This is a genomic window from Arsukibacterium sp. UBA5043 (genome assembly GCA_002415085.1).
In the GTDB taxonomy this organism is placed as follows: domain Bacteria; phylum Pseudomonadota; class Gammaproteobacteria; order Enterobacterales; family Alteromonadaceae; genus Alishewanella.
Genome location: DIBV01000007.1, coordinates 1 through 57,671 on the forward strand (window position 1 = coordinate 1; position 57,671 = coordinate 57,671).

51 protein-coding genes (1 of these 51 running past the window's edge) are annotated in these 57,671 nt (G+C 46.4%); 36 read left to right on the top strand and 15 right to left on the bottom strand.

Annotated features, from left to right (window positions below):
* Both B2Q61_RS09040 and B2Q61_RS09045 read left to right on the top strand, forming a co-directional pair.
* Positions 1-546: cation diffusion facilitator family transporter (locus tag B2Q61_RS09040; protein ID WP_290615455.1), on the top strand; the 546-nt coding region annotated here is incomplete at its 5' end.
* Between the two features lies 1 nt (position 547).
* Positions 548-874 carry a YnfA family protein gene (locus tag B2Q61_RS09045; protein WP_290615456.1) on the top strand — a complete coding sequence of 109 codons (327 nt, stop codon included), beginning with the start codon at positions 548-550 and terminating at the stop codon, positions 872-874.
* A 74-nt stretch (positions 875-948) separates the two neighbouring features.
* Here B2Q61_RS09045 and pepE read toward each other — a convergent pair whose 3' ends face one another.
* Positions 949-1,689: a dipeptidase PepE gene (gene pepE / locus B2Q61_RS09050; RefSeq protein WP_290615457.1), complete on the bottom strand. Its 741-nt coding sequence runs from the start codon at positions 1,687-1,689 to the stop codon at positions 949-951.
* Positions 1,690-1,843: 154 nt separating this feature from the next.
* Here pepE and htpX point away from each other — a divergent pair, with 154 nt between their 5' ends.
* From htpX to B2Q61_RS09065, 3 genes are all read left to right on the top strand, one after another.
* Positions 1,844-2,704: a protease HtpX gene (gene htpX, locus B2Q61_RS09055; protein ID WP_290615458.1), complete on the top strand. Its 861-nt coding sequence runs from the start codon at positions 1,844-1,846 to the stop codon at positions 2,702-2,704.
* A 264-nt stretch (positions 2,705-2,968) separates the two neighbouring features.
* Positions 2,969-4,048: a pyridoxal-phosphate-dependent aminotransferase family protein gene (locus tag B2Q61_RS09060; protein ID WP_290616022.1), complete on the top strand. Its 1,080-nt coding sequence runs from the start codon at positions 2,969-2,971 to the stop codon at positions 4,046-4,048.
* A gap of 91 nt (positions 4,049-4,139) precedes the next feature.
* Positions 4,140-4,376: a TIGR02647 family protein gene (locus B2Q61_RS09065; protein WP_290615459.1), complete on the top strand. Its 237-nt coding sequence runs from the start codon at positions 4,140-4,142 to the stop codon at positions 4,374-4,376.
* A 24-nt stretch (positions 4,377-4,400) separates the two neighbouring features.
* On the opposite strand, the gene B2Q61_RS09070 is transcribed toward B2Q61_RS09065, so the two are convergent.
* From B2Q61_RS09070 to B2Q61_RS09085, 4 genes are all read right to left on the bottom strand, one after another.
* Positions 4,401-6,338 (bottom strand): DUF3488 and transglutaminase-like domain-containing protein, encoded by a 1,938-nt coding sequence (locus B2Q61_RS09070; RefSeq protein ID WP_290615460.1) that lies wholly within the window; start codon positions 6,336-6,338, stop codon positions 4,401-4,403.
* Positions 6,332-7,276, bottom strand: coding sequence for a DUF58 domain-containing protein (locus B2Q61_RS09075; protein ID WP_290615461.1), 945 nt, complete (start codon positions 7,274-7,276; stop codon positions 6,332-6,334). The genes B2Q61_RS09070 and B2Q61_RS09075 overlap by 7 nt, the downstream gene beginning before the upstream one ends.
* Entirely contained in the window at positions 7,273-8,181 is a 909-nt protein-coding gene (locus B2Q61_RS09080; protein ID WP_290615462.1) for an AAA family ATPase, read from the bottom strand. Before B2Q61_RS09080 ends, B2Q61_RS09075 begins: the two co-directional genes overlap by 4 nt.
* Positions 8,182-8,291: 110 nt before the next feature.
* The gene (locus B2Q61_RS09085) at positions 8,292-10,793 is read right to left on the bottom strand and encodes a S8 family serine peptidase (protein WP_290615463.1); all 2,502 of its coding nucleotides are present in this window, start codon (positions 10,791-10,793) and stop codon (positions 8,292-8,294) included.
* A gap of 366 nt (positions 10,794-11,159) precedes the next feature.
* Here B2Q61_RS09085 and B2Q61_RS09090 point away from each other — a divergent pair, with 366 nt between their 5' ends.
* Genes B2Q61_RS09090 through B2Q61_RS09110 form a run of 5 tightly spaced genes read left to right on the top strand, consistent with a single transcriptional unit; the run spans position 11,160 to position 14,586 of the window.
* Positions 11,160-11,486, top strand: a complete 327-nt coding sequence (locus B2Q61_RS09090) for a curlin subunit CsgB (RefSeq protein ID WP_290615464.1) — start codon at positions 11,160-11,162, stop codon at positions 11,484-11,486.
* A 22-nt stretch (positions 11,487-11,508) separates the two neighbouring features.
* A complete protein-coding gene (locus B2Q61_RS09095; RefSeq protein WP_290615465.1) occupies positions 11,509-12,996 on the top strand; it encodes a hypothetical protein in 1,488 nt (495 codons plus the stop codon).
* A gap of 32 nt (positions 12,997-13,028) precedes the next feature.
* Positions 13,029-13,406 (top strand): curli production assembly/transport protein CsgE, encoded by a 378-nt coding sequence (locus B2Q61_RS09100; RefSeq protein WP_290615466.1) that lies wholly within the window; start codon positions 13,029-13,031, stop codon positions 13,404-13,406.
* A gap of 11 nt (positions 13,407-13,417) precedes the next feature.
* A complete protein-coding gene (locus B2Q61_RS09105; protein ID WP_290615467.1) occupies positions 13,418-13,804 on the top strand; it encodes a curli assembly protein CsgF in 387 nt (128 codons plus the stop codon).
* A gap of 2 nt (positions 13,805-13,806) precedes the next feature.
* Positions 13,807-14,586 carry a CsgG/HfaB family protein gene (locus B2Q61_RS09110; protein WP_290615468.1) on the top strand — a complete coding sequence of 260 codons (780 nt, stop codon included), beginning with the start codon at positions 13,807-13,809 and terminating at the stop codon, positions 14,584-14,586.
* Here the strand turns inward: B2Q61_RS09110 and B2Q61_RS09115 are convergent.
* Positions 14,559-15,236 carry a response regulator transcription factor gene (locus B2Q61_RS09115; RefSeq protein WP_290615469.1) on the bottom strand — a complete coding sequence of 226 codons (678 nt, stop codon included), beginning with the start codon at positions 15,234-15,236 and terminating at the stop codon, positions 14,559-14,561. The genes B2Q61_RS09110 and B2Q61_RS09115 overlap by 28 nt on opposite strands.
* Positions 15,237-15,429: 193 nt before the next feature.
* On the opposite strand from B2Q61_RS09115, the gene B2Q61_RS09120 reads away from it, so the two are divergent.
* Both B2Q61_RS09120 and B2Q61_RS09125 read left to right on the top strand, forming a co-directional pair.
* A complete protein-coding gene (locus tag B2Q61_RS09120; RefSeq protein ID WP_290615470.1) occupies positions 15,430-15,906 on the top strand; it encodes a low molecular weight protein-tyrosine-phosphatase in 477 nt (158 codons plus the stop codon).
* A gap of 125 nt (positions 15,907-16,031) precedes the next feature.
* Positions 16,032-17,384 carry a class II 3-deoxy-7-phosphoheptulonate synthase gene (locus B2Q61_RS09125; protein WP_349678779.1) on the top strand — a complete coding sequence of 451 codons (1,353 nt, stop codon included), beginning with the start codon at positions 16,032-16,034 and terminating at the stop codon, positions 17,382-17,384.
* A 68-nt stretch (positions 17,385-17,452) separates the two neighbouring features.
* Here the strand turns inward: B2Q61_RS09125 and ppsR are convergent, their stop codons facing one another.
* Positions 17,453-18,262, bottom strand: coding sequence for a posphoenolpyruvate synthetase regulatory kinase/phosphorylase PpsR (gene ppsR, locus B2Q61_RS09130; RefSeq protein ID WP_290615472.1), 810 nt, complete (start codon positions 18,260-18,262; stop codon positions 17,453-17,455).
* A gap of 137 nt (positions 18,263-18,399) precedes the next feature.
* Here ppsR and ppsA point away from each other — a divergent pair, with 137 nt between their 5' ends.
* The 3 genes from ppsA (at position 18,400) to B2Q61_RS09145 (ending at position 23,025) form a co-directional block, all read left to right on the top strand.
* Positions 18,400-20,778 carry a phosphoenolpyruvate synthase gene (gene ppsA / locus B2Q61_RS09135; protein ID WP_290615473.1) on the top strand — a complete coding sequence of 793 codons (2,379 nt, stop codon included), beginning with the start codon at positions 18,400-18,402 and terminating at the stop codon, positions 20,776-20,778.
* Between the two features lie 205 nt (positions 20,779-20,983).
* Complete coding sequence (locus tag B2Q61_RS09140; protein WP_290615474.1) at positions 20,984-22,519, top strand: alanine/glycine:cation symporter family protein; 1,536 nt, start codon at positions 20,984-20,986, stop codon at positions 22,517-22,519.
* 152 nt (positions 22,520-22,671) lie between these two features.
* The gene (locus tag B2Q61_RS09145) at positions 22,672-23,025 is read left to right on the top strand and encodes a BON domain-containing protein (protein ID WP_290615475.1); all 354 of its coding nucleotides are present in this window, start codon (positions 22,672-22,674) and stop codon (positions 23,023-23,025) included.
* 29 nt (positions 23,026-23,054) lie between these two features.
* Here the strand turns inward: B2Q61_RS09145 and B2Q61_RS09150 are convergent, their stop codons facing one another.
* Complete coding sequence (locus tag B2Q61_RS09150) at positions 23,055-24,902, bottom strand: ABC transporter ATP-binding protein (RefSeq protein WP_290615476.1); 1,848 nt, start codon at positions 24,900-24,902, stop codon at positions 23,055-23,057.
* Between the two features lie 263 nt (positions 24,903-25,165).
* Here B2Q61_RS09150 and ribA point away from each other — a divergent pair, with 263 nt between their 5' ends.
* On the top strand, positions 25,166-25,747 hold the full coding sequence (gene ribA, locus B2Q61_RS09155; protein ID WP_290615477.1) for a GTP cyclohydrolase II: 582 nt from the start codon (positions 25,166-25,168) through the stop codon (positions 25,745-25,747).
* A gap of 10 nt (positions 25,748-25,757) precedes the next feature.
* The gene (ydiJ, locus tag B2Q61_RS09160) at positions 25,758-28,796 is read left to right on the top strand and encodes a D-2-hydroxyglutarate dehydrogenase YdiJ (RefSeq protein WP_290615478.1); all 3,039 of its coding nucleotides are present in this window, start codon (positions 25,758-25,760) and stop codon (positions 28,794-28,796) included.
* An 88-nt stretch (positions 28,797-28,884) separates the two neighbouring features.
* Here the strand turns inward: ydiJ and B2Q61_RS09165 are convergent, their stop codons facing one another.
* Positions 28,885-31,515, bottom strand: a complete 2,631-nt coding sequence (locus B2Q61_RS09165; RefSeq protein WP_290615479.1) for a TonB-dependent receptor plug domain-containing protein — start codon at positions 31,513-31,515, stop codon at positions 28,885-28,887.
* Positions 31,516-31,692: 177 nt separating this feature from the next.
* Here B2Q61_RS09165 and B2Q61_RS09170 point away from each other — a divergent pair, with 177 nt between their 5' ends.
* The 6 genes from B2Q61_RS09170 to B2Q61_RS09195 all read left to right on the top strand — a co-directional run bounded on the left by B2Q61_RS09170 (position 31,693) and on the right by B2Q61_RS09195 (position 36,587).
* Positions 31,693-32,262, top strand: coding sequence for a GNAT family N-acetyltransferase (locus tag B2Q61_RS09170; RefSeq protein ID WP_290615480.1), 570 nt, complete (start codon positions 31,693-31,695; stop codon positions 32,260-32,262).
* Positions 32,262-33,596 (top strand): NAD(P)/FAD-dependent oxidoreductase, encoded by a 1,335-nt coding sequence (locus B2Q61_RS09175; RefSeq protein WP_290615481.1) that lies wholly within the window; start codon positions 32,262-32,264, stop codon positions 33,594-33,596. Before B2Q61_RS09170 ends, B2Q61_RS09175 begins: the two co-directional genes overlap by 1 nt.
* 71 nt (positions 33,597-33,667) lie before the next feature.
* Positions 33,668-34,315, top strand: coding sequence for a LysE family translocator (locus tag B2Q61_RS09180; RefSeq protein ID WP_290615482.1), 648 nt, complete (start codon positions 33,668-33,670; stop codon positions 34,313-34,315).
* Positions 34,316-34,414: 99 nt separating this feature from the next.
* Positions 34,415-35,332: a rhodanese-related sulfurtransferase gene (locus B2Q61_RS09185; RefSeq protein WP_290615483.1), complete on the top strand. Its 918-nt coding sequence runs from the start codon at positions 34,415-34,417 to the stop codon at positions 35,330-35,332.
* A gap of 105 nt (positions 35,333-35,437) precedes the next feature.
* Entirely contained in the window at positions 35,438-35,989 is a 552-nt protein-coding gene (locus B2Q61_RS09190; RefSeq protein ID WP_290615484.1) for a cytochrome b, read from the top strand.
* A gap of 25 nt (positions 35,990-36,014) precedes the next feature.
* The gene (locus B2Q61_RS09195) at positions 36,015-36,587 is read left to right on the top strand and encodes a YceI family protein (RefSeq protein ID WP_290615485.1); all 573 of its coding nucleotides are present in this window, start codon (positions 36,015-36,017) and stop codon (positions 36,585-36,587) included.
* 82 nt (positions 36,588-36,669) lie between these two features.
* Here B2Q61_RS09195 and B2Q61_RS09200 read toward each other — a convergent pair whose 3' ends face one another.
* The 5 genes from B2Q61_RS09200 to ubiG all read right to left on the bottom strand — a co-directional run bounded on the left by B2Q61_RS09200 (position 36,670) and on the right by ubiG (position 42,549).
* Positions 36,670-37,647 (bottom strand): hypothetical protein, encoded by a 978-nt coding sequence (locus tag B2Q61_RS09200; RefSeq protein WP_290615486.1) that lies wholly within the window; start codon positions 37,645-37,647, stop codon positions 36,670-36,672.
* Positions 37,648-37,716: 69 nt separating this feature from the next.
* Positions 37,717-37,971, bottom strand: a complete 255-nt coding sequence (yfaE, locus tag B2Q61_RS09205; protein ID WP_290615487.1) for a class I ribonucleotide reductase maintenance protein YfaE — start codon at positions 37,969-37,971, stop codon at positions 37,717-37,719.
* Positions 37,972-37,977: 6 nt separating this feature from the next.
* Positions 37,978-39,108: a class Ia ribonucleoside-diphosphate reductase subunit beta gene (nrdB, locus tag B2Q61_RS09210; RefSeq protein WP_290615488.1), complete on the bottom strand. Its 1,131-nt coding sequence runs from the start codon at positions 39,106-39,108 to the stop codon at positions 37,978-37,980.
* Positions 39,109-39,182: 74 nt separating this feature from the next.
* Positions 39,183-41,468, bottom strand: a complete 2,286-nt coding sequence (gene nrdA / locus B2Q61_RS09215; RefSeq protein WP_290615489.1) for a class 1a ribonucleoside-diphosphate reductase subunit alpha — start codon at positions 41,466-41,468, stop codon at positions 39,183-39,185.
* Between the two features lie 361 nt (positions 41,469-41,829).
* On the bottom strand, positions 41,830-42,549 hold the full coding sequence (ubiG, locus tag B2Q61_RS09220; RefSeq protein ID WP_290615490.1) for a bifunctional 2-polyprenyl-6-hydroxyphenol methylase/3-demethylubiquinol 3-O-methyltransferase UbiG: 720 nt from the start codon (positions 42,547-42,549) through the stop codon (positions 41,830-41,832).
* A 187-nt stretch (positions 42,550-42,736) separates the two neighbouring features.
* On the opposite strand from ubiG, the gene gyrA reads away from it, so the two are divergent.
* From gyrA to B2Q61_RS09270, 10 genes are all read left to right on the top strand, one after another.
* Entirely contained in the window at positions 42,737-45,424 is a 2,688-nt protein-coding gene (gyrA, locus tag B2Q61_RS09225; RefSeq protein ID WP_290615491.1) for a DNA topoisomerase (ATP-hydrolyzing) subunit A, read from the top strand.
* An 85-nt stretch (positions 45,425-45,509) separates the two neighbouring features.
* A complete protein-coding gene (gene serC / locus B2Q61_RS09230; protein ID WP_290615492.1) occupies positions 45,510-46,607 on the top strand; it encodes a 3-phosphoserine/phosphohydroxythreonine transaminase in 1,098 nt (365 codons plus the stop codon).
* The gene (gene aroA / locus B2Q61_RS09235) at positions 46,604-47,884 is read left to right on the top strand and encodes a 3-phosphoshikimate 1-carboxyvinyltransferase (RefSeq protein ID WP_290615493.1); all 1,281 of its coding nucleotides are present in this window, start codon (positions 46,604-46,606) and stop codon (positions 47,882-47,884) included. The genes serC and aroA overlap by 4 nt, the downstream gene beginning before the upstream one ends.
* A 150-nt stretch (positions 47,885-48,034) precedes the next feature.
* Positions 48,035-48,727 carry a (d)CMP kinase gene (cmk, locus tag B2Q61_RS09240; protein WP_290615494.1) on the top strand — a complete coding sequence of 231 codons (693 nt, stop codon included), beginning with the start codon at positions 48,035-48,037 and terminating at the stop codon, positions 48,725-48,727.
* Positions 48,728-48,835: 108 nt separating this feature from the next.
* The gene (gene rpsA / locus B2Q61_RS09245) at positions 48,836-50,515 is read left to right on the top strand and encodes a 30S ribosomal protein S1 (RefSeq protein WP_290616024.1); all 1,680 of its coding nucleotides are present in this window, start codon (positions 48,836-48,838) and stop codon (positions 50,513-50,515) included.
* Positions 50,516-50,577: 62 nt separating this feature from the next.
* On the top strand, positions 50,578-50,862 hold the full coding sequence (gene ihfB, locus B2Q61_RS09250) for an integration host factor subunit beta (RefSeq protein WP_290615495.1): 285 nt from the start codon (positions 50,578-50,580) through the stop codon (positions 50,860-50,862).
* A gap of 37 nt (positions 50,863-50,899) precedes the next feature.
* Positions 50,900-51,142, top strand: coding sequence for a DUF1049 domain-containing protein (locus tag B2Q61_RS09255; RefSeq protein ID WP_290615496.1), 243 nt, complete (start codon positions 50,900-50,902; stop codon positions 51,140-51,142).
* Positions 51,143-51,200: 58 nt separating this feature from the next.
* Complete coding sequence (locus B2Q61_RS09260) at positions 51,201-52,277, top strand: N-acetylglucosaminyl transferase (protein ID WP_290615497.1); 1,077 nt, start codon at positions 51,201-51,203, stop codon at positions 52,275-52,277.
* A 25-nt stretch (positions 52,278-52,302) separates the two neighbouring features.
* Positions 52,303-53,013, top strand: coding sequence for an orotidine-5'-phosphate decarboxylase (pyrF, locus tag B2Q61_RS09265; RefSeq protein ID WP_290615498.1), 711 nt, complete (start codon positions 52,303-52,305; stop codon positions 53,011-53,013).
* 25 nt (positions 53,014-53,038) lie between these two features.
* Positions 53,039-54,763: a potassium/proton antiporter gene (locus B2Q61_RS09270; RefSeq protein ID WP_290615499.1), complete on the top strand. Its 1,725-nt coding sequence runs from the start codon at positions 53,039-53,041 to the stop codon at positions 54,761-54,763.
* Positions 54,764-54,780: 17 nt separating this feature from the next.
* On the opposite strand, the gene B2Q61_RS09275 is transcribed toward B2Q61_RS09270, so the two are convergent.
* Complete coding sequence (locus tag B2Q61_RS09275) at positions 54,781-55,467, bottom strand: CIA30 family protein (protein WP_290615500.1); 687 nt, start codon at positions 55,465-55,467, stop codon at positions 54,781-54,783.
* 132 nt (positions 55,468-55,599) lie between these two features.
* Between B2Q61_RS09275 and B2Q61_RS09280 the strand changes: the two genes are divergently transcribed.
* The 3 genes from B2Q61_RS09280 to B2Q61_RS09290 all read left to right on the top strand — a co-directional run.
* On the top strand, positions 55,600-56,331 hold the full coding sequence (locus B2Q61_RS09280) for an outer membrane beta-barrel protein (protein ID WP_290615501.1): 732 nt from the start codon (positions 55,600-55,602) through the stop codon (positions 56,329-56,331).
* An 86-nt stretch (positions 56,332-56,417) separates the two neighbouring features.
* On the top strand, positions 56,418-57,149 hold the full coding sequence (locus B2Q61_RS09285) for an SGNH/GDSL hydrolase family protein (protein WP_290615502.1): 732 nt from the start codon (positions 56,418-56,420) through the stop codon (positions 57,147-57,149).
* A 39-nt stretch (positions 57,150-57,188) separates the two neighbouring features.
* Positions 57,189-57,671: the 5' portion of a DUF938 domain-containing protein gene (locus B2Q61_RS09290; RefSeq protein ID WP_290615503.1), read on the top strand. The gene runs 150 nt beyond the window's last position; the window shows 483 of its 633 coding nt (coding positions 1-483); the start codon lies at positions 57,189-57,191; its stop codon lies beyond the right edge, outside the window.

Sequence of the window (57,671 nt, forward strand, 5' to 3'; positions counted from 1 at the left end):
GCACTGGCACTTCTTGGTGTAACTGTTAATGGGTATGCCGCTTATCGGCTAAGCAAAGGAAATACACTGAATGAGAAAGTACTGAACTGGCATCTATTGGAAGATGTGCTGGGTTGGGTGGCGGTACTCATTGTGGCCATAGTTCTGCAATTTGTGGACTGGCCTATTTTAGACCCTTTGCTTTCTATTGGTTTCACCTTATTTATTTTGGTTAATGTTTTACGCAACCTCAGCACAACTGCGCGCTTATTTCTGCAAGCAGCGCCAGATAGCAAATTGCAAAATGAAATCCAAGATACTTTGCTGAAAATTGATGAGTTAGACAGCATTCATCACCTGCATCTCTGGTCGCTTGATGGTGAACATCATGTACTCACCGCACATGTGGTAACCGATGCAAGTATAGAATTTACTGCAACTAGTTATGCTGATATCAAACAGCGCATTGCCAACGCATTGGATCAGTTTGATCTAGCACATACCACGATAGAGCTGGAGCTAACACAAGAAAATTGTCGGGATGATGATCCGCATAAGGTGCAGTGAAGTGACCGTCATTACAACGTTAGGTTTATTTATCATTACTGCAATAGCAGAAATTGTCGGCTGCTATTTGCCTTACCTGTGGCTGAAAAAAGGAGCTTCAGCCTGGGTGCTGTTACCTGCTGCAATCAGTCTGGCATTATTTGCCTGGTTGTTAACGCTTCATCCAACGGCTGCTGGGCGTGTTTATGCAGCTTACGGCGGAGTATATGTGACAGTAGCATTAGTGTGGTTATGGGGAGTAGATGGCATTCAACCACACCGCTGGGATCTGGCTGGCGTGGTGCTAATGCTCGCAGGCATGGCAGTGATCATGTTTGCTCCCAGATGAAGCAGACTGTACTCGGAGCATCGGTTTGAAAGTGAGTAAATGGCGAAATAATGAATTTCATAAAAAACATATTCTTAGTCATCATTATATGAGAAATTTCCCGAATCCCGGCTAACCCTCAATAAGTAAGATAAATCACTGTTTTCTGCTATTGCAGTTTTGTCGCCGCCTTTAAAAAAATAGCCACCGCTACTACCCAGCAGCGTTAACGTGTCGCCACTGCGTTTCAGTGCAGTACCTTCTGGTAAGGCAATAATCGGCGTAGTCGGGTTTAACACCATAAACTCTGCCAAACGCATATCGCGCGTTTCACCGTGAAACCCTTCAGGTTTATAATCGCTGTAATGCGGATTTAACTGCAGTGGCACTAGCTGCAATGCGTCAAATGACACCGGCTCAATAATCGGCATATCGTTGGTGGTGCGAATGCTTTGACCTGCTATATTAGAACCGGCGCTCCAGCCAATATACGGCACGCCATCGGTTACGCGCTCCCTGATCAATTGCACGATATCTTGTTGATATAGCTCATTAAGTAGCTGGAATGTGTTGCCGCCACCTACGGCTATTGCTTGTGCTGCGCTAACCGCTTTTTCGGGCTCTGGATACTGGTGCAGGCTGGTTATTTTTATCTTTAACGGCGCTAACGCACTGGAGACTTGTTTAAGATAATCATCGCTGTCAATGCTAACGCCGGCATAGGGTATAAAAAGCAGTTCGCTGACACCTTGCAAATGTGCTTTAAGCCAGGCCATGTATGGTGCCAGATACTCGCTGCTGTGGGCTCGTGAGCTGCTTAATAATAGTAATTGCATGGGGTTCTCCGGTTCTGCTTCCTGTTTCGGCGGCTATTGTAGCGAAAAGCGGGCAGTCAAACATGTTTTCTTACACATTATCGACAGGTCTTAATTTGAAATTCAGCTGGCTGCCCATATATTGGTAGCAATTACGTCACTGAGGTAGGGTTATATGAAAAGAGTTTTGCTGTTTCTGGCAACGAACCTGGCGGTTATTTTAGTACTGAGTATTGTACTGAACATCGTTTTTAGTTTTTTAGGTATCGATCACAGTAGTATTGCTGGTCTGTTGGTATTTGCGGCAATATTTGGTTTTGGCGGCTCGTTTATATCGTTGGCATTATCAAAATGGATGGCAAAGCGTTCCACCGGGGCGGAGGTAATTACCCAGCCACGTAACGCTACTGAGCAATGGCTGATGCGTACAGTTGAGCGCCAGGCCAGAAAAGCCGGCATTGGTATGCCGGAGGTAGCGGTATATGATTCACCTGAAATGAATGCTTTTGCTACAGGTATGAACCGCAATGCGGCTTTAGTGGCGGTAAGTACCGGTTTGCTGCGTAATATGAAAGAAAACGAGGTAGAAGCAGTATTGGCGCATGAAGTGTCCCATATTGCCAATGGCGATATGGTAACGCTGACCCTGATCCAGGGGGTAGTCAACACCTTCGTTATTTTCTTTGCCCGCTTAATTGCCGGTGCGATTCGCAATAACAATCAGCAGCTGGGGACCTTTGCTTATTTTGGTATTGTTATTGTACTGGAAATTGTATTTGGTTTTCTGGCCAGTATCATCGTTATGTGGTTTTCACGCCAACGGGAATACCGGGCCGATGCTGGCGCGGCGCGGTTAGAAGGGCCTGATAAAATGGTCGCGGCGCTGGAGAGGCTTAAAAACAACCACGAAAGCCGCCTGGAAGGCAGTTTAATGGCGTTTGGTATTGCCGGTAAGAAGCCTAAGTCAGAGCTGCTGTTAACTCATCCGCCACTGGAAAAGCGGATTGAAGCCCTGCGCAACCGTCGCGAGTTTTAATTTTATTTACACTAAATGTAGCAGAAGGCCCCTTGAAAGGGGCCTTTTTTATTTAATGGCCGCGAGTGGAATATACTGATAGTGGCAGTAGAGCACTATTAATCCTTTGAATAACGGCAATAGCCGAACAACACTGGTATCACGCGTAAGTTTTGCTAAGGTAAGCCAAAATCACTAGCCGGAGTCATCATGCAACAGACAACATTACAGGCACTGTTACAGCCACCGAAAATAGCTGAGTTTAATCCACCGCGCCGTATTTTAATGGGCCCGGGGCCGTCTGATGTGTATCCTCAGGTTCTGGCTGCGCAGGCCAGGCCAACAATAGGTCATTTAGACCCATTGTTTATTGGCATGATGGATGAGCTGAAGCAATTATTACAGTATGCATTTCAAACCAAAAATCCAATGACCATTGCGGTATCTGCCCCCGGTAGTGCCGGCATGGAAACCTGTTTTGTTAATCTGGTTGAGCCGGGTGAAAAGGTCATCGTTTGTCGCAATGGGGTGTTTGGTGAACGGATGCGTCAGAATGTGGTGCGTTGCGGCGGTGTAGCAGTGTGTGTTGATAATGCCTGGGGGGAGCCGGTTAACCCGCAACAGGTTGAAGAGACGCTAAAAAAACATCCGGATGCACGTTTTGTTGCTTTTGTGCATGCTGAAACGTCTACCGGGGCGTTAAGTGATGCTAAAACCCTCTGTGCTTTAGCCCGGCAGTATGATTGTCTGTCTATTGTCGATGCGGTTACTTCATTAGGTGGCGTGGAGCTCAGAGTAGATGAGTGGGGCATTGATGCTATTTATTCAGGTAGTCAGAAATGTTTATCCTGTGTGCCGGGTTTGTCTCCGGTGTCGTTTTCACCCCGCGCAGTAGAAAAAATTCAGCAACGTCAAACCCCGGTGCAAAGCTGGTTTTTAGATCAGAGCCTGGTAATGGCGTACTGGAGCGGTAAAGGGAAACGCAGTTATCATCATACTGCGCCGGTAAACAGCTTGTACGCGCTGCATGAAGCGCTGCGATTGCTGGCAAATGAAGGGCTTGAGCAGGCGTGGCGGCGCCACCAGATGATGCATCAGTTGTTGGCAGAAGGCTTAACCAAACTTGGTCTGGAGTTTGTGGTGGCGGGGCCATACCGGTTACCACAATTAAACCATGTATTTATACCTAAAGGGGTGGAGGATGCGGCGCTGCGTTCGGCACTGCTTGAACAGTACAATCTGGAGCTTGGCGCCGGCCTTGGCGATATGGCTGGTAAAACCTGGCGTATTGGTTTAATGGGTTATGGTGCACGGCGTGAAAACATTGCACTTTGCCTGCAGGCACTCACTGAGCAACTAAAGTAAGCAGCTTAATCGTTAAATTTGTGCAGAAAAGGCTGCCAATATTTGCCGATTACGGCTATCTTGAATCTGCTAACAACAGAGGATGTATGCTATGCCAGTAACACCTGAGCTGAATGCTGAAATAAAAATTCTGAATTTATATAATCTGGACTCACAAATGGAGGGGTTAAAAGTTCATAAAGATGCTGATAGTGAAACCCGCGACGCCATTGCCCGCTTACATGCTAAAGGATTGCTGACCCAGGCTGATGGTGGCTATTTAACCGATCTGGGCGTGCACTGTGCAGAGCATATTCAGACGGCGCTGCGAATTCTGGCTACCCGCTAATACGCTTTACGAGCAACTGGCCTGCTATTCAGGCCAGTTTAAACCGGTGAGTATTTTACGATTCTCTTTTAAGTGCTGTTTTAACTGCCGTAATGCGGTTTGATCACTGGCAAATAGCGCCCGTTGATACAAGGAGTCTATTGTCTCAAGCAGGATGGCGTGCCGGGGGTTATAGCGTTGCACTGTGTTAATAAACTGACTGAAATTCTGGCCTGCTGGTTTATGCTGGATCAGTTTTCTAAAATAGCGCCTGATTAATCGCACCGGGGCCGGAAAGTTTTCTGGTTGCCGTTGATACCGAAGATACCACCAGCCCAATCCCATTAGCAATATTACCAAACCAAGCAGGGCCAACAGCTTGCTAAAAGCTTTTAATTGTTGCCACAGGTTATATTGCTGGCTTTCATCAAATCCTAATACCCATACTGACCAATAGTAATCCAGATGCAATAATTGTTGGTTAATATAATTAACGGCAGAAAAACGCCGCCAGTTTGCCTGTAACTGAGTCTGCTCGTCAGCCGATAATACGGCATCCAGACCGGCCAGAACCCGCTCTGGCGCAATAACAGCGGTGGGATCAAATCGGTGCCAGAGACCACTATCAAAATACTCCACCCAGGCATGTGCTTCTCTTTGCCGTACTTCAAGATATTGTTGTTCTTCATGCCAGACGCCGCCCTGATAGCCGCCAACCACTCTGGCAGGCACACCCGCTTCCCGTAATAGCACTGCCGTAGCTGAAGCGTAGTGACTACAAAACCCGGTACGGCTATCAAATAAAAAGGCATCAATGCTATTGTCGCCAAGACGTGGAGGGTTGAGACTATAAAAGTAAGGTTGTTGCCGGAACAGGGCACTTATTTGTGCTATTAATTCAGCAGTTGAACTGGTTTTAGCCGCCAGCTCATTGGCCAGCGCCCGGGTTTGTGGATTGGCCTTAACAGTTCTGCTGTTCAATTGCTGTTCTGTCGCATTATCTTCAGGTATGGCTGACAATACACTGCTTAGCTGATAGCTCAACCGTTGACTAACCGGGCGGCGGGCTTCAACCAGATAGGCCGCAACGGGGCGCACGGTATGAGTCAGTTGCACCGGTATGCCAAGTGCAAACAGGCTTCGCTGGTTACTGACTTCAGTAATAACCTGATAATCAATTCGTAGCCCGTTGTTGTACTCATTGGTTTGCGCCGTGGTTGGCTGACGAGCTTCAAACCGTCGGTTGACGTTCCAGCTGCGGCCATCAAAATCTTCGTATACTTTAGCGCGCCAGTATAATTGTTGCCGCGCTGGCCGAGGCCCGCTGAAAATAGCCCGAAATGCCAACGTGTCACTTTGTACCAGGCTTTCAATGCTGCCGGGATCCAGACTATCAGCCAGGCCGGTTACGGCAGCATCTGCCGTTGGGATCCGCCACAAAGGTTGTAAACGGGGGAACAATAGAAACAATGAGATCCAGACAGGAAAAGTAAGCAGTAAAGCTTTTCCTAATTGCAGCACCTGCAATCGCTGTTGTTTGCTGGCATATAGCTGATAGTGTTGATAAAGCGTAAATAGTAGCAACGCCAGAACCAGCAGACTTAACAGAATACTCTGATAAAAAATAAAACAGCATGCTAACAGGAAATATAACACCCAGAGCAACTGATGACTGTCATGCCGCTGTCGAATTAAAACCATGCGGCTGACGGCCGATAGCAGCAGTATTTGCAACATAAAGTGAAAAATACCGCTTTGATTGATACTGATAAGCAGTAATAACAGGATTACTGCCGCAATAATATTTACCCGTTTTAACTTATTTACTTTGGCAGTGGTTCGTTGCAAAGGCCAGCGATACGCCAACAGCAGCACTAAAATAGCGCTGTACCATAAAGGTAAAGCCTGATGAAGTAACACGATTATAGCCAGTAAAATAATCGTAAATGATAGGATAGCCTGCCGGTTTAACAGCACTAACATAACGCCAACTCACGCAGACAGCGTTGCAAATGCTGTTGACCACAGGACGGGCTGATGCTTTTAGTGTTAATCCGCAGACCATAGGGTTTGCTGCGTTGCTCCAGTTGCAACATCATATAACAGGCCTTTGACAGCGCAACCTCCAGGGCTGCACCGGTAACGGTTGGAATGGTAATCCAATCAGGTTCTGGTACAGGAGAGCTTGGCGCATGCTTTACAACCGGGTTATCAGGATCCCGTGCCAGACGCTTCCACAGCATCAGCTTCAAGCTGTCACCAGGGTGATAGCTACGAATCGTATCGTAGTCCTCTGCGATCTGGTTTTTAGTGCCCCGGTCGACCGCCAGAGCCTCGACAGACTCTGAGGGCAAAGGCTTGGGAAAAACCCAGAAATGATAATCAAGCATTAGCATGCTTTTGCAGTTGAACAAACCGAAAGGATAATAACTATGGACAGTTAGACGTGGTAATGGATAATAGCCGCGGTTTTCGGCAAGCAGCGGTACCATAACGTGCAGGTTGGCATCGGCCAGTACTGATGGCTGCTGCTGAGAATGAAAATAACATTGAATTTGCTGCTTCGGCTCAGGCGTTTGCAATGCTACGGGTACCATCAGTGTTTCTGTGGCATAGGCACTTAACACGGGCGCACAACTTACCGTAATATTATGTAAATTACGCCAGGCTAATACCAGTGCCAGTAGCAACACGGAAACCAGCATATAACTCATTAATAATATTAAATTATTCTGATAGTTGGTGCCCAGGAAATAAAGCAAAATCAGTAGTAAAATATACCATAGACCAAACCGGCTTGGCAGAATATAAATGATCTTCTGGCTCAACGTAACTTGTCTGGCCGGCGGTTGTCGCTTGTTGAGCCAGTTATTGAGCCGCTGGCGAAACCACTGTTGAAACCGCCACTTAAGGTGTTTCATAACGGGCAAACAGTTTGCTCAAGCAATAACTCGCTGTGGGAATGACTCGCTGCACTGGATCGTGGATCTAGCCGATGTTCTGCAACCGATGGAAATACCTGTTGCACATCATCAGCCGTCACAAAATCACGACCAGTGATAAGAGCATGTGCCTTACTTGCCCTTAGCAGAGCTTTAGAGGCGCGGGGCGATAATGGTAGCATATCATTGCGGCTGCGACTGGCATCAACCAAACTGAGCAAATAATCAATTACCGCATCACTAACAGTAACTGAGCCAAGTCTTTGCTGCAGACTTTGTAAGGTATTACCATCAAGCTGCTGAGTTAAAAACTGCAAGCGAGAACCTTTGCTATCGTCAACCAGCAACTGATGTTCAGCTGCACGCTCTGGAAACCCTAAAGATAAGCGCATTAAAAAACGATCCAGTTGTGACTCCGGCAAAGCAGACGTTCCCGCATGAAAGAGAGGGTTCTGTGTTGCGATAACAAAAAAAGGGCTGGGTAATGGCCGGGTCTGGCCATCAGTACTAACCTGGCGCTCTTCCATAGCTTCGAGCAATGCGCTCTGGGTTTTAGGGCTGGCGCGATTTATTTCATCTGCCAGTAACACCTGAGAGAATACCGGTCCCGGCTGAAAATGAAATTGTTGTGACCGGGCATCGTATATGCTGATGCCGGTTAAATCTGCAGGGAGTAGATCACTGGTAAATTGCACCCGCCGGTAACTCAGACCAAGACTGTTAGCCAGTGCATGAGCCAGGGTGGTTTTACCAAGACCAGGAAGATCTTCAAGCAGCAAGTGCCCGTCGGCCAGCAAGCAACACAGCGCCAGGCGAATCTGTTGTTGTTTACCAAGAATAACCTGATTAAGGCTTTGTTCAACCTGATGTAATTGCGCTAACACGCTAATTCCTTACTGCTAATTTATACTCTCTATACTAGCTGCTTGGCTGTCAGGATCAACTAAAGAATAAGGCAGCCAAAGCTGCCTTATTTATTGCAAAAGGTGGAGTATCAGAAATCCACTACTAAATCAGCCGAACATACCATAGTGCCTTCCAGACACAGGGTGTAAGTTGCTGATGCTGCCATCGAGTTAAACCGATCACGATGTCTGCCATCATTTTCAATTGTTTCGATATACGCACCATCACGGTACAGATCCAGATCACCTGTTGCTCCCATCCAGCGTAAGTCAACTATCGTTGATCCGGTGCGAGCTCTGATAGCGCGATGCAACGTTAACGTAATATCACTCTCAACCAGGCTAACCATCTGGCTTGTCATATCTGTTAAACCGGTACTGTCGGTAACTGTCAGGGTGACTTCATAGCTCCCTTCTGCCGGATAAGTGTGGCTCGGGTTTTGCTCGTCTGACACAGCGCCATCACCAAAATCCCAGCTCCAGCTGCTGATATTATCGTTGGCATCAGTAGAACTGTCGGTAAAATCGACATTCAGGCCTGATGCAACATAACTAAAGCCTGCTGCCGGCGCCACTGGATCCGGATCAACCACATCACCACCAAGCGCTGTTATCGTCAGGTTCCAACTGTTTAAGGTGCCTAAATCGGCGCCGGCATTGTCAGATACATTCAGGGTCCAATCGCCTTGCATCGCTTCACCATTGAAGGTATCAACGGTCCAGCTTTGCACTAAGTCATCTTCGCTGCCACCACTACGATTTTGCAGTATATGTTCTGTGCCTTGCGGCGACGTCAGACTAACAACTAAGTCGCCTCTCCAGGTGTGGGTGATGTCAACGCCTGCTTCAACGTTAAATACGGTTCCTTCGTCAGGCACGTTTATAACACTGTTGATGCCAGTTGCGTTGTTATCTGGAATAGCCACGGGGTTGGTGTTCTCAAAACTGAAATCAGCCAGCCCTTGTGGCAACACCACCAGCGTTGCCGATACGCTTTTAACCACTGCTGGATCTGCCGCATCAATACCTGTCACTGTTACTAAATAATCGCCCCATGGGGTGTCAGCCATGGTCGGTACCGACACGGTAATGGTATCACCCGGCTGAGCGGATTCAGCAGATAAGCTCACGCCTTCAATACTGGGATCGGTACTGACACTAAGCTCAACATCACCCATCCAGTCGGCCAGATTACCGACATCAAGGCTAAATTCAGCCGTTTCACCGGCGGTAATCTGCTGACTGCGGGGAGATAATGTTAAGCGGAAACTCGGCGTTGGATCGGCATCAGCAAGCGCGTTTACCAGATTTAAACGCTTTCCAGAAACGGTCTTACCATCGAGCGAAGCAAGCTCGTCGCCACTATCCATCAGAATTGCTTTCATTTCCAGTGGGGTTATTTCCGGATTTATAGACCACAACAGTGCTGCGGCACCTGCAACATGCGGCGAGGCCATGGAGGTACCAGAAAATACGGCATAATTGTTGCCCGGTACGGTTGATAAAATGTCTGAGCCCGGTGCGCCAAGATCGACCGAAGTAGCACCATAATTGGAAGCGCCAACAGCAAATACCGATAAATCATCAAGGCGATCGGTTGAAGCGACCGAGACAATAACATCAAGATCATAGCCCGCCGGATACATTGGACTAACATCAGCATCTGCGCCATCATTGCCTGAGGCTGCAATAAATAGAATACCAGCATCGCCGCCTGACTGAATGGCTGCGCGCAACGTTTCGGAGAAACCGCCGCCGCCCCATGAGTTATTGGTAGCCTTAATGTTTACGCCATAATTTGTTTTTAAATCGGTATAGTAGTCAATACATTCAATTGCGCCTGCCGTACTGCCACCCGTAGGGCCGAGGAACTGACAGGGCAGCAGGGTGACATTCCAGTTTACGCCGGTTATACCCACACCATTGTCACCACCTGCTCCGATTGTCCCTGCAACATGAGTACCATGACTATCGCTATCCATCGGATCGTTATTTTCGTTCAGTGTTGAATAACCATATGGATGGCCCGGATAGCTGCCATCGTTCTCCCAACGGTTTGGAATTAAATCAGGATGGTTGTAATCCATACCTGAATCGATAACACCAATCACCACATCATGACTACCGGTTGTGGTATCCCACGCTGCAACGGCACTGATATCGGCCCCAGCAGTACCACCATTTTGCCCGGTATTATTTAACGACCACATCTCTCCAAATCGGGGATCACCAGGAACGGCAAGAGGAGCGGCTAACGCTTTTACCAAATAATTTGGTTCAGCAACCTCAATAGCCGGGTTAGCGGCAAGCTGCTTAATTAAGAAGTCACGATTAACGCCTTTAGGTACTTTAATTTTGGCTATGCGTCCATCTGCAATATGACGCATTTTAATGTCACGCCCCTGATTATCGAGTTGTCGCAGACTGGCACCGCTGCGTTTTACGATAGAAACACGCTCTTGTTTGGTTACGCCAGGTTTAAACATAACAAGAATAGAATCATCAGCTTGCGCAGGCTTATTCGCTGCGAATGCTGAACCCGAACACAGCGCTGCGGCAACCGCTAACGCCAGAATTTTTTGCTTGGACATAGTAATTCCCATTTTAATTATTTGTAAAGATTATGCTTACTTACTGCACCAATAACCATTAGCATGAATATTAACAATTTGCTCATAACAATCGTGTAAATAGTACAAATGGATTAGTAGTTAAGGACGGGCACATGTGAATGGATGGTTATTATCCTATTGTATTTAAACAAAATAATAATTTTATACGAAGTTATTAAATTGAAATAAAAATAAAACATTTGTCCTATTGTAGCTTTAAAATATGTCTTTAGTCTGGAAGTTGTAATAATTGATGAAGGAATGTTTGTGCTAAATGTAAATACTAAGTCCGTCTTTTTGTTAGTTGGTATAACAGCTAGCGGTTGGGCGGTTGCAGATGTTTCAGTGCAATTAACTTCATTGATTGAGCGTCATGCCTTGGCTAACGGAGTCGATATTACTCAGTTGGGCGATCTGAATGTTGCTGATGTCACTCAGGGAGGCGATGCCAATTATGCCGTTTTATTACAGCAAGGCGTGCTTAATCAGATATTTCTGCAGCAGTATGGCAGTGGTAATCAGGCACAAATCCGGCAGTTCGGTAACAATAACAGTGCTGATATTTTGCAGCAGGGAGAGAGCAACCTGATCCAGCTGGAGCAATGGGGAAACCGCAGTTTCTCGATTGAGCAGATTGGAAACGGTGCTGAAATCTCAATAATTCAATACTAATAAGAGACTCAGGGAGAATCACATGAACCTTATTAAACCACGTAAACATTTTTTAGGTATGGCAATTGCTTTGTGTTTTGCGGGCAATGTTATGGCAGAAAATGAAGCTATTATTTTGCAGAGCTCAGCAGTCGGTTCTGCAGAAGGTAATACTGCTGAAGTGACTCAAACCAATACCGGTGGTAATGCTAATCTTGCCATTATTGAGCAAGTTGGTGAACTGAACTATGGCAGTGTTTTACAGAATGGTCTGTGGCTGGAAGCCTATAGTTTTAATACAGGCAGCGATAACGCAGTGCGGATCGAGCAGTTTGCGGATTGGCACATTGCCTCTAGCGATATTGTCGGTGATGAGAACATAGTCACCATTACCCAGGATGGTTTTTTCAATCAGACAGACGTTATTATTGAAGGTAATGTCAATGATACTGCAGTTTTTCAAACCGGAGATTTAAACGAAGCATTCGCTACTTTACTGGGCGACATGAACCTTGCTGAAATTGAACAAAGTGGCAATAGCAACTGGGTTACTGCGGAGTTTACCGGTAATGAAAACATGTTTTATAGTTATCAGGAAGGTAGCAGCAACGAAGCTGCCATGCTCGGCGTTGTCGGAAACTCCAATCAATTCGAAGCCGAACAGTTTGGTGATCAGAACGTGGGCGGAGTGGTAGGGTTAAGCGGCGATAACAATGCCATTTTCGTGCAGCAGGACGGCATGCTCAATGCCTTTATTGCGACGGACGTTACCGGCAATGATAACTTGATTGATGTTTTTCAAGATGGCTCTGATAACGTTTTTTTGGTGCAACCGGTCACCGGCGACACCAACTGGATCCTGATTGATCAAACTGGTGTCAGCAATCTGGTGGAAGCGCCACTGGGACTTGTTGGCAATAATAACCTTATTGATGTCCGGCAAGATGGTACTGAAAACAATGCACTAGTAGCAACTGATGGTGATAATCACAATTTAACTATTTACCAGGACGGTGATATGAACACCGCAGAAATGGTGTTGGGTGTTGATGGCAACAGTGCTGATATTTATAGTCGCGGTAATAATAATTATGCCGGCGTAGGCTTAGTAGGTAGTGACAATATTACCGACATCATGCAGCGTGGTGATGATAACTTTGCTGTGGTTGATGTTGTTGGCGATGACAACGAGATCAGTGTTGATCAAATGGGTAATACCAACGAAGTGCTTATTACCAGTGCCGTAGTGGTAGTTGAAAACAATATCAGTGTCCAGCAGGATGGTGATCTCAACCTGGTTGATATGCTTGTTGAAGGTAGTGGCAATCTGGCAGACATTTTACAAGAAGGAAATGGCAACTGGGTAGCCGGCAACGATGGATACTTTGCACTTTCCGGAGAAAATGGTACCGTGGCTATCAGTCAACTGGGTAATGACAATCTGGTGTTAGGAGAGCAGTATGGCAACGGTAATATCATGAATATTACTCAGCTGGGCGACTTTAATACCGCAATCGTTACTCAAAACTAACGTAAAGGGCGGCCTTTGGCCGCCATAGGCATATGAAAGTAATTTTCCTGCTGTTATGTTTGCTGCTGCCGGTAAAGGCGGCAGCAAATGATATCGAATTAAGCGGCTTAGTGATTGACCGCACCATCTCGCGTTTTGGCAAAGACTTTATGTTCTATTATTCTGGTTACTGGCGTGATATGCCGGCAACGGAAGGCGTGTCTGTGGTTATTTATGAACAAGTATATCCCCAAGCCGGCACATTCTTGTGGGTGGAGATGAATCAACAACGCGTTTATCAAACATATTTCGGCCGGCGTTATAACAATGTTAAGGAGATGGCTGAGCAGGCGATTTTGCGCAGTATTAATGAGCTGGCCAACATTCAGGCCAGTATGTTATTGGGTAGTCAGGATCAAGAAATATTTTAAAAGGAATAATAATGAACAAATCTGCAGTACTGCTATTCCTGCTGGCATCTGCCTGCGCAAGTGCAACTGAGTTAGTTTATACCCCGATTAATCCAAGCTTTGGCGGCAATCCGCTAAATGGTAATTTCTTATTACAGAAAGCCCAAAGCCAGAACGGCTATAGTGAAGAACGACCAACGTTATCTTTTGTGGATAAATTTCAGGAGGCATTGGAGCGAAACATTATCAACTCGCTAACCAGACGAATAGCTGATGGTGAGCTGGTTGATGGCACATACAATACCGGTGAGTTTTTAGTCGAAATCACCACCGGAACTGACGGCAGCGTTATTGTAAATATTACCAATATTGATACAGGTGAAGTGACGATCATTACTATTCCTGTGATTGGGGGTTAGTAATGAAAGCAGTAGTTAATATAATAGTGATGTCCGCTCTGGCGGGATGTTCTCTGGTACCAAAACCTGAGCTGAGTATTACCCCGGCCAGTGTTGATAGTATTAGTAGCACTATGCAGACGTTGCAACAGCAAGCAAAACCACGACAGCAAATCCCTGTTTCTGTCTATGCTTTTCGGGATCAGACGGGCCAATATAAACCTCAGGGCAATGTATCAAGTTTTTCTACCGCAGTAACTCAGGGTGCAACCTCAATGCTAACCCAGATCCTGCTTGATAGTGGCTGGTTTGCGCCACTGGAGCGGGAAGGATTACAAAATTTGCTTACTGAGCGAAAAATTTATGGCTCAAATAAAAAATTAACCGAACTGCCGCCGCTCAAAGAGGCCCGTTTAGTTTTCGAGGGCGGTATTATTGGTTATGAGACCAACTTAACTACAGGTGGTATTGGCGCTGAATATTTTGGTTTGGGACTGTCAGAATTATATCGGGAAGATCAGGTAACGGTTTATCTGCGAGCAATTGATGTCTATACGGGTCAGGTGTTGCTTTCCGTTTCTACGACTAAAAAAGTGTTTTCACAGGAGTTACGCGCCGGTTTATTCCGATATGTGTCATTGAACAGACTGGTCGAAATGGAGGGGGGGTATTCGACCAATGAACCGGTGCAGTATTGTGTTAAGCAAGCAATGGAAAGTGCCGTGGTTGAATTAATTAGTATAGGTCTCGAGCGTGGTTTCTGGCGTACTGACGATCAGGCCAGTTTGGCAAGCTCAGGCTGACTTTCCAATATCAGGTTGGATTGCTGCAACCAACGCAGCAATTCAACCCGGTTTCGGGCCTGCGTTTTTCTAAATACGGCCGATAAATGTGCTTTAACTGTATGAGCACTGATATTCAATACTTCCGCGATTTCTTTGTTACGGGCACCTTCTGCAACTAGTCCAATTATCCGCTTCTCTTGCCGGGTAAGTTGGGCGTTGATACTGGCAGTCATTTCTAAATTAGCTTTCTTAGGTTTATTAATCAGCAGATCCACTACGTCCGACATGACCGTACGCGAATAATATAACTGGCCGGACATCAGGGTTTTCAGCGCGGTCAATACCCGGTCTAATTGTTCATCACGATAGATCAACCCTCTGATCCCATTGTGAATCGCCAGCGCAGGATCGATTAGTGCCCGCTCAGCCTGAAAAATAAATACCGGGCAGCGCTGCATAATCGTCGATAATTCGTTAGACAGGCCTTTTTTGGTCAGATCATGGCTGTTAAACTGATAGCCCACCAAGACACCTGATTTAATAGGCTGTTGAATAAAATCGGTACGATTGCACTGCTGTACTTTTATGCCAACCGATTGAGCCAGCATCGCGGTATTATGTAATTGCTGGCGCTCTGATAGTATTATCAGCTTGGAAAACCGTTCCATTGTTTTCACCTCCAAACGACTTTAGTCTTAACCATTGACTAAAACGACCCTGATATACTGTACCGCGTGGCCATCAATTGCAACTGTTGAAGCCCGTTAAAGTTAAAATAAAGCCGCTGAAATGCCGCTTTTTTGCTATTGCACCAGGTGCTATTTTTAAGTTTAATCGCAGCAACTACGTTAAGGAGCAACCATGCGCGTGAAAAAAGTTCTGCTTGTTTGTTTAGGGAATATTTGTCGTTCGCCAACCGCGCATGCGGTACTTAAGCACAAAGCATTGCAACAGCGACTTGATATTGAAATTGATTCTGCCGGAACCAGTGCCTCACACCGCGGCGATCGGCCAGACAGTCGCAGCATCGAAGCGGGTATTGCCAGAGGATACAATTTTACCGGCCTTTACTCACGACCGGTATTTGAGCAGGATTTCGCCGATTTTGATCTCATTCTGGCAATGGATAATGAAAATATTGCTGAATTAAAACGCCGTTGTCCGCCGGAACATCAGCATAAAATAAAATTATTTCTATCATTTCATCCGGAATATCCTGCTATAGATGAAGTACCCGATCCGTATTACAGTGGCAGCAGAGGTTTTGAGCTGGTGCTGGATTTAATTGAACAATCTTGTGATAAATTAATTATGGCTGCTGAGTTTCAGGTTAAATAGTGGTTTCGTTCCGCTTATGCCGATTAAGCCGGTATTAGAGCGAAAAACTCTGAGTTCGGCATTGAATTTACGTCCGGAAGTCTATAACTTGGCATCGTTTATTTAATTCAACGTATAGGAAACACATCGTGACCACCTGGACGCCAGATAGCTGGCGAGCTCTGCCGATACAACAACAACCGTCTTATCAGGATCCGCATTTACTCGCGCAAATTGAAAAACAGTTGCACCGTTATCCACCTTTGGTTTTTGCACAGGAAACCAGAGATTTACATACGCAGTTAGGACAGGTTGCTAATGGCGAAGGATTTTTATTGCAAGGAGGGGATTGTGCCGAAAGCTTCAATGACTTTAATGCGCCCAAAATTCGTGACACCTTTAAAGTGCTGTTGCAAATGGCGGTGGTATTAACTTACGCGGGGGGGTTACCTGTTGTTAAAGTTGCCCGAATGGCCGGCCAGTACGCTAAACCTCGTTCCAGTGATCTTGAAACGATAAACAACGTCACGCTACCAAGTTACCGTGGCGATATTGTAAATAGTTTTGAGTTTACTGAGGCTGCGCGCCAACCGGATCCTAACCGGCTGGTGACCGCGTATCATCATTCTGCTGCTACCCTGAATCTGCTCAGGGCGTTTGCTCAGGGGGGGTTAGCTGATCTGCATCAGGTCAGTAAATGGAACATGGGTTTTGTTGAGTCTAACCCATTAAAAGATCGTTATCATAACGTGGCCCAGCGTATCCAGGAGGCTTTGCGTTTTATGGAGATTTGCGGGATTACTGCGCAAAACTCGCCCTCTATTCGTGAGACGCAGCTTTATACCTCACACGAAGCCTTATTACTCAATTACGAGGAAGCATTAACCCGGCGCGATTCACTCACCGGTGACTGGTATGACTGCTCTGCGCATATGGTCTGGATTGGTGAGCGCACCCGTCAGTTGGATCACGCCCATCTGGAGTTTTTCCGGGGTATTCATAATCCAGTAGGGGTTAAAATCGGCCCTGGTATGCAAGCCGATGAGTTAATCAGACTGATTGATGCATTAAATCCAACTAACACGCCTGGCAGATTAACATTGATCACCAGAATGGGTGCTGACAAGCTGGCCGATAAATTACCAGCGTTGGTACGTAAAGTTAAGCAGGAAGGGCGTAGCGTGGTCTGGAGTTCCGACCCGATGCATGGTAATACAGTGAAGGCCAGCAACGATTTTAAAACCCGGGACTTTGAAGCGATTTTACGGGAAATTCGAAATTTCTTTGCGGTTCACAAAGCTGAGGGTACTCATGCAGGGGGCATTCATCTGGAGATGACAGGTGAACATGTTACCGAGTGTACCGGAGGCGCCTATGGTTTAAGCGAGCATGACCTAAGTAAGCGCTATTTTACCCAATGTGATCCACGGTTAAACGCCGACCAGGTGCTGGAGCTGGCTTTTTTAATTGCAGATACCTTGAGCGCCAGCCGCAAATAATCACTGCAACCGAATGACTTTCGCAATTATACCGTGTTAAAAAATAAACAGGCCCGCAGCGGGCCTGATTAATATTTGTGGCGTTTTAATCCTGTTTTGGCAATAATTTTGGCTGAGATTTCCTCAATAGACAGATGCGTTGAATTAAGAAAGGGGATTTGCTCTTGCCGGTATAGTGCCTCTACTTCATTTAATTCTGCAGCACATTGCCGGATGGATGCGTACCTGCTGTCAGGCCGGCGTTGTTGCCGGATCTGACTCAGTCGTTCAGCGGTAATACTTAACCCAAACAACTTATCTTTATTTCGCATCAATTCAGGTGGCAAGCGCAGCGCTTGCATGTCTTCTTCCACAAATGGGTAGTTGGCAGCCTTAATGCCGTATTGTAAGGCCAGATAAAGGCTGGTAGGAGTTTTGCCAGAGCGGCTTACGCCGACCAGAATAATGTCTGCCTGGTCAAAATTCTTCATATTGGCACCATCATCATTAGCCAGCGAAAAATTTACGGCGTCAATTCGAAAATCATAGGTTTTTTCATGCATGCTGTGGGTGCGGTGGGTTTTAGGAACGGGTGCAATGCCTAACTCGCGCTGAATCGGTTCAACGAAAGTGTTCAAGAAGTCATAACAAATACCGTCACTGCTATTAATAATGTGCCGTAAATTATCGTCGACAAACGTTTGGAAAATAAGAGGTTTTACTCCCGTTGTTTTATACCGATCATTAATTCTCTGCTTCACCTGTAATGCCATATCAGTTGATTCCACAAAAGGTATCGTAATATGCTCAAATTGTGCAGGAAAAAGAGTAAGTAAGGCATGGCCAAATACCTCTGCAGTAATGGCGGTTCCATCAGATATGTAGAAAGCTGTCCGCAAGGTAATCTCCAATTTGTTGTTATAAAATTACATGAAAATTAAGGTTTTAATTAATCTCAGCCAGAGTGTAAAATCAATACGCTATGTAATGCTGCTGGTAAGCTTACACGCCCTTCAACAAAAAATGGAGACGAACTGTGCAAGAATTTGTGATTTGGTATGAAAAGCTGGGTATGCATGATGTGGATCGGGTAGGGGGTAAAAATGCTTCCCTAGGTGAAATGATCAGTAACCTGGCCAATGCCGGGGTGCAGGTACCGGGTGGATTTGCCACTACAGCGGATGCCTTCAATCAGTTTCTTGAACAAAGCGGTGTGAACGAGCGCATTTATCAGTTACTTGATGGCTTGGATGTTGATGATGTTACTGCGCTGAGCAAAGCCGGTGCCCAAATTCGGCAATGGGTAATTGAAACACCATTTCAACCCGAGTTAGAACAGGCCATTCAGGCCGCTTATCAGCAATTACATGCTGATCCGACGCACGACGTGTCTTTTGCTGTTCGCTCCTCTGCTACAGCTGAAGATATGCCTGATGCCTCTTTTGCGGGGCAGCAGGAAACGTTTTTAAATGTTCGCGGATATGATGCGGTCATTACCGCAATAAAACATGTATTTGCGTCTTTATTTAATGACCGGGCCATTTCATACCGGGTGCATCAGGGATACGATCACCGTGGCGTCGCCCTATCCGCTGGCGTGCAGAAAATGGTGCGCTCTGATATTGCTTCATCGGGTGTAATGTTCAGTATTGACACTGAATCAGGCTTTGAAGATGTGGTGTTTATTACCTCGTCGTATGGCCTTGGTGAAATGGTGGTACAAGGTGCCGTAAATCCTGATGAGTTTTATGTTCATAAACCGACATTGGCAGCAGGTCGGCCTGCAGTAGTGAAACGGAATTTGGGCAGTAAAAAAGTTGAAATGGTGTATTCAGCAGAGCAACAGCATGGCAAGCAAGTAAAAATTGTTGATATTAGTTCTGAGCGCAGCCAGCAGTTCTCTCTGACAGATGCTGAAGTTACTGAGTTGGCCAAGCAGGCTGTGATTATTGCCAACCACTATGGTCGGGCAATGGACATTGAGTGGGCGAAAGACGGTAATGATGGCAGGTTATATATCGTGCAAGCGCGACCTGAAACAGTAAAAAGCCGCGAAGACAGTAACAGTATGGAGCGTTTTCAGTTGCAAGGTACGGCGCCAGTGCTGGTAGAGGGGCGGGCGATTGGCCAGCGGATTGGTGCTGGCACCGCTAAGGTGCTCAAAGGCATTGAGCAGATGGATCAAATTCAGCCAGGTGATGTGCTGGTAACGGATATGACCGATCCCGACTGGGAGCCAATTATGAAGCGCGCTTCTGCCATCGTAACCAACCGGGGCGGTCGCACCTGTCATGCGGCAATTATTGCCAGAGAATTGGGCATCCCTGCTGTAGTGGGATGTGGCGATGCCACCAATAAACTAAAAACGGGTCAGCAAGTTACCGTATCGTGCGCCGAGGGCGATACCGGATTTATCTACGATGGTAAACTTGAATATAAAGTTGTCAGCAGCCGGGTAGACCAGATGCCGGCACTGGATTTAAAGATTATGATGAATGTGGGCAACCCGGAGCGGGCGTTCTCTTTTGCCAAATTACCTCACGCCGGTATCGGTCTGGCCCGGTTGGAATTTATTATCAACCGGATGATTGGCGTACATCCAAAAGCGCTGCTGAACTTTGATGCCCAGACACCTGAGCTTAAAGCAACCATCAGTGAAATGATTGCAGGCTATAGCGATCCGGTTGAGTTTTACATTGCCAAGCTGACTGAAGGCATTGCCACGCTGGCATGTGCTTTTGCACCACAAAAAGTTATCGTGCGGATGTCTGACTTTAAATCAAATGAATATGCCAACCTGGTTGGCGGTCGTCAGTACGAACCGCATGAAGAAAACCCGATGATTGGTTTTCGCGGCGCATCACGCTATATATCAAAAGACTTCCGAGATTGTTTTGCTTTAGAAGTTGAAGCGTTAAAACGGGTTCGCAATATTATGGGTTTTACCAATGTTGAGGTAATGATCCCGTTCGTTCGGACGTTGGAAGAAGCATCAGCCGTTATTGAATTGTTGGCAGAACATGGCCTTAAGCGTGGCGAAAATGGCCTGCGGGTCATCATGATGTGTGAACTGCCATCCAATGCATTACTGGCAGAAGAATTTCTGGAGTACTTCGATGGGTTTTCAATTGGTTCAAACGATTTAACCCAGTTAACCCTGGGGCTGGATCGGGACAGTGGCCTCATTGCCCACTTATTTGATGAGCGAAATCCGGCAATATATAAGTTGCTGGAGATGGCGATTAAAACCTGTAAGGCTAAAGGCAAGTATATTGGTATTTGTGGTCAGGGACCTTCAGATCATGAAGATTTCGCTGCCTGGTTAATGCAACAGGGTATTGACAGTGTATCGTTAAACCCCGATACGGTATTAGAAACCTGGCTATACCTGGCAGAGAAGTTTGGCAAGCACTAACGGTATTTTATCTTAAAAAGCCCCGCCTCGCGGGGCTTTTTATTTGTTGCTGCGGGCGACACCATTTGATCGATGAAATTTGGTTAAAAAACCACTAATCATGCGGTGCTGTTACTGGCAAACATAGCTATTCGCCTGATGTTATGGCAAATTAACGCTAATTTATAATAAACAAATCCAACAACAATAATTACAGGGGAAGCTAATGGAAGCCTTGGTCAGCACTGTTAATAGTATTATCTGGAGTCCGGCACTGATATTTCTGTGTCTTGGCGCTGGTTTATTTTATTCGATAATTACCCGTTTTGCTCAGGTTCGGCACTTTAAGGAAATGTGCAAGTTGCTGTTTAGCGGCAACGAATCAGATAAAGGTATTTCATCATTTCAGGCATTGGCTGTGTCATTATCAGGCCGGGTTGGGGTAGGCAATATTGCCGGGGTTGCGGCCGCGATCGGTTTTGGTGGTCCTGGAGCAGTATTCTGGATGTGGGTAGTGGCGTTTCTCGGCGCGAGTACGGCTTATGCAGAGTCAACGCTCGGTCAGGTCTATAAAGTTGAAGAAGACGGCCAGTATCGTGGTGGCCCGGCATACTATTTTGAGCGCTGTCTGGGCCAGAAATGGTTGGCGATTCTATTTGCGGTGTCAGCCATTATTGCTTGTGGCGTGTTTTTGCCAGGTGTGCAGGCTAATGCCGTTGGCAATGCGTTTACCCAGGTATTCGGTGAAGGCAATATGGTGGTGACCAGTTTCGGTGAAGTGGGTACTTTTAAGTTAGTCGCGTTGGCAATAATCCTGATTGTATTAGCGTTTATTATTTTTGGTGGCATTAAACGTATTGCGCATTTTACTCAGATTGTCGTGCCCTTTATGGCACTGGGTTACATCGTAATGGCACTGATTGTGGTTTTTCTTAATCTGGATAAAGTGCCGGGTATATTCAGTTTAATTATCTCGGACGCGTTTACCGCGCAGGCCGGCATGGGCGCAGCGATTGGCTGGGGTGTAAAAAGAGGTATTTACTCTAATGAAGCAGGTCAGGGCACCGGGCCGCATGCCGCCGCTGCAGCAGAGGTTGACCATCCGGCACAGCAAGGCCTGGTTCAGGCATTTTCTGTTTACGTCGACACTTTATTTGTCTGCACCGCGACAGCATTAATGATTCTGATTACCTCACAATATAATATTCAGACAGAAGACTTTAACGCTGCCACCGGCGCAGGAAGCATTATTGTCCAGAATATTGATACCGCAACTGAGGTGGCCTCACCTGCCTTTACCCAAATGGCCTTAAACAGTGTATTTGGTCAGTTTGGTCAGGCTTTTGTTGGCGTAGCGATTTTCTTTTTCGCTTTTACCACTATTCTGGCGTATTACTATATTGCCGAAACCAACGTGTCATATCTAAATCGTTACTTTAAGGGCACTATTCCGCTGGTGCTGGTTAAAGTAGTCATTATGGCGATGGTGGCCTATGGCATGGTTAACAGCTCTGGCTACATTTGGGGTATTGGCGACATTGGGGTGGGCTTAATGGCCTGGATTAACATTCTGGGAATTCTTGCCATTTTCTTTGTAGCTAAGCCCGCTATCCTATGTTTACGTGATTATGAAGATCAAAAGAAAGCGGGTGGTCCGGTGACTTTCGATCCCGTGAAACTGGGCATAAAAAATGCGACGTTCTGGGAAAAACGGCTGGCAGATCAGCAAGCGCTCAAATCGTCAGACGCAAAGATAAAATAAATGTCTGAACGGGAAATTGCATAAGAAATGCCCGGCTTTCTAGCCGGGCTTTTTTTATGTTTAGGCTGCAGAACTGCATTTACTTTGCCAACTCATTGTTGGTAAACCATACTAACTGAGTGAACCAATATCATTTAAAAAAGGAGTTAATTATGCAGGCAGGTAAATATCCCCTGAGTATGCTGGCAACACTGGTAATAGGTGGTCTATTGCTGACAGGTTGTGAGCGGGAGCGGCAAAGCATTGAGGCGCCGACTGATGAAGCCGGGCTGACAATAGCTCCTGAGAAAGGGATGTATGATGATCTAAATATTACCACAGCGGTGTCAACCGCGTTACGCTCTGAGCAGCGCCTTAATAACCTGAATATTCAGGTTGAAACCGATAAAGGCGATGTCAGGCTACATGGCGAAGTTGCCACCGAAGAACAGCGGCAACTGGCAGAATCCATCGCCAGGGGCACACCTGGCGTGCACGCAGTTAATAATGATCTAGAGGTAAAATAATGATTTGATTAAGCGGTGCAATGCACCGCTTAATCAATACCAATAAAACCACCGGTTTGATGCGCCCACAACTGGGCGTAAATGCCACCACTGGCGATAAGTTCATTGTGGCTGCCCTGCTCGACAATATTACCTTGATCTAACACGATTAATCGGTCCATCTGAGCAATTGTTGACAGACGATGGGCGATAGCAATGACGGTTTTGCCGTCCATCAGCTTATTTAAACTGGCCTGAATGGCGGCTTCTACTTCGGAATCGAGCGCCGAGGTCGCTTCGTCAAGAATTAAAATAGGCGCGTTTTTGAGCAGTACTCTGGCAATAGCAATCCGCTGGCGCTGACCACCGGAGAGTTTTACACCACGCTCGCCTACCTGGGCATCAAAGCCGCTATTACCTTTAGGATCGGTTAAATCACGGATAAATTCACTGGCTTCAGCTTGCTCTGCGGCTAACATCAACTCTTCTTCGGTGGCATCAGGCTTACCATAAGCAATATTCTCCCGCACAGAGCGGTGTAATAACGACGTATCCTGAGTCACCATCGCAATCTGCTGGCGCAAACTTTCCTGGCTAACGGTACTAATGTCCTGACCATCAATCAGAATATTGCCACTTTCAATATCATAGAAGCGCAGTAACAGGTTTACCAAGGTAGACTTACCCGCGCCGGAGCGGCCGACTAAACCCACTTTCTCGCCAGGTTTAATGGTTAACTCAAGCTGCTGTAATACCGCGGCTTTGCCGCCTTCGACCGCTTGTTTACCATAATTAAACCCGACCTGTTTAAACTCAATTTTCCCCTGGGGCACGGCTAATTTACTGGCATTGGCTACATCTTTTACTTCAATAGGCCGCGATAACGTGGCAATACCATCAGCCACGGTGCCGATATTTTCAAATAACGCGCTGACTTCCCACATAATCCACTGTGCCATACCATTTAAACGCAGAGCAAGGCTGATCGCGATAGCAATTGCGCCCACCGTAATAGCACTGCCAGCCCATAAGTATAAAGACAAAGCTGCCACGCTAAATACCAGAAGATAGTTAAGACTTTGCACGGACACACTAAGACCGGTGGCAAGGCGCATTTGCTGGTAAACAGGCTGCAAAAAGACGTCCATACTGTCTTTGGCGTAACTTTCTTCACGATTGGTATGGGAAAACAATTTAATAGTGGTGATGTTTGTGTAGCTGTCCACGATACGGCCGGTCATTTCTGAGCGGGCATCGGCCTGTGCAGTAGACACTCGTTTAAGCCGCGGTACAAAATAAAATTGCAGGGCGATATAGGCCAGCAGCCAGATTAACATGGGCACAATTAAGCGCAGATCGGCATCAGCAACAAAAAATAACATTGCCCCAAAATAAACCAGAACATACACCATAACATCCAGCAATTTCATTACGGTTTCCCGCACAGAAAGTGCGGTCTGCATTACTTTTGTAGCTATGCGTCCGGCAAAGTCATTTTGATAAAAGCTGACACTCTGGCGCAGCAGGTAACGGTGCGCCAGCCATCGAATAGACATTGGATAGTTACCCAGCAGGGTTTGGTGCACGATGGCTGAGTGAATAAAGTTCATCAGCGGCAGCAGAACAAGAGTTACCAGGGCCATCCAGATCAGGGTGGTCCGTTCATCACTAAAAAAATTGTCAGGGTCATTTACCACCAGCCAGTCAACCAACTGGCCCATAAAACTAAAAAGTGATACTTCCAAAATGGCAAGAATAGCCGAGGAAAGTGACATAAAAAGCAAAGAACGTTCCATGCCTTTGGTATAATGGCGGCAAAATGCCAGCAAACCGCGAGGCGGCTGACCAGGCTCCGCAGCGGGGAAGGGTTTAGTAAGTCGCTCAAAAAAACGCAGCATGAAAAGTCCTGAATGAAGAAATGAAGTGATAGCGCGCAATATTGTACCCGAGTTTGTCGCTTTGGATCAGGCTAATCTGTTAAATGAGCTGGCAGGGCGCTGATTTCTGACAGATCACCCTGCTGCATTGTGATAGTATAACGATATATTGCAGTAGCCACGTTAAACCAGCCTGTTATAATCTGCGTAAGTTACAGCTTGGATTAATTAAGCTCAGACCCAATTTATGTTCGTTATCGTGCGCTTAATCGCTGAGAAGTAAAATGACTATTAAACTTGTCACCTCCACTATTTTACCAACACCTTTTGCTGAGTTCAGACTACATGGGTTTGTTGCTGACAATGGCAAAGAGCATGTGGCTCTGACTTTGGGTGATGTTACAACAAACGAACCGCTATTAGCGCGGGTACATTCCGAATGTTTAACCGGTGACGCCCTGTTCAGTCTGCGCTGCGATTGTGGTCCGCAGTTAGAAGCTGCGATGCGGAAAATTGCCGATGCCGGTCGGGGCTGTATATTGTATCTGCGTCAGGAGGGGCGGGGTATTGGTCTTATCAATAAAATCCGGGCATATGCAGAGCAGGATAAAGGCCTGGATACGGTTGAGGCTAATGAAATTCTGGGTTTCTTACCTGACATGCGGGAGTATGATATTGCTGCGCAAATGTTTGCCCAGTTAGGTATTGAGCAAATACGCTTACTGACCAATAATCCGCGCAAGTTAAAGGCATTAAGCGATGCCGGGGTCAATATCCTGGAACGCGTGCAGCATCGGGTAAAAACCACCGCCCATAGCCATCGCTACCTGGCGACTAAAGCGGCTAAAATGGGCCATATGGAGTAACGAACCGCTAATGATCCCTAAGCTAAACCCGGAATTGGCGCTTGACGCCAGCATTGTCGCCTTTAGTAAAGCATTGCTCGCTGCTGGTTTTAGCGGTGATATTGAAACGAGCTACGGCAGTCGTTTAGCGGTGGCAACAGATAATAGTGTCTATCAGGCGTTACCTCAGGCTGTGTTGCTGCCAAAAACGACTGATGATTTGGTGATCCTGACATCGCTGGCACAAACATCCAGCTTTTGTCATATAAAATTCAGCCCCCGCGGCGGTGGTACCGGCACCAATGGACAGGCACTGACCGAGCATGTGGTTATCGATTTATCGCGGCATATGCGGGGTATTCTTGAATTAAACGTCGAGCAGCGCTGGGTTCGGGTGCAGGCCGGTGTCATTAAAGATCAGTTAAATGCATTTTTAAAACCCTATGGTTTTTTCTTTGCACCAGATTTATCAACCTCTAACCGGGCTACCATTGGTGGCATGATTAATACCGACGCCTCCGGTCAGGGTTCTCTGGTATATGGCAAAACCAGTGACCATGTATTGGCGCTTAAAACCGTACTGATAGATGGCACCATTCTAAAAACTCATAAAATCGCCACGTTTGAGGCGGAGCATCGGGCTGAAATGCCCAACAGTATCGGCCGTATCTATCGTCAGGTGCTGGATAGCTGTCGGGATTTTCGACCGCAAATTCTGGAGAAGTTTCCGCGACTAAACCGTTTTTTAACCGGCTATGATTTAGAGCATGTGTTTAACGAGGATTTAAGCGAGTTTGATTTATCCAGAATTATTACCGGCTCTGAAGGATCACTGGGGTTTGTCACTGAAGCAAAGTTAAATATTACTCCCATCGCTAAATTCAAATGCCTGATAAATGTCAAATACGACCGATTTGAAAGTGCCTTGAGAAACGCGCCTTTTCTGGTCGCAGCGCAGGCAACATCAGTTGAAACCGTTGACAGCAAAGTACTGAACTTAGCCCGCAACGACATCATCTGGCATCAGGTAAAGGAATTAATCACCGATATACCGAATACTGAAATGCAAGGCCTTAATATGGTTGAGTATAACAGTGAGAATCAAGCCGAAATAGAAGAAAAAGTCGCGGCACTGACAGCGAAGCTCGACCTTGCAATCGCTAACAATACCGATGGCATAATTGGCTACCAATTAACTTATGATACCGCAGCTATCGGCAGTATTTATGCCATGCGTAAAAAAGCAGTAGGGCTGCTGGGTAATACCAAAGGCAGCCAAAAGCCGATTGCTTTTGCTGAAGATACGGCTGTACCGCCTGAAAATCTGGCCGACTTTATTATGGAGTTTCGCGCACTGCTTGACAGCCACGGTCTACATTATGGCATGTTTGGCCATGTTGATGCCGGTGTACTGCATGTGCGCCCGGCGCTTGATTTGTGCGATCCCGAACAGGAAAAGCTACTGCGCACCATTTCAGATCAGGTTGTGGCTCTGACGGCTAAATACGGTGGCCTGATGTGGGGCGAGCACGGCAAAGGTTATCGAAGTGAATATGGGCCGGCATTTTTTGGCGCCGAGCTGTTTAATGAGTTGCGAAAGATTAAAGCTGCCTTTGATCCGCGTAATCGGGTAAACCCGGGTAAAATTTGTACCCCTTATCATAGTACTGAGCAACTGGTCTCGGTCGATGGTCAGAAAAGAGCCTGGTTTGACCGGCAAATACCGGTCAATGTTAAACAAAGCTTTGACAGTAGTTTAAACTGCAACGGCAATGGCTTGTGTTTTAACTATGAAGAAAGCTCGCCGATGTGCCCCTCCAGCAAGGTTACCCGAGATCGGCGCCACAGTCCCAAGGGGCGGGCGGGTTTAATGCGGGAATGGTTACGTCTTAATGAGCAGCAGGGCGTTGATATCTTAGCGACTGAACAAAAGTTACTGGAGCAATCCAGTAGCGTTAAACGCTTGTGGCAGAAAACGAAAAACAGCCTGGCAATGAGACAGGGCGAGCAAGATTTTTCGCATGAAGTAATGGCAGCAATGGAAGGATGCCTGGCCTGTAAAGCCTGCGCCAGTCAATGTCCGGTAAAAGTGGATGTACCGTCATTTCGTTCGCGCTTTTTGCAACTGTATTACAGCCGGTATTTGCGACCTGCCAAAGACTATATCGTTGCTAATATAGAGCGCACGGCGCCGCTGCTGGCCAAAGCACCCAAATTAGTTAATTTTGTGCTAAGACGCAAAACGACGGCGGCAGTGCTGAAATCAGCAGTGGGCTATGTTGATACCCCTATGTTGTCAGTTCCAACGCTGGCACAACTGACCGGCGAAAAATACCGGTTTGATCTGAACGAGTTGCAACAATTATCCGCTGCAGAAAAAGCCAAAACAGTGTTGCTGGTCCAGGATCCTTTTACCAGCTTCTACGAGGCTGAGCTGGTTGCCGATGCGCTGCAGTTATTGGATAAAATGGGTTTTAAACCGCTCCTGTTGCCATTTCTACCCAATGGCAAGCCACAACATGTAAAAGGCTTTTTGCGTGAGTTTGCCAAGACAGCGACAACTGCCGCTCAGTTTCTTAACCAGCTAGATCAGCTCAAGTTGCCAATGCTCGGGCTCGATGCGTCATTAGTGCTGGTTTACCGTGATGAATATAATAAAGCGCTTGGCGCCAACCGTGGTGACTTCAACGTTCAACTATTGCATGAGTGGCTGGTAAAGCAAATTTTGCCAAAAGCCCCTGATACAGCTGAGTTTGCATTGCTGGCACACTGTACCGAAAAAACTGCATTACCAGAAACTGAAAAAGCCTGGCAGCAAATCTTCAGCCAGGCAGGGCTTAGTTTAAAGCCGGTTAGTGTTGGCTGCTGCGGTATGGCAGGTACATATGGTCATGAAGCGCAGAACCTGGAAAACAGCAAAAACTTGTTCGAAATGAGTTGGCGCTTGCCAATTGAGCACTATGGTGTCGCCAATACTCTGGTCACCGGTTTCTCCTGCCGTAGTCAGGTAAAACGGTTGCTTGGCGATAAACCCAAACATCCGTTGCAAGCATTGCTGCAACGCTTATAAGAATGTTGTTCTGCTGATTTTAACGTGGCTGAACACCAAAAAAAACGCCCTTAAACAAGGGCGTTGTTATTTACCTGGCGAAACTCATTTAGAATTTATAACTTGCCCGGATATAGTAATAGCCACCATTGATACCCATAGGTGATGTTTCGTAATATTTACCCCCAAATGCATTATCCGGCTCACCAGCAGCGGACAAATCCAATTCTTCGGCTTTAGTATCAAACAAGTTTTGCGCACCTGCAGATAACATCAAGTTATCGGTAAGATAGTAGCTTACTTCAGCATCAAACGTTATTTTTGCTGATGCATTTACTTCGGTACCCGGTTCTTCAGGCGTTCCGACCCAGTCAACATGCACACCCTGATACTCACCGTAATAATTGGCCCGGGCAAAGAAGCTCCAGTCATCCCAGCTTTGATTCCAGCTTAAAGTTCCACGGTGATTAGGCAGGTCATTTTCCAGACGGGAAACTTTGTCCGGACCAGTAATTGGCTGGCGTCCTACCGGTGGCTCAGTAATACGATCAACTTCTGTTTCATTCCAGTTGTATGCCAGACTGAAGGTACCGCGACCATTCAGAATATCCATCGCATAATTAACGACCACATCGACGCCCTGAGTGGTGGTATCAAAGTCATTAGTGAAAAAGCTGACTTGCTGAATGGAATCAACATTTCTGACCCCGGCAGCGCGCAGGGCGTCTCGGTCAGCATCGGTCAGGTTAATTTTACTGGACTGACTGATACGATCAGTTACTTCAATATTGTAGTAATCCACAGTGGCAAAAAAACTATTACCACTATAGACGAGTCCGAAGGCATAACTGGTCGACTCTTCAGGTGTCAGCTCTTGTCCGCCTAATTGCAGAGAAATAGGGTTTGTTGGCGGCAGTAAGGCTGAATCTACCAGTACACCTGATTCCAGGTTGGTTTGTACGTTACTGACATTAGATTGGCCAACCGTCGGTGCCCGGAAACCTGTACTGGTAGAAGCACGCAAGGCCCAGTCATCGTTTAAGCGATACTGACCTGTTAGTTTATAATTAGTGGTATCACCGAAGGTATCGTAGTCTTCATAACGCAGTGCCAGACCCAATAAGAGGGCTTCGGAAACGTCCGCCTCCATATCGACATAAGCGGCATAGTTTCTACGGGTATATACACCGGCATCTTCCGGTTTAAAGCCCGGGAAACCATTAGAGCCGATACTAAAGCCCTGATCAACATAAGGGCCCACAGTAAAGGACGCTACATCACCGGAGACTACTTCGAAGCTTTCTTCAGTCCACTGCGTACCAAAGGCAACCGTCAAATCTTCGTACAAACCAACAGGTACAAATTTAACAAAATCAGCAGTGAAGGTTTTTTCCAGCTGAATATACTTACCTGGGTTAAATTCTGTTGGTGTATCCGGACCAAGAGAGGCGTTTAACGTATTAGTCATTTCGTAAGTCGATTCATTGCGGCCAACTGAGCCACTAAAATCGTACATAATGTTTTCTAACCAGCCGGTTTTGAATTCACCTTTAGTACCGACGGTCAGTGCAGTGTCAGTGACATTACCACCAAAGGTAGGGGTAAAGCCGCCTGGAAACATCTCGTTAAAAGCAAAACAGTTTTGTCCAACAGCGGTATTGGGATCAGCGATCAGCGCGTAATCAGCCTGGTCCAGTACATTGCCTGTGGTAATATTTACCGTTGGGCACGCGATGTTAGGGTCAAGTTGCGCCACCAGCAGGGTTTCGCCACCGTCATTAGAAAACACCCCTGGCCGGTTATGTGGGTTACGGAAGTAAAAACCGCCAGTAACATCACGCTCTGAATAGTTACCGAACATGTATGCTTCGCCACCGTTGCCTAAATCCAGGCCGGTGTTAACAAAAATGGTAATATCGTCTTTTATTTCAGGTGAGCCCCAGATTTGGGTAATCGGTGCAATAAATTCGTTGCCTGCTGCAATAAAGCCCTGAGCATCTGCCCGTTGTACACTGCGACTGGTGGCGTCTGAATTTTTATACTGGGCACTGATATTGACAAAACCGTTGTCGGTCAATGGCATACCAATATTGGCGGCATACTCTGTGGAGGTGCCATCCCCTTCATAATATTCCCCATGTTTAACTTCGAAGCTACCGCCGTCCGCCGCATCTTTTAATACAAAATTGATGACCCCGGCAATCGCATCTGAGCCGTATTGTGCTGCTGCGCCGTCCCGTAATATTTCAACTTGCTTTAATGCTATGCCTGGAATCACTGAAATATCAGCGCCCTGAGCGCCATCATTGATACCGCCGCCTAAAAAAGCGATAACTGAAGCTTTATGACGACGTTTACCGTTAGTAAGGATCAGAGTACTGTCTGCTGACAGTCCACGCAGACTGGCCGGACGAACCAGTGTTGCTGCGTCGCTTATCGGGTTTGAGTGCACGTTTAGTGAGGGTACTGTGGTGGTAATCATGTTCAGCATGTCTGAACTACCGCTCTTAACAAGTTCATCGCCACCAATAATGTCGACTGGCACCGGGGAGTCGCCAATTGAACGGGGGGCTGAGCGGCTGCCGACCACCGCAATTTTTTCAATTTTCTGCTCTTTTGTGGCTGTGTCGCCAGTCTCCTGGGCAACAACCGTACCACTGACTATACCTAACGCAAACGTGGTTGCTATGGCATACTTAACCGCATGCGCAACCGGGTGGTATTTATTGTTGTGTTTCATAGTGTTTTCCTGGATTATTTTTTTGATTTCACTAGATAACGCTGATTGCTATATAGCGTTCAATTAACCATATTTTAAATTGATGCTGTTGTCCATCGCAGTTTTCTAGCGGTTGGTCGATCAAATGGGAACGAATTGTTAAAATATTCAGCTGCTGGTCAGCTGTAACGGAGTTTTATGAAATCGATAGCCGTTATGGACGAGAGGTTCTTGCCGCAAGTTGTATCACTCGCAAATCAGGTTCATGGTGAGAATTATCTTGATCTGGCTAAATTAGCTGAGCTGCATCTACAGGGCATTAAACACAATATTAATGCCAGTTATGTCGCCCTGATTGACAAGCAGGTAGTGGGATATCGGCTGAGTTTTGCTGCAGGGCAATGGCCGTTAGATGAGTGGTGTTCAGTTCCGTTATGGCCAGTTCCCCCACCACAAATGGCCTATTTTAAGTCAGTTGCGGTTGCACCTGAGTTGCAAGGACAAGGTCTTGGCACACAATTACTGCAAGCGTCCATTGGCTCACTCCAGCAACAGGGTGCAACCGCAGGGCTTGCTCATATCTGGCAGCAAAGTCCGGGTAATGCCGCACAGCGCTATTTTTCTAAGGCGGGTGCTTCACTTTTAAAAGTGCATGCTGATCGCTGGTTACACTTGAGCAAGACTGCTGGTTATCTGTGTCCAATATGTGGCAACCGCTGTCACTGCACCGCAGCCGAAATGGTACTATCTTTTGCGGACATGTGTTGATGTATGATCCTTATCTCGACACCACACTTTGCAGCAATCAGCCTGATATCGGTAGTTACTGGCAAGCCGCAACGCCCACAAGCATTGATTATCCGGCTCTGAAGCGTGATATCAGTTGTGATACAGTAATCATAGGTGCCGGTTACACCGGGCTAAACTGCGGATATGAGCTGGCAAAAGTGCATCAACGCGATGTTGTGGTGCTGGATGCGCTGCAGCCAGGTTGGGGTTGCAGTGGCCGTAATGGTGGTTTTGTCCTCAGGGGTACTGGCAGACTGGGCTTAGCTCAGCTGGCCAGTAAATTTGGGCTGGAAACCGCCAGGGTGTTTCACCGGGAATATGGTGCAGCGATCTTACGGGTAAATCAGCTTATTGAGCGGGGTAATATTGCCTGTCAGCCACAACCTGGTGGCTACTATAAGTTAACCCACAAAGCAGGTATGGCTAAAAGTCTGGCGCAACAGGCAGCGTTTTTAAACCAGCATTTTGACTATCCGGTGCAGTTTCTTGATAAAGCGCAATTACGGCATCAGGTGGTAAATCATCAGCAGGCAGATGCTGCGCTGTACTTTCCGGATTGCTACGGTTTGAATCCGCTGGCCTTGGCACATGGCTATGCGAGAATGGCTACTGAAGCCGGGGCCTCACTCTATGGACAAAGCCCGGTAATTAGCTTTAAACGTCTGCCAGCGGGCTTCGAAGTGATAACCCGGCAAGCAGTTATTACTGCGCGTAATCTGGTGTTAGCCACCAATGCTTATACCGCCAAAGGATTGTATCCGGCTATTAACAATAGTTGCTTGCCGGTATTAAGTAGCGTGATAGTCACCGAGCCACTCAATGCCAGCCAGTTGCAGCAGCTGAACTGGCAACAAAACAGTATCATGATGGATACCCGCATGCTGAAGTACTATTATCGGTTACTTCCGGATAACCGGGTTTTGTTTGGCGGCAGGGGAGCTATCAAAGGCAAAGATGCTGCCGACCCCATTTATCCCCGTCGCTTGCTGGCAGCGTTGAAGCACTGCTTTGCCGGTTTGGAACATCTCACCTATCAATACCAATGGAGTGGTTGGGTTGGCGTATCTTATGATGATTTACCCAGAGTCGTAGCGGCAGAGCCCAATCTCTTTTATGCCGCTGGTTATTGCGGCAGCGGATTATCATTCAGTGCCTTAGCCGGCGAGCGTCTGGCGCAGTTGGTTGCCGGTAAAACATTGCCCGCGTTGCCAATATATCAAAGTATGTTGCCTGGCTTTCCGATGTCAGCATGGCGTCGACAGGGGCAGCAAATGTTTTATCAGTGGGGGCGCTTTAAAGATCATTTTTTATAGTCGTTTCGCCAGGCGCGCTGGAGTTAATCTGTTGTCTTGCTTACAATGGCCCTTTTTTAAGCAGGGTTAGCATGAGTTTCTGGCCAGAATTTTTGATTATTGCCTCAGTGCATTTACTTGCGGTTGCCAGCCCGGGGCCGGATTTTGCCATTGTATTGCGTTATGCAGTGCGGTTTGGCCGCAAGGCCGCCGTATTTGCCAGCCTTGGTATTGGCGTAGCCATTTTGTTGCATGTTACCTATTCTCTGGTAGGGATCGGAGTTTTAATTAAAACGACTCCCTGGTTGTTTCAGCTACTTAGCGTGTTCGCGGCGTGTTATTTACTGTATCTGGCTCAGGGCGCGCTGCGCGCTAAGGCACCGGTTGGGGGCGAAGCGATCGCGCTGGAGCGGCAAGCCACACCAGCAAGTGTAAAAGCGTTCAGTGCGGGGTTTATTACTAATGGTTTAAATCCGAAAGCGACCTTATTTTTTCTTTCTTTGTTTGCGGTAGTGATTTCTGCAGAGACCCCCTTTAGCTATAAGCTGATTTATGGCGTGTATATGGCATTGGCAACAGCCGCCTGGTTTTGTCTGTTGTCATTTGTGCTGACCAATAGCAAAGTCCGGGGATTTCTGTTGTTAAAAGGTTACTGGTTTGACAGGCTCATGGGGGTATTGCTGCTGTTACTTGCCGCGCAGTTGCTGATCAGTAGTTTTGGCAGCGCGGGTGGCGGTTAATTTGCCGGTCCGGCTTGGCCTGTTGGCTTAGGGTCGGTATAATGCCGGCCGTCATTAATTTGCTCTGGATTTACGATCCAGCATCGCAAGAGGTTAACTATGTTCGTTGTTGCTGCGCTGTATAAATTTGTTCATTTGCCTGATTATCAGGATTTACGCCAACCACTTTATCAGGTGATGGCTGAAAACGGGGTTAAAGGAACCTTGTTGTTGGCTACTGAGGGAATTAACGGCACTATCTGCGGTACTCGTGAGGGAATTGACGCGGTAAACCAGTGGTTTGCAACGGATCCCCGTTTCGCCAATCTCAGTTACAAAGAGTCGTTTGCTGATGAGCCGGCTTTTTATCGCACCAAGGTGAAATTAAAGACCGAAATTGTCACGATGGGGGTGGAGGGTATAAATCCGGCGCATATCGTTGGTACCTACGTGAAGGGTGATGCCTGGAATCAACTTATCAGCGATCCGGATACCCTGTTAATTGATACCCGTAATGATTATGAAGTGGCTATCGGCACCTTTAAAAATGCAGTTAATCCAAACACGACCACTTTTAGAGAGTTTCCACAGTGGGCTGCTCAAAACCTGGATACCGGCAAACACAAAAAGGTTGCCATGTTTTGCACCGGTGGTATTCGCTGCGAAAAATCTACCGCTTTTTTAAAAGAGCAGGGTTTTGAGGAGGTGTATCACCTTGATGGTGGTATTTTAAAATATTTGGAAGAAGTACCTGCAGAGCAGAGCTTGTGGCAAGGTGAATGTTTTGTGTTTGACCAGCGGGTAGCCGTAAAGCACGGTCTGGAGCAGGGAAGTTACGATCAGTGTTATGCCTGTCGGATGCCGTTATCTGTCACTGAAATGGCCTCGGTTGACTATGTAAAAGGTTTAAGTTGCCCTCATTGCGTGGCGCAAACTACTACAGAACAAAAAGCAGCTTTTGCAGAGCGGCAAAAACAAGTAGCGCTGGCAAAAGCCAGGGGTGAAAAGCATATTCGAGATGGCAAACTTGACAATTGATGCTAAAAAGATCTAACCATTCTATTTAATAGAAAGATCCTTGTTGTAAAATGCAATTTTAATTCTCTTACGTTGAGCTATTCTGCCCTTATATGGGAGGGCAGTATGCTCAGTAATTCTGCAACGCGCTATGGCATGATCAGCATTGTTTTGCACTGGTTGGTTGCTGTCACTATTTTATCACTATTTGCGCTGGGCTACTGGATGGTAGACCTGACATATTACAGTAGCTGGTACCGAACCGCGCCCTACTGGCATAAAAGTATCGGCATTTTATTATTTCTGGCAGTAGGCATCAGGTTGCTCTGGCGTCTCGCCACGCCAACACCCGCTGCCCTTTCTTCCCATACTCTGCTGGAAAAAAGAGTCAGCCGCATCACTCATGTCGCACTTTATTTCCTGACGATCCTGATCATGTTGAGCGGTTATCTGATTTCAACCGCTGATGGCAGGCCAATTGCTGTATTTACGTGGTTTAATGTGCCTGCCCTGGGTGAGTTGTTCCCGCAACAGACTGATATTGCAGGCGCTTTTCATCAGTATCTGGCGTATGCGTTAATAGGGCTAACGGTGTTACATGCCCTTGGTGCACTTAAACATCACTTTATTGACAAAGATACCACCCTCAAAAGAATGTTAGGGCAGTCTGCCCATTAACAACTCAATATAGAACAGGAGCGTTATGATGAAAAAATTGTTACTCACGGCCGCCATTGCTGCGGTATGTAGTGGTGCGGTTAATGCAGCGGACTACAAAATTGATACTGACGGTGCTCACGCTTTTATTCAATTCAAAATCAGTCACCTTGGATATAGCTGGTTGTACGGCCGTTTCAATACGTTTAATGGTGAGTTTAGCTATGATGCTGATAAACTGGCTGAATCAGAAATAAATCTGGTGATTAACACTGCCAGTATAGATTCTAATCACGCCGAGCGTGACAAACATTTACGCAGTGCCGATTTTTTAAATGTCAGTAAGTTTCCACAAGCGACTTTTAACAGCACAAAGATCGTGGCAAAAGAAGGTGATAATTTTGATTTGCACGGTAAGCTGACGCTCAACGGTGTCACCAAAGAGGTCGTTATTGCTGCTGAGAAAATAGGTGAGGGCAGTGATCCCTGGGGTGGATACCGGGCGGGTTTTGCCGGCAGTACCTCGTTTGCTTTAAAAGATTTCGGTATCAATTATGATCTGGGACCGGCTGCATCAACCGTTTACCTGGATTTAACTGTAGAAGGCGTTCGCCAGTAAGGTGTGCGTTGGCCAGCTGCCTGACTTTATAATATGAGATGGCAGGCAGCTGGCAAAATGTTACTTCTATTTATTCTAGCGGTTATAAGGGGCTTTTCAGCTGCACTTTCACCTGATCTTTTAAGTTCATAAAATCTTCATCTGCGCTGGTAGTATTGGCGATATCGGCAAATAACAATTCAGCCCGTCCATCACTACCTGCCAACATAAATAATTGTACTAAACGCAATTTAGCCCAATTAAGCCTGCTCTGATCACTGTCTTTGTAATAACCAATATATTCAGACAATGCGGTAATACCGTTTAAAACATTATCGTTAGTCAGGACAGCGAGACGGCCAACCTGATAGAGGGCATTATAACGTTGCGTAGGCTTAGTGCTAAACTCTGCTGTTTTACTATAAAGTTGCTGAGCAACAATATGAGCATCCTGCCTGGCAAGAATGCTGGCTTTGGTGGCAAGTAAATCAGGTTGATTCGGCATAGTTTTCAAATGTTTATCAATCAAGGCAACGGCCTCACTTAAGCGTGCTTCCAGGATTAATAGCTGGATTTCAGCCAGGGCACCCTGTAATGGGTCCAGGCTGGCGAGCAATGTAGCTTGCTCTGCGGCTAATGTTTTACTGCCCCCAGCTGCAGGAGGAGCAGACTGATAAAAACTGATCAGGGCCTGTTGCGCCGGATAATTATCCGGATTTTCAGTTACCGCTCTTACCAATAATTGCAAGCCATCCGTGGTTCGTTGGCGGGCATTAAAAATATTGCCATCAGAAGCCAGTACAATTTTATTGATCCCGGCCAGATACAGCAGCTCACTATGCTGCGGATAGTCAATGATTAACTGGTTTAGCAGAGTATTTGCTTCTTCGCGTTGGCGCAGATTAAACATGGCCTGAATATAGATAGCTGTTAAATCGGGATTTTTTTTCAAGTCGGGTTGTTGATCAATTTCAGTGATGATTTTTCGGTATTGCGCTTGTTCATACCAGCTGTTTGCCTGCTCAGGTTCGATGGCAATAGCTGAAATACTGAACAACAAACCCATAAACGCAATTTTCATTGAAACCCGCCTTGAAGCAAGATAAATACCGGATAAGTGTGCGATATAACGCGGTAAAATACCAGAGGTTCAGGGAATTTCAATTTCAATATCTGTGGTCGGAATGCTACAGCAGGGCAAAAATTCACCCTTTCGTACAAAAGCCAGCGGTTCATGCAAATACTTAATGGTGCCGCTGAGCAGTTTGCAACGGCATGCACCACAGTAGCCTTCGCGACACTGATAGCTGATATCCTGTTTTTGCTGTTCAATGCTTTGCAAAATGGTAGGTTGGCTGCCATCAAAATTAATAGCAGCCTGGCCAATAACCGTAATCTCAGGCATGACAGATTAGAGATCGAAGTCGCCGAACTCAGCACCATCAACTTCATTATCTATCTGGCCTACCAGATAAGAGCTGATTTCAGATTCCTGCGGTGCTACCTGCACATTGTCTGACACCAGCCAGGAGTTTATCCACGGAATAGGGTTTTGAGTTGTGCTAAAGCGCGCTTTTAAGCCTATTGCCTGCATCCGACTGTTGGTGATGTACTCAACATACTGGCACAAAATATCCTTATTAAGTCCAATCATCGACCCGTCTTTAAACAAATATTGTGCCCAGTCTTTCTCTTGTTCGGCGGCTTTTAAGAAAATGGCATAAGCCTGTTCTTCACATTCTTTTGCTATGTCAGCCATTTGCGGGTCATCTTCGCCGGCAGCCATAATGTTCAGTATATGTTGGGTACCGGTCAGGTGCAGCGCTTCATCCCGGGCAATCAGTTTGATAATCTTGGCGTTACCCTCCATCAGTTCACGCTCGGCAAAAGCAAAGCTGCAGGCAAAACTGACATAAAAGCGGATAGCTTCCAGTACATTAACCGATAACATACACAGATAAAGACGTTTCTTAAGTTCTCGCAGCGTAATACCAACGGTCTGGCCATTGATCTGATGCTCGCCCTCACCACAGCGTTGATACAGGTTAATACCATCAATCAGGCTATCGTAATAGCGGGTCACATCGTCAGCACGTTCCAGTATTTTTTCATTCAGCATAATGTCATCAAAAACTTTATGCGGCTCTGAGGTAATATTGCGGACGATATGGGTATAGCTGCGGCTATGAATCGTTTCGCTGAAGGCCCAGGTCTCAATCCAGGTTTCCAGCTCAGGAATAGAAACAATAGGCAAAAACGCCACATTCGGAGAGCGTCCCTGAACAGAATCTAACAGGGTCTGATATTTCAGATTGCTCAGAAATATATGCTTCTCGTGGTCTGGCAGATTTTGAAAATCAATTCTATCTTTACTGACGTCAATTTCTTCAGGGCGCCAGAAAAAACTTAGCTGTTTTTCGATCAGTCTTTCAAAAATAGGGTACTTTTGCTGATCGTACCGCGACACATTGACCGCATTGCCAAAAAACATCGGCTCTTTTAGTTGATCATTAATTTCGCGATTAAAAGTGGTATACGCCATTGCTGTAAATATCCTAACTAAACACAACCTGTTGTTATTACGCTCCGGGTTAACGGAGCGATGACTTATCCGTGTTAAATTTTACAGGCACCGCCTGCACAGCCGTCGTCTTCCGGCTCAGGTTTAATATCTTCCTGCATATCTGCTGCACCATCCCGGGTGTTATGGTAGTACATGGTTTTTACACCAAGCTTGTACGCTGTTAGCAGATCTTTTAGCAATAATTTCATGGGTACCCGACCACCGTCATATTTATTCGGATCATAATTGGTATTAGCCGAAATGGTTTGGTCGACAAACTTCTGCATAATGGCAACCAGGCTCAGATAGCCATCATTGGACGGAATATCCCATAGCAACTCATACTGGTTTTTCAACCGCTCATATTCTGGGACTACCTGTTTCAAAATACCATCTTTGCTGGCTTTAATACTGATATGACCACGTGGTGGCTCAATACCGTTGGTCGCATTAGAAATTTGCGATGACGTTTCTGATGGCATTAATGCCGACAAGGTAGAGTTTCGCAGACCAAACTGCAAAATATCTTTACGCAACTGCTCCCAGTTAAGTTGCAACGGTTCCGCACAAACTTTATCAAGATCCTTTTTATAGCTGTCGATGGGTAAAATACCTTCAGCATAGGTTGTTTCATTAAATTTAGGGCAGGGGCCTTGCTCTTGCGCCAGCTTATTTGAGGCTTTTAGCAAGTAGTACTGGATAGCCTCAAAGGTACGGTGAGTTAAGCCGTTGGCTGAGCCATCGGAATACTTCACGCCATTTTTAGCCAGGTAATACGCATAGTTAATAACACCTACCCCCAGGGTACGGCGGCTGATTGACGCGTGGTAAGCCGCTGGAATCGGGTAGTCCTGATAATCCAGTAAGCTATCCAGTGAGCGAACCGCTAATTCAGCTAATTCCTCAAGTTCAGAAAGCTCGGTTATGGTACCCAGGTTAAAAGCTGATAAGGTGCACAAGGCAATTTCGCCATTTGGATCATTAACGTGTTCCAGCGGCTTGGTGGGTAATGCAATTTCCAGACACAAGTTGCTCTGGCGTACCGGTGCCAGTTTCGGGTTAAAGGGGCTGTGGGTATTGCAGTGATCAACGTTTTGCAGGTAAATACGACCCGTGCTGGCCCGCTCTTGCATAAACAATGTAAATAATTCTAACGCCTTGATCCGCTTTTTGCGAATACTGCTATCGGCTTCATATTGCACGTATAACTTATCAAATTGCTCCTGATCCTGGAAAAATGCATCGTACAGACCAGGAACATCAGAAGGGCTGAATAACGTAATGTAATCATCTTTGATTAACCGGGTATACATCAAACGGTTAAACTGCACGCCATAATCGAGATGACGAACCCGGTTTTCTTCCACACCGCGGTTATTTTTCAAAACCAGTAGCGACTCAACTTCTAAATGCCATAGCGGGAAAAACAGCGTTGCCGCACCACCACGAACGCCACCTTGCGAACAGCTTTTAACCGCAGTTTGAAAATGCTTGTAAAACGGGATACAGCCGGTATGAAACGCTTCGCCGTTGCGAATCGGGCTGCCCAGGGCGCGAATACGCCCGGCATTAATGCCGATACCGGCACGTTGCGATACATACTTAACAATGGCACTGGATGTGGCATTAATAGAGTCAAGACTGTCGCCGCACTCAATCAACACACAGGAACTGAATTGGCGGGTTGGCGTTCGTACCCCAGACATAATCGGAGTAGGTAATGACAGTTTAAACATTGACGTGGCATCGTAAAACCGACGGACAAAGTCTAAGCGGGTGCTCTTTGGATAGTTCGCAAACAAACAGGCCGCCACCAGAATATATAAAAACTGGGCACTTTCGTAAATTTCACCGCTTACCCGGTTTTGAACCAGATACTTACCTTCCAGTTGTTTGACTGCTGCATAACTAAAATTTAAATCACGGCTGTGATCGATAAAACTGTTAATCGTGTCCAGTTCTTCCCGGCTGTAATCAGCCAGAATATGCTGATCATAACGTTTTGCCTCTACCATTTTCACCAGCTGATCATACAGATGCGGTGGTTCAAACTGGCCGTAAGCTTTTTTGCGCAAGTGGAACACGGCTAGTCTGGCGGCAAGGTATTGATAATCCGGACTCTCTTTTGAAATCAGATCAGCTGCGGCTTTAATAATGGTTTCATGAATATCAGCAGATTTAATACCATCATAAAACTGAATATGAGATTTTAATTCAACCTGTGACACTGACACATTGTGCAGGCCTTCGGCAGCCCAGGTTATGACCCGGTGAATTTTATCTAAGTCGAGGGGTTCACGGCGTCCGTCACGTTTAGTGACAAAGAGTTTTTGCGTCATCGCTGAAGAGTTCCGTTTCAATAGTTATTATTAACTGGCAGCCCGTTTGCGCACGGCCCATTACACGCACCTTAATGCTGCCATTTTGCACAACATGTAGGTGTAAATTAAAAACTGATCACAAGATAGTGTGGATTAGGGGCTTTTGCAAGGGTAGCGTTTGTTGAAAAAAAAGCCGGTATTATTCTCTGTTAGTAGCTACTAACCTGATAACGCCTGCCGGGGAGAATGGCAAAATGAAGCAAGCTTTTTATTGGCTATAAATTTATTTGTTCTAAGCAGCTGCTTTTAAGCTTAACTGGCTATTTGGCAGACATCAGCCCCATCGCCGACGCCATTACCAAATGGCCAAATACGGCTATCAGATTTTATCATCTGGCTTGCGAGCAACTACAAAATAGTTCACATCGAGGCCCGGCCCGGTCTTAAAGCTATTATTGAGCGGGTTAAAGTGCAACCCAGTGGCATCTACAAGTTCCAGGCCCGCCTGCTCAATATCCCGCATTAATTGCGATGGCCGGATAAACTTACTAAAGTCGTGAGTTCCTTTAGGTACCAGGCGTAATACATACTCTGCACCCACAATAGCCATGGCATAGGCTTTTACCGTTTTATTAATAGTAGAAAAAAACAGTAAGCCACCGGGTTTGGCTAAATCTGCGCAGGCCTGCACTACTGAAGCAGGTGCCGGAACATGTTCCAGCATTTCCATACAGGTTACGATATCAAATGCAGCCGGCTGGCTTGCGGCAAACTGCTCTGCCGTACTTTGCTGATAATTGACCTCGACCACGGCTTCCAGTGCGTGCAGTCTGGCCACAGTCAGTGCATCTTCAGCCATATCAATACCGGTAACCTTTGCGCCAGTGCGCGCCAGACTCTCTGCAAGAATACCTCCGCCACAACCTACATCGACGATGGATTTGCCAAAAACACCCCCGGCCATATCGCTGATATAGCCAAGCCGGGTGGGGTTTAACAGGTGAAGCGGTTTAAATTCTCCTTCCTGATCCCACCAGCGCGCAGCTATATCGTTAAATTTTGCAATTTCAGCTGGATCAACATTTGTATTTTGTGTCATGGTTCAGGCCTTAAAATTTTTTGCCATTATAAAGCCTTGATCTGTTTCAGCAAATAGCTGACGGCTTTTGGCAAGCATAACAGGCATGGCAACTGCCATTTTATGTGGTAGAATCCTGCGTTGTCTCGCGCTTTATAACATCGAAAAAAGCGAGTTATCTATCTGATTTAAGGGAAATTAGCGTTATATGACAGATCTGGCCAAAGAAATAGTTCCGATTAATATCGAAGAGGAATTAAAAAACTCCTACCTCGATTACGCCATGAGCGTAATTGTTGGCCGGGCTTTACCTGACGTTAGAGACGGTTTAAAGCCTGTTCACCGTCGTGTCCTGTTTGCCATGAAGGAATTAGGCAACGACTGGAATAAAGCCTATAAAAAATCTGCCCGGGTAGTGGGCGATGTTATCGGTAAATATCACCCGCATGGTGACAGTGCCGTTTACGACACCATAGTCCGGATGGCTCAGCCGTTTTCATTGCGTTATATGCTGGTCGATGGACAGGGTAACTTTGGTTCGATTGACGGTGACTCTGCCGCTGCAATGCGTTACACCGAAGTCCGAATGGCCAGAATTGCGCATGAATTGCTGGCAGATCTGGATAAAGAAACGGTCGATTTCGTGCCTAACTATGACGGCACAGAGCAAATCCCGGCCGTATTGCCTACTAAGATCCCTAACTTATTAATCAACGGCTCATCCGGTATTGCCGTAGGTATGGCGACCAACATTCCACCGCACAACCTTAATGAAGTGATTGATGGTTGTCTGGCATTAATTGCTAACCCCGATATTGAGCTGCACGAATTAATGCAGTTTATCCCGGGTCCGGATTTTCCCACTGCGGCCATTATAAACGGCCGTAAAGGTATAGAAGAAGCCTACCGAACTGGTCGTGGCAAGGTATATATTCGCAGTAAAACCTGTATTGAAACCGACGAAAAAACCGGTCGCGAGACGATTATCGTCAACGAATTACCGTATCAGGTTAACAAAGCCCGTTTGATTGAAAAAATTGCGGAGCTGGTTAAAGAAAAACGAATTGAAGGTATTTCTGCACTGCGCGACGAGTCTGACAAGGACGGTATGCGCATTGTCATAGAGCTGAAACGCGGCGAATCATCTGACGTAATGCTCAATCAGTTATACTCTAATACGCAAATGCAAACCGTATTCGGCATTAACATGGTAGCACTGGACGATGGCCAGCCCAAGCTACTTAGCCTAAAACAAATGCTGGAATGCTTTGTGTTACACCGCCGTGAAGTGGTTACCCGCCGCACTGTGTACGACTTGCGCAAAGCACGTGACCGCGCCCACATTTTGGAAGGCCTGGCGATTGCCCTGGCAAATATTGACGAAATCATTGAGCTGATTAAAACCTCAGCCAGCCCGGCAGAAGCCAAAGCAGGCTTGGTTGAGCGCGGTTGGCAACTTGGCGATGTCAGCGCCATGCTTGAAAGGGCAGGTAAAGATGCCGCCCGGCCTGAATGGCTGGAAGAGCATTTCGGCATCCGCGATAGTTTGTATTTCCTGACCGAACAACAAGCTCAGGCCATTCTGGACTTACGCTTACATAAGCTAACGGGCTTAGAGCATGAGAAGATCCTGGATGAATACAAACAACTGTTAGAGCTTATTGCTGAATTGCTGCATATTCTGGCTAGTCCGGAACGCTTAATGGAAGTAATTTGTGAAGAATTAGAAGCGGCCAAAGCCCAATACGGTGATGCGCGGCGCACCGATATCCAGGACAATATGCTGGATATCAATATGGAAGACTTAATTACCGAAGAAGATGTGGTGGTCACCCTGTCACACCTTGGTTATGCCAAGTATCAACCTTTGTCTGATTACGAAGCGCAGCGCCGCGGTGGTAAGGGTAAAGCTGCCACCACAGTCAAAGACGAAGACTTTGTCGATAAGCTATTAGTTGCCAGCACCCACGACACCATTTTATGTTTCTCAAACCGCGGGCGCCTTTATTGGATGAAGGTATATCAGTTGCCGTTGGCCAGCCGGACAGCCCGAGGAAAGCCAATTGTTAACCTGTTGCCTTTGGAGCAGGGCGAACGGATCAACGCGATTTTACCGGTTCGGGAATATGAAGAAGGTAAATACGTATTTATGGCAACCGCCAACGGTACCGTTAAGAAAACGGCGCTTACCGATTATTCACGGCCACGCTCTAACGGTATTATTGCGGTTAATCTGAACGAAGGCGATCACCTGATTGGCGTAGACATTACCGATGGTAGCAATGAAATTATGCTGTTCTCGGATGATGGTAAGGTGGTGCGCTTTACGGAAGATCAAGTTCGGGGCATGGGCCGCACGGCTACCGGTGTACGCGGTATTCGTCTGCGGGAAGGTGGTTCAGTTGTCTCATTAATCATTCCAAAAGGGGATGGCGCCGTATTAACAGTCACCGAAAATGGTTATGGCAAACGGACATCGTTAACCGAATATCCGGCGAAGAGTCGGGCTACTCAGGGTGTGGTTTCTATCAAGGTCTCTGAGCGTAATGGTCTGGTAGTCGGTGCAGTACAGGTAAGTGAAACGGACGAAATCATGATGATTTCAAACCGTGGTACCCTGGTACGTACCCGGGTAAAAGAAGTATCTGAAGTTGGCCGTAACACCCAGGGCGTAATTCTGATCCGCACCCAGGAGCAGGAGAAAGTGGTTGGCGTAGCGAAAGTCGACGAAATTCAAGAACAGGATTTACCCCAAGATAGTGAAGATGGCACAGGGTTAATCACGGCCGCTGCTGAAAATGCAGACTCTGCGGACACGGCAAACAGCGCTGATGTGGCAGGCCCGGATTTACAGGACAGTCAGTTAGCACAAGATAACGATCCTGAGCAGTCATAATTCATCCGAAAACGGGCGCAGTAGCGCTCGTTTTTTTTAGCTGATTTTAAATCTTTGTCGAGAATAGAATAGAGAGCAGTAACACATGACTACCTTTAATTTTTGTGCCGGTCCGGCCATGTTACCCACGGCTGTGATGCAGCAAGCACAGCAGGAATTTATTAACTGGCAACAGCAGGGTTGCTCGGTAATGGAGGTAAGCCATCGAAGTAAAGCGTTTATTAAGGTGGCGGCTGAGGCTGAACAGGATTTACGTGATCTACTCTGTATTCCGGCTAATTATAAAGTGTTATTTATGCATGGGGGTGGCCGCGGCCAGTTCTCTGCGGTTCCGCTTAACCTGTTTAATGCCCAGGCGAATGCCGGTAACCGCAGTGCCGATTATATTATCTCTGGTGCCTGGTCAAAGGCCGCAGTAGAAGAAGGGCATAAATACGGTCAGCTGAATGTACAAGATGTGCGGGTTAAAACAGACGATAACCTGCGTACTATTATTGACCCGACACAATGGCAACTTGACAGTAAGGCTGCTTTCATCCATTGCTGCCCGAATGAAACTGTCGATGGCGTTGAATTTACCGGATTACCCAAAACGGACGTGCCTGTCGTCGCCGATTTATCCTCCACTATTCTGTCACGGCCTATCGATGTTAGCCGCTATGGCGTGATTTATGCTGGCGCTCAGAAAAATATCGGGCCGTCAGGTTTAACATTGGCTATTGTCAGGGACGATTTATTACCTGGCGCAAATGCTGCTGTGCCAGCTGTTCTCGACTATCGTTTAGCCGCAGATAACGACAGCATGTTTAATACTCCACCTACTTTTGCCTGGTATCTGGCAGGGTTGGTATTTAAATGGCTTAAACAGCAGGGCGGCGTTACTGAAATGGCAACGCGTAACCAAGCTAAGGCTAACTTATTATATGATTATATTGATAAAAGTGACTTCTATAGCAATGACGTCGCTAAAGCTTATCGCTCGTGGATGAATGTGCCTTTTTTCCTGGCTGATGAGCGCTTAAATGATATGTTTGTTGAACACGCTCAGTTGCATGGCTTGCTGGCATTAAAGGGACACCGGATGGTTGGTGGCATGCGGGCCAGTATCTACAACGCAATGCCACTTGAGGGTGTACAAACACTGGTCAGTTTTATGCAGGAATTTGAACGGGTGAACGGATGAAGACATTAACCATTGAGCCTATTGCAAAAATGGCCGGTGAAGTGCATCTACCGGGCTCGAAAAGTATATCGAACCGGGTTTTGCTGCTGTCAGCTCTGGCACAGGGCACGACCCACATTACTAACTTGCTGGACAGTGATGATGTACGGCATATGCTCAGTGCACTAACAGCACTTGGCGTTAATTACACCTTGTCTGATTGTCGGACCCAGTGCAAGGTACACGGGATTGGCGGTCTGTTTAGTCAATCGCAAGCACTAAGCCTGTTTCTTGGCAATGCGGGCACCGCAATGCGCCCATTGACTGCCGCACTTGCGGCATCCAATGTTGATGTGACCCTGACCGGTGAGCCAAGAATGTACGAGCGGCCAATAGGTCATCTGGTAGCGGCCCTTGAGCAATGGCAGGCTGACATTCGGTATCTGAACCAGCCAGGTTATCCACCGTTACAAATAAAAGGTAAAGCATTGCAAGGCGGTGCCATGCAAATTGATGGCAGTATTTCCAGCCAGTTTTTAACAGCAGTGCTGATGGTGGCACCTTTACTTAATGGCAACAGTAATATTGAAATACTAGGTGAACTGGTGTCGAAGCCGTACATCGATATTACTCTGGCGTTGATGCAACGTTTTGGGGTGCATGTTGAAAATGATAACTATCAACGTTTTAGCATCAAGGGGAACCAGCAATATTGCTCACCCGGCAACTGGCTGGTTGAAGGCGACGCATCTTCCGCCTCCTATTTTCTGGCAGCGGCTGCCATTCGGGGTGGCAGCATTAAAGTGACCGGGATTGGCAAAAATGCGGTACAGGGTGATATTCATTTTGCGGATGCGTTAGCGGCCATGGGCGCAGACGTTGAGTGGGCAGACGATTACATTAAAGTAACGCGTAACAAGTTAATGGGAATAGATCGTGATTTTAACGCCATTCCTGATGCGGCCATGACCATAGCCACCACGGCATTGTTTGCCACAGGGCCGACAGTTATCCGCAACGTTTATAACTGGCGGGTCAAAGAGACTGACCGTCTAACAGCAATGGCGACAGAGCTGCGTAAAGTGGGTGCGGAGGTAGAAGAGGGACATGACTATCTGAAGGTTACGCCGCCGCAGCATTTAACACACAGCAGTATTGCTACCTATAATGATCATCGAATGGCCATGTGCTTTTCTCTGGTGGCGTTAAGTGATACGGCCGTGACCATTGAAGATCCAGATTGTACAGCAAAAACCTTCCCGGGCTATTTTGCTCTGTTTAAGAGTCTGCAATGTTAGCAGCGACTTCGCCAAAACAGGTGCAGTGTTTCATACTGCGCTTTGCCGGACATCTTTATCGCAACTAAACACAGCTTTTGTCGCAAAAACCTGTATAATATGGCGGTTTTAAAATTTGAAATAGCAGATTAATGCGCTTTAGGAGGTAGGATGCCACAACATGCACCAGTAATTACCATCGACGGCCCGGGAGGCTCAGGTAAAGGCACATTAAGCCGTTTACTGGCTCAGAAGTTAGGTTGGCAATTACTCGACAGTGGCGCCATCTATCGGGTTCTGGCACTGGCGGCAATGCATCATCAAATTGCTGCGGATGACGAAGAAGCATTACAACCACTGGCTGCGCATCTGGATGTGCAGTTTGGTGCTGATGAACAGGGCAGTACCAGGGTAACGCTGGAAGGCGAAAATGTCTCACATACTATTCGTACCCAGGAAATTGCTGATGAAGCATCAAAAATTGCTTCGTTGCCGCGGGTGCGTGAAGCATTATTGCGCCGGCAACGCGCTTTTGCTGACGCACCAGGTTTGGTGGCGGATGGCCGTGATATGGGGACGGTAGTATTCCCGCAGGCAGAAGTTAAAATATTTTTAACCGCTGACCCTGCAGAACGCGCCAACCGTAGATATTTAGAGTTGAAACAAAAGGGTCTGGATGTTAACATCGACGCCCTTTTGAACGAGATCCAGGCGCGCGATGAGCGCGATATGAATCGGGCCACGGCTCCGTTAAAACCTGCTGCCGATGCATATATGCTGGATTCGACCAATAAAACTATTGAACAAGTGCTGGACGAAGTAATTAACTACATCAACAGTAATACGCTGTTGAACGTAAGCTAAAACACTGAAACCGCATTTTGGACAGCCAGTAACAAGGAATGTTGCCGGTAAACTTAGCAACCCCATAACGCATGATGCGAAGTGGAGCACTTAACTGAAAAAGTGACTATGACTGAAAATTTTGCACAATTATTTGAGGAAAGCCTCAAGACCATCGAAACCCGCCCAGGTGCCATTGTTAAAGGTACCGTTGTTGCTGTTCTGAAAGACGTTGTTATGGTTGACGCCGGTCTTAAATCAGAAGCTGCGATCCCTGTTGAGCAGTTTAAATCACTGAGCGGTGAAATCGAAGTTAGCGTTGGTGACATCATTGATGTAGCGTTAGATGCTATTGAAGATGGTTTCGGTGAGACCTTGTTATCTCGTGAAAAAGCTAAGCGCCATGAGGCCTGGGTTCGCCTGGAAAAAGCTTGCGAAGATAAAGAAACTGTTATCGGTGTTATCACTGGTAAAGTTAAAGGTGGTTTTACGGTTGAAGTCGACGGTATTCGTGCCTTCCTGCCAGGTTCATTAGTAGATGTCCGTCCGGTACGTGACACCTTGCACCTGGAAAACAAAGAACTTGAATTCAAAGTTATCAAGCTGGATCAAAAGCGCAACAACGTGGTGGTTTCACGTCGTGCCGTGATCGAGTCAGAAAGCAGCCAGGAACGTGATCAGCTATTAGAAACTTTAGAAGAAGGCATGGAAGTTAAAGGTATCGTTAAGAACCTGACTGACTACGGTGCATTCGTCGATTTAGGTGGCGTAGACGGCTTACTGCATATCACTGATATGGCATGGAAGCGCGTTAAGCACCCAAGCGAAATTGTTAACGTTGGTGACGAAATTCCAGTTAAAGTACTGAAATTTGATCGCGAGAAACAACGTGTATCATTAGGCTTGAAGCAAATGGGTGAAGACCCGTGGGCTGCTATTGCCTCACGTTACCCAGAAGGTGCCCGCATCACTGGTCGCGTAACCAACTTAACTGACTACGGCTGCTTCGTGGAAATCGAAGAAGGCGTTGAAGGTTTAGTTCACGTTTCAGAAATGGACTGGACTAACAAAAACATTCACCCATCTAAAGTGGTTAACTTAGGAGACACTGTTGAAGTAATGGTACTGGAAATAGACGAAGAACGTCGTCGTATTTCTTTAGGCCTGAAACAGTGTAAAGCTAACCCATGGGAAGAGTTTGCCAAGGGCTTTAACAAAAATGATCGCGTTAGCGGTAAGATCAAGTCAATCACTGACTTTGGTATCTTTATCGGCTTAGACGGCGGCATCGATGGCCTGGTTCACTTATCTGATATCAGCTGGAACGCTACTGGTGAAGAAGCGGTACGTGAGTTCAAGAAAGGTGACGAAGTACACGCAGTTGTGTTACAAGTTGACCCAGAGCGTGAGCGCATTTCTTTAGGTATCAAACAACTGGATGAAGATCCGTTCAATGGTTACCTTGCTGACAACAAAAAAGGTGCTATCGTTAAAGGTGAAGTAACTGCCGTTGACGCTAAAGGCGCTGCTGTTATGTTAGAAGGTGGTGTAGAAGGTTACATCCGGGTTTCTGATATCGCGCGCGAGCGGATTGAAGATGCCTCAACAGTACTTAAAGTAGGCGAAGAAGTTGAAGCTCGTTTAATGGGTGTTGATCGCAAGAATCGCGTAATCAGCCTGTCAATCAAAGCGAAATTCGAAGCTGAAGAAAAAGAAGCTATGGATACCGTTAATACCAAGCAGCAAGAAGCTGACTTCGGTGGTAATGCTATGGCCGAAGCATTTAAAGCTGCTCAGAAGCAGGATTAATTGCTAGCGAAGCAGGGGGCATCTGCCCCTTGCTTTACCATTTGGGTTTTGCAGGAGGGTCTATGACCAAGTCTGAATTGATTGAAAAATTAGCAACCGATTTCCCGCATATTCAAGTCAAGGATGTCGAAGCATCTGTTAAAGAAATTCTGGAACAGATGGCCCAGTCACTGTCAGCGAATGACCGTATCGAAATTCGCGGTTTTGGCAGCTTTTCCCTGCATTATCGTGCTCCCCGCACTGGTCGCAATCCTAAAACCGGTGATAAAGTAGAGTTAGACGGTAAATACGTCCCGCACTTTAAGCCAGGAAAAGAGTTACGCGACCGGGTAAAAGATAATACCTGATCCTTAATCGGGGCTATTGCAGTACACGGAGTGTCTTTTGAGCAGATTACTGTATCTGATACTTATTATTGCTTTTCTGGTGATAGGTTTCGTCTTTGGTGCTATTAACCAGCAAGTTACCGATGTACATTTTCTTATTATCAAACTACAACTACGAGTTGTAGATATTGCTATTATTTTTTTAGTTACCGGCGTGATTTTAGGCTTGATAATTGCGGCTTGGTTAAGTATGGCCCGACGCACCAAAAACTGGCTTAAATCTACTCCTGAGAAAACCTGACTTTATGTTGGAATTGCTATTTTTGTTACTTCCTGTTGCGGCAGCTTATGGCTGGTTTATGGGTAGAAATAGCGTTAAACATACTGAGCTAAAAGACCGCGCCAGCGTTACCCGAAATCTCTCCTCCGGCCTTAACTTTTTACTGACTGATCAGGAAGATAAGGCTATTGAGCAGTTATTAGAATTGCTTGATATTGAAGCGGCTACCATTGAAACCTATCTCGCGCTGGCAAACCTGTTTCGGCGCAAGGGAGATTGGGACAAGGCCATTCGAATTCATGAAAAGTTACATCAGTTAAAATTAGCAAAACCTCAAGCGCAGCAAATTCAGTACGAGTTGGCAAAAGATTATTTTTCTGCCGGACTATACGATCGTGCGGAAAGTCTGGCAACGCCATTAGTAAACAGTAGCCGTTGGCGAGAGCCCGCTTTAAAGCAATTATTTAGTATTTTTACCGCCAGCCATGATTGGCACAAGACGCGGATATTTGAAACCGAAGTTAATAATAGCGAATCTCGTTCTTTAAAAATCGCTATGGCTAATATGGTCATTGAAGCGATGCTCAACAAACCTGATGTGCCACGCTTACAGCAGCTTATACAAACTAACCCGCTTGCAATCCGACCTCGTTTTGCTCTGGCAAAGTTTTATTTAGATGCAGAGCAGGGCGATCTGGCAAAAGAACCCTTGTTAAGTATCATTAAACAAAAACCCCAATGGAGTGCTGAAATACTCCCGCTGCTACAGCAGTGCGAATTTTCGGGTGATCAGTGGTATCAGTTGCTTAGCCAGTTAGCCAATAAACAACACAATGTTACGGCGAGTGGCTTACTGGCTGATTGGCTGGCAGAACACGGTTCAGCCAAGGCTGCTGAACAGTTTTTACTGGACAAATTACAGCAGCAACCCAGTATCCGGTTATTTCAAAAACTGTTGCAGGTCCGTCAGCATCAATCAACTGCAGCAGCAGAAGCGTTGCTGTCAGTAGAAGAATTGGTTCAGGCATACCTGGCAAACAAAGTTTTATACAGTTGCCGCAATTGCGGTTTTAAGACCCGTCAGCAATACTGGCTATGTCCATCTTGTCAGCAATGGGAGACAGTAGAGCCGATTACCGGTATTGACGGCCGTTAATATTACCAGTGTAGAAGGAACACAGATGTCTTGTAACACGCCTGTCGTGGTAGCACTTGATTATGCCAACCAGACTGAAGCCCTTAATTTAGTGGCGAAACTCGATCCCACCTTGTGCCGCTTAAAAGTTGGCAAAGAAATGTTTACTCATTTTGGTCCGGCGTTTGTTACAGAATTGCAGCGTCGTCATTTTGACGTTTTTCTCGATCTGAAGTTTCATGATATTCCTAACACCGTGGCAAAAGCGGTCCAAGCAGCAGCTGATCTGGGCGTGTGGATGGTTAATGTTCATGCCAGTGGCGGCAGTAAAATGATGACTGCGGCGCGTGAGGCAATACAGCGCTACGGCATTAATAAGCCCAGACTTATTGCGGTGACGGTATTAACCAGTATGGAGCAAAGCGATTTAACTGAAATGGGCATTATGCTAAGTCCGGCACAACAGGTACAGAAGCTGGCAGCGTTGGCAGCAGCCAGTGGTTTAGATGGTGTCGTGTGCTCGGCGCAGGAAGCGGTTGCATTAAAACAGCAATTTGGCAAAAATTTTCAGTTAGTAACGCCTGGTATTCGTCCTGCCAGCAGTAATGCGGATGACCAGAAGCGCATAATGACACCGGCTGCAGCGGTTAAAGCCGGCGTTGATTTCCTGGTAATTGGCCGGCCAATAACTCAGGCCGCGTCGCCGCTGGTGGCATTACAAGCCGTAGTAAACGAAATTATTAACGCCAGAACGTAGTATTTAAAAAGAACAGGAGGTTTTTTTGGACACGATAAACCTCACCATTTTAATTGGCGGGTTATTATTTTTCGTCAGTATTATTGCCACGCTGATATCGGCGCGCCTTGGTGCGCCTATGCTATTAATATTTCTTATTGTGGGTATGTTAGCCGGTGAAGATGGCATTGTCGGCATCCAGTTTGATGACCCGCAAACGGCATTTCTGATAGGCTCGATCGCTCTGGTTATTATTTTGTTTGATGGTGGTATGCGCACCCATCCGGAGCGTTTCAGGGTCGCGTTAGCACCGGCATCAATGCTGGCTACCGTTGGTGTGGTCATTACCTGCGGGGTAGTGGGCTTATCAGCCGCCTATTTACTTAACCTTTCGGTGGTTGAAGGCCTGTTGTTAGGGGCAATATTAAGCTCTACCGATGCTGCGGCGGTGTTTTCAATATTTCAGTCACAGCGACTGAGAATAAAACAACGGGTAGCATCAACGTTGGAAATAGAGTCGGGCAGTAATGACCCAATGGCAGTAATGCTAACCCTAACTCTGGTAAGTGTGTTGGCCCAAGGCGCAAAGCTTGATTGGATCGTCTTATTGTCTTTTCTACAGCAAGCTGTAGTTGGCGGCGCCATGGGCTACGGAGCAGGGCGGGTATTTGTATTTTTATGCCGCAAGCTGCCATTAAGTTTCGCATTTTTTCCGTTACTTGCCGTCGCCAGTAGTATTTTTATCTACGCAATTACCAATAGTTTTGGTGGCAGCGGCTTTCTAGCTGTTTACCTGATGGGCTATCTGGTCGGCAACGCCAGATTGCCACAAATCATTCATATTCTCAGAATGCACGACGGCCTGGCCTGGATAAGCCAGATCAGCATGTTTTTGATGCTGGGGTTGTTAGTTGTACCAACAAATTTAAAAGAACATTTGGTAGATGCACTAATACTGGCGGGTATTCTGATTTTTATTGCCAGACCTTTGGCTGTATTAATAAGTTTAATTCCGTTTCGTTTTCCAATTAAAGATCAGGTTTTTATAAGTTGGGTTGGTTTACGCGGTGCAGTACCTATTATTCTTGCACTGTTTCCCTGGCTGGCTGGCGCGCCCAATGAGCATCTGTATTTCGATGTTGCCTTTGTGGTCGTCATTGTCTCATTAGTGCTGCAAGGCTGGACACTGGTGCCGGTGGCCCGTTGGTTGAAACTGGAGGTTCCTGGCGAACTTGAACCGGATCAAGCTATGCCGTTAGATGCAATTCCCAGTAAAGATGTGATGGAGGTTTTAGCTTTTGCTGTTGAAGATCAGTCACCTATTCGTGGAGTATGTTGGCAGGATCTGAAATTCAGTGTTGAGGTACAGTTTTTAGGAATAATTCGTGATGGCGAATGGCAGCTACCTGTAAAAGAACCTGTATTCAACAGCCGCGATACGGTGATGGTATTGGCCAAGCTGAAAGACGTAAGAAAAATTAGTGAAGTATTAGCAAGTGAAGCAGACACTTCAGGACTGACTAACAGCAACTTCTTTGGCGATTTTGTCTTAAATGGCGAAGTAAGTCTGGCAGATTTAGACGCTTTTTACACCATTAATATGGACGACCAGAACAAACAGCAAAGTCTGTCTTCTTATATAATAGAGCGATTTCACCGCCGGGTGGTTATTGGCGACCAGGTTAGGTTAGATCAACTCGTGCTTACTGTGCGGGAACTGGATGAAAATGGAATTATTACTCAGGTAGGTATTAAAGCGTTACAACCCTGATTTGTCACGCCTTTCAACTAGAGTAATGGCGCGGTTGATAAACTGATTGAGTACAACACGATACTAAAGGCACCAGTGGTTTTGTCAGCCAGCATTATACTAATGTGGCTTACGTCAGAGAAATTAAGTGCTGGCATGTTATTAACCGGGCGGCCACGATAGCGGCCACTAAAATCGCCAGCTTGAAAATAATAGCTTTCCTGTTCTATGGTGCTATTAAAATCAGCTACATAAGCTACTCCCTGCGCAATAAGTGGGGTTTTTAATCGTAACTGATATTGTCTGCCATCTGCGGCCAGATTTAATGTCATGCTGCGATAAGGTTCGACAGGTAATTTCTGTGCAAGCCTAAATTGTGCGGATGCAAAACCACCATTGTTTGCCAGTGACAACCTGCCAAAAAACCGCAGGCCAGCGGGTTCAGATACCGCTTTAACAAAGCCCGATGAGCGTCCGCCCATAACGGTATCGTGGACAAGCTCGACTGTATTAAAATGTTCAGGATTATAAAACTCCAGAGTAATAATGCCTTGAATTTTTTCACCACCAGGCTTAGTTGCTGCCCGGTTTGGCGGTTCTGACTCAGCATTCATTGAACCGACACCTGATAAGGCAAGAAAGGCATAACATAAATAAGCTCGCATAATTAATTCCGGTGTCTTAAACCGGTAATCGGTTGTTACGGTATAACTGAAGTTACGCATAGAATGTGGCTTTAGATTGTAAACTGACAAAACCAGAGCCATTGTTTGGGTTAAAAAACAGAAATAAGCAGTTTAATCGCACTTTCAAACCCTGGAACAAAATAGCCGCTAATGTATATTATGTTAAATTGAATGCATGGTAATAGTGATGAAAAAAAATGTTTACCACCTTGTCTCATGTATTCACATACTTATAGTAAAGCTGTTACTATCCTGTGCGAATTTTCCGTTAATCCATACAGAGGTTTTATGAAATTATTTAACGCTGGGTTGCTGTTCACTGCGGTTTGCTGCTCTGCATTTTCTGTTCAGGCTGCAGGCTCAGACATTAGCTGGAATTATGTCGCGGCAGGTTATGCCAAAACGACAATTAAAAATATTGGCAATAACAATGTTGAACTTGATGGCTATCAAGTTAGTGCCAGCTATTTATTGTCTGACAATTTATACCTGCACGCTGCCTATAATGATGTATCCGGTGATCTTGATTTAATGGATGATATTCTTGGCATGGAGTTGGAAGCATCTGAATTAAAAGCTGGCCTGGGCGTACGCCAAACTGTTGCTGATAATATAGATTCGTTTTTTGAAGCAGGTTATGTCCGCTCAGAAAGCGCGGTTGTTGGCTTTGAAAAAGATACTCTTAGTGGTTTTCAGGCTGCTACTGGTTTTCGTTATCGCATAGTACACAACCTGGAATTATCGGCAGCAGTGCGTTATAACGACGGTTCTGACTCCGAAAGTAGCACCGTTGCTGATATAAATGGACGTTACCGTGTCACGCCAATGCTAGATATTTACGTTGGCTACCAGTTTGATAGCGACGTATCCCTGTTCAGCACCGGACTTGCTATTAACTTCTGAATCAGTCGCTTCTGCTGATATAACGGGTAATAGTCTCGCCTAATCTGTAGTAACATGACCGCCTTTACCAGGCTGAATCTTAAGCTATGTCGATACGACTGTTTCTAGTTACGTTAGTCTGCTGGCCGTTGCTGTTATGGCAAGGTAAGCACGCACAACAACGTGCTTTGCGCTTACCTGAAGGTGCCGGACGGCGCAGTGGTATGCAAGGCAGTGGCGAACCGCTTCGGTTACTTATCTGTGGTGATTCTGCTGCCGCAGGTGTTGGTATTACGCAGCAACAACAGGCTTTCTCAGGCCAATTGGTTAAATTGCTGGCAAGGCGGTATCAGGTGAATTGGCAGCTTGCTGCCAAGTCTGGTCTCGATTGCTCGGGCTTAAACAAGTTATTGCATCAGCTGTATGCGCATAATAATGCGGTGTATCAGTTAGATTTGGTGGTGGTGTCGATTGGCGTTAATGACGTGATTGCACGTCATAGTAAGGTCGAATTCCAACAGCAGATCAGAGCCTTACTAAACAGACTGGCCACTGATTTTACAAATCCTTATGTGTTATTCAGCGCTATTCCACCGATGGAGCGCTTTATAGCGCTGCCCTCGCCCCTTAATTACTGGTTAGGATTGAAAGCCAACATGCTTAATCAAGCTTTGGTGGCAGAGTTAAAAAACTGGTCAAAAGCGCAGCTGGTAAACCATAATCTGGCATTAACGGCAGATATGCTTGCTGCTGATGGCTTTCATCCCTCTGAATCAGGTTGTAAAATCTGGGCGCAGCTCGTTTTTGATGCTATTGAACTTACTGTTAAATCAAAATAAGCTCACTGCCTGATATAGGTATCGTGTTAGAGTTCTGAAATGACCACTGAAGCAAATTATCCGGATTTGCCGTTTTCTCAAGCATGTGAAAACAACAAATCACCTATTTTAAATGTGCTACAAAAAGCCTTTACCCGCTGCAGCACTGTGCTGGAAATTGGCAGTGGTACCGGCCAGCATGCGGTTCACTTTGCCCGCAACTTGCCACATTTACGCTGGCAGGCCACTGATCAGCCGGTTTATCTGGCGGCCCTTGCTGAACGTATTCGCCGTGCCGCGTTACCAAATTTACCTGAACCGTTACAGTTAGATATTTGCACCGATTCTGCACCAGCAAAGGCTGCCAATGGACTATTCACGGCCAACACCCTACACATTATGCCATGGCCGGTGGTTGAACATTTCTTCAGCCGGTTAAACGAACTTACGTCTGATAATGCCACCTTGTGTATTTACGGTCCGTTTAATTATAACCGTCAATTTAGCAGCACCAGCAATAAGGCATTTGACCAGAGCTTGAAA

Coding starts and splice junctions, on each gene's coding strand:
- nrdB (WP_290615488.1), bottom strand. CDS start 39,108: ATGGCGTATACCACTTTTAATCGCGAAATTAATGATCAACTAAAAGAG.
- B2Q61_RS09200 (WP_290615486.1), bottom strand. CDS start 37,647: ATGAAAATTGCGTTTATGGGTTTGTTGTTCAGTATTTCAGCTATTGCC.
- B2Q61_RS09100 (WP_290615466.1), top strand. CDS start 13,029: ATGAAAGTAATTTTCCTGCTGTTATGTTTGCTGCTGCCGGTAAAGGCG.
- B2Q61_RS09180 (WP_290615482.1), top strand. CDS start 33,668: ATGAGTTTCTGGCCAGAATTTTTGATTATTGCCTCAGTGCATTTACTT.
- ribA (WP_290615477.1), top strand. CDS start 25,166: ATGACTATTAAACTTGTCACCTCCACTATTTTACCAACACCTTTTGCT.
- nrdA (WP_290615489.1), bottom strand. CDS start 41,468: ATGACGCAAAAACTCTTTGTCACTAAACGTGACGGACGCCGTGAACCC.
- B2Q61_RS09170 (WP_290615480.1), top strand. CDS start 31,693: ATGAAATCGATAGCCGTTATGGACGAGAGGTTCTTGCCGCAAGTTGTA.
- B2Q61_RS09105 (WP_290615467.1), top strand. CDS start 13,418: ATGAACAAATCTGCAGTACTGCTATTCCTGCTGGCATCTGCCTGCGCA.
- B2Q61_RS09185 (WP_290615483.1), top strand. CDS start 34,415: ATGTTCGTTGTTGCTGCGCTGTATAAATTTGTTCATTTGCCTGATTAT.
- pepE (WP_290615457.1), bottom strand. CDS start 1,689: ATGCAATTACTATTATTAAGCAGCTCACGAGCCCACAGCAGCGAGTAT.
- B2Q61_RS09140 (WP_290615474.1), top strand. CDS start 20,984: ATGGAAGCCTTGGTCAGCACTGTTAATAGTATTATCTGGAGTCCGGCA.
- B2Q61_RS09150 (WP_290615476.1), bottom strand. CDS start 24,902: ATGCTGCGTTTTTTTGAGCGACTTACTAAACCCTTCCCCGCTGCGGAG.
- B2Q61_RS09260 (WP_290615497.1), top strand. CDS start 51,201: ATGGGTAGAAATAGCGTTAAACATACTGAGCTAAAAGACCGCGCCAGC.
- yfaE (WP_290615487.1), bottom strand. CDS start 37,971: ATGCCTGAGATTACGGTTATTGGCCAGGCTGCTATTAATTTTGATGGC.
- htpX (WP_290615458.1), top strand. CDS start 1,844: ATGAAAAGAGTTTTGCTGTTTCTGGCAACGAACCTGGCGGTTATTTTA.
- serC (WP_290615492.1), top strand. CDS start 45,510: ATGACTACCTTTAATTTTTGTGCCGGTCCGGCCATGTTACCCACGGCT.
- gyrA (WP_290615491.1), top strand. CDS start 42,737: ATGACAGATCTGGCCAAAGAAATAGTTCCGATTAATATCGAAGAGGAA.
- B2Q61_RS09190 (WP_290615484.1), top strand. CDS start 35,438: ATGCTCAGTAATTCTGCAACGCGCTATGGCATGATCAGCATTGTTTTG.
- B2Q61_RS09070 (WP_290615460.1), bottom strand. CDS start 6,338: ATGTTAGTGCTGTTAAACCGGCAGGCTATCCTATCATTTACGATTATT.
- B2Q61_RS09175 (WP_290615481.1), top strand. CDS start 32,262: ATGTATGATCCTTATCTCGACACCACACTTTGCAGCAATCAGCCTGAT.
- aroA (WP_290615493.1), top strand. CDS start 46,604: ATGAAGACATTAACCATTGAGCCTATTGCAAAAATGGCCGGTGAAGTG.
- B2Q61_RS09060 (WP_290616022.1), top strand. CDS start 2,969: ATGGGCCCGGGGCCGTCTGATGTGTATCCTCAGGTTCTGGCTGCGCAG.
- B2Q61_RS09285 (WP_290615502.1), top strand. CDS start 56,418: ATGTCGATACGACTGTTTCTAGTTACGTTAGTCTGCTGGCCGTTGCTG.
- ihfB (WP_290615495.1), top strand. CDS start 50,578: ATGACCAAGTCTGAATTGATTGAAAAATTAGCAACCGATTTCCCGCAT.
- B2Q61_RS09145 (WP_290615475.1), top strand. CDS start 22,672: ATGCAGGCAGGTAAATATCCCCTGAGTATGCTGGCAACACTGGTAATA.
- B2Q61_RS09165 (WP_290615479.1), bottom strand. CDS start 31,515: ATGAAACACAACAATAAATACCACCCGGTTGCGCATGCGGTTAAGTAT.
- ydiJ (WP_290615478.1), top strand. CDS start 25,758: ATGATCCCTAAGCTAAACCCGGAATTGGCGCTTGACGCCAGCATTGTC.
- B2Q61_RS09075 (WP_290615461.1), bottom strand. CDS start 7,276: ATGAAACACCTTAAGTGGCGGTTTCAACAGTGGTTTCGCCAGCGGCTC.
- B2Q61_RS09115 (WP_290615469.1), bottom strand. CDS start 15,236: ATGGAACGGTTTTCCAAGCTGATAATACTATCAGAGCGCCAGCAATTA.
- pyrF (WP_290615498.1), top strand. CDS start 52,303: ATGTCTTGTAACACGCCTGTCGTGGTAGCACTTGATTATGCCAACCAG.
- B2Q61_RS09095 (WP_290615465.1), top strand. CDS start 11,509: ATGAACCTTATTAAACCACGTAAACATTTTTTAGGTATGGCAATTGCT.
- B2Q61_RS09280 (WP_290615501.1), top strand. CDS start 55,600: ATGCATGGTAATAGTGATGAAAAAAAATGTTTACCACCTTGTCTCATG.
- B2Q61_RS09065 (WP_290615459.1), top strand. CDS start 4,140: ATGCCAGTAACACCTGAGCTGAATGCTGAAATAAAAATTCTGAATTTA.
- rpsA (WP_290616024.1), top strand. CDS start 48,836: ATGACTGAAAATTTTGCACAATTATTTGAGGAAAGCCTCAAGACCATC.
- ubiG (WP_290615490.1), bottom strand. CDS start 42,549: ATGACACAAAATACAAATGTTGATCCAGCTGAAATTGCAAAATTTAAC.
- B2Q61_RS09275 (WP_290615500.1), bottom strand. CDS start 55,467: ATGCGTAACTTCAGTTATACCGTAACAACCGATTACCGGTTTAAGACA.
- B2Q61_RS09110 (WP_290615468.1), top strand. CDS start 13,807: ATGAAAGCAGTAGTTAATATAATAGTGATGTCCGCTCTGGCGGGATGT.
- cmk (WP_290615494.1), top strand. CDS start 48,035: ATGCCACAACATGCACCAGTAATTACCATCGACGGCCCGGGAGGCTCA.
- B2Q61_RS09195 (WP_290615485.1), top strand. CDS start 36,015: ATGATGAAAAAATTGTTACTCACGGCCGCCATTGCTGCGGTATGTAGT.
- B2Q61_RS09085 (WP_290615463.1), bottom strand. CDS start 10,793: ATGTCCAAGCAAAAAATTCTGGCGTTAGCGGTTGCCGCAGCGCTGTGT.
- B2Q61_RS09120 (WP_290615470.1), top strand. CDS start 15,430: ATGCGCGTGAAAAAAGTTCTGCTTGTTTGTTTAGGGAATATTTGTCGT.